44 protein-coding genes and 2 tRNA genes (2 of these 46 cut by a window edge) are annotated in these 57671 nt (G+C 72.9%); 25 read left to right on the forward strand and 21 right to left on the reverse strand.

The annotated features are described in order from the left end of the window. Positions 1-3963, forward strand: the 3' portion of a protein-coding gene (locus tag ACZ45Q_RS22480; protein WP_468264157.1) for a hybrid sensor histidine kinase/response regulator. Its footprint begins 1008 nt before the window's first position; only the last 3963 of its 4971 coding nucleotides appear in the window; its start codon lies beyond the left edge, outside the window; it ends in the stop codon at positions 3961-3963. A 150-nt stretch (positions 3964-4113) separates the two neighbouring features. Here the strand turns inward: ACZ45Q_RS22480 and ACZ45Q_RS22485 are convergent, their stop codons facing one another. The 3 genes from ACZ45Q_RS22485 to ACZ45Q_RS22495 all read right to left on the reverse strand — a co-directional run bounded on the left by ACZ45Q_RS22485 (position 4114) and on the right by ACZ45Q_RS22495 (position 7089). Beyond that, entirely contained in the window at positions 4114-5757 is a 1644-nt protein-coding gene (locus ACZ45Q_RS22485; RefSeq protein ID WP_468264429.1) for a long-chain fatty acid--CoA ligase, read from the reverse strand. 136 nt (positions 5758-5893) lie between these two features. Continuing rightward, a complete protein-coding gene (locus ACZ45Q_RS22490) occupies positions 5894-6457 on the reverse strand; it encodes a SigE family RNA polymerase sigma factor (protein WP_468264160.1) in 564 nt (187 codons plus the stop codon). A gap of 305 nt (positions 6458-6762) precedes the next feature. Beyond that, positions 6763-7089, reverse strand: a complete 327-nt coding sequence (locus tag ACZ45Q_RS22495) for a hypothetical protein (RefSeq protein WP_468264163.1) — start codon at positions 7087-7089, stop codon at positions 6763-6765. 367 nt (positions 7090-7456) lie between these two features. On the opposite strand from ACZ45Q_RS22495, the gene ACZ45Q_RS22500 reads away from it, so the two are divergent. After that, positions 7457-8341 (forward strand): bifunctional DNA primase/polymerase, encoded by an 885-nt coding sequence (locus ACZ45Q_RS22500; RefSeq protein WP_468264166.1) that lies wholly within the window; start codon positions 7457-7459, stop codon positions 8339-8341. A 319-nt stretch (positions 8342-8660) separates the two neighbouring features. Here ACZ45Q_RS22500 and ACZ45Q_RS22505 read toward each other — a convergent pair. Further along, positions 8661-8745: transfer RNA gene (locus ACZ45Q_RS22505), tRNA-Ser, on the reverse strand. A 62-nt stretch (positions 8746-8807) separates the two neighbouring features. Continuing rightward, positions 8808-10442 carry a S1C family serine protease gene (locus tag ACZ45Q_RS22510; RefSeq protein WP_468264169.1) on the reverse strand — a complete coding sequence of 545 codons (1635 nt, stop codon included), beginning with the start codon at positions 10440-10442 and terminating at the stop codon, positions 8808-8810. A gap of 300 nt (positions 10443-10742) precedes the next feature. On the opposite strand from ACZ45Q_RS22510, the gene ACZ45Q_RS22515 reads away from it, so the two are divergent. The 3 genes from ACZ45Q_RS22515 (at position 10743) to ACZ45Q_RS22525 (ending at position 13642) form a co-directional block, all read left to right on the forward strand. Continuing rightward, a complete protein-coding gene (locus tag ACZ45Q_RS22515) occupies positions 10743-11570 on the forward strand; it encodes a glycerophosphodiester phosphodiesterase (protein WP_468264172.1) in 828 nt (275 codons plus the stop codon). Between the two features lie 287 nt (positions 11571-11857). Beyond that, positions 11858-12496, forward strand: coding sequence for an ATP-binding protein (locus ACZ45Q_RS22520; protein WP_468264175.1), 639 nt, complete (start codon positions 11858-11860; stop codon positions 12494-12496). A gap of 159 nt (positions 12497-12655) precedes the next feature. Beyond that, positions 12656-13642 carry a DUF5926 family protein gene (locus tag ACZ45Q_RS22525; RefSeq protein WP_468264178.1) on the forward strand — a complete coding sequence of 329 codons (987 nt, stop codon included), beginning with the start codon at positions 12656-12658 and terminating at the stop codon, positions 13640-13642. Positions 13643-13904: 262 nt separating this feature from the next. Here ACZ45Q_RS22525 and ACZ45Q_RS22530 read toward each other — a convergent pair whose 3' ends face one another. Together ACZ45Q_RS22530 and ACZ45Q_RS22535 are read right to left on the reverse strand one after the other, a co-directional pair. After that, positions 13905-14495, reverse strand: coding sequence for a hypothetical protein (locus ACZ45Q_RS22530; RefSeq protein ID WP_468264180.1), 591 nt, complete (start codon positions 14493-14495; stop codon positions 13905-13907). 352 nt (positions 14496-14847) lie between these two features. Continuing rightward, positions 14848-15513, reverse strand: a complete 666-nt coding sequence (locus tag ACZ45Q_RS22535; RefSeq protein ID WP_468264183.1) for a bifunctional DNA primase/polymerase — start codon at positions 15511-15513, stop codon at positions 14848-14850. Between the two features lie 671 nt (positions 15514-16184). Between ACZ45Q_RS22535 and ACZ45Q_RS22540 the strand changes: the two genes are divergently transcribed. Beyond that, a complete protein-coding gene (locus tag ACZ45Q_RS22540) occupies positions 16185-17582 on the forward strand; it encodes a SpoIIE family protein phosphatase (protein ID WP_468264186.1) in 1398 nt (465 codons plus the stop codon). A 144-nt stretch (positions 17583-17726) separates the two neighbouring features. Next, positions 17727-19190, forward strand: a complete 1464-nt coding sequence (locus tag ACZ45Q_RS22545; protein WP_468264189.1) for an aminopeptidase P family protein — start codon at positions 17727-17729, stop codon at positions 19188-19190. A 45-nt stretch (positions 19191-19235) separates the two neighbouring features. On the opposite strand, the gene ACZ45Q_RS22550 is transcribed toward ACZ45Q_RS22545, so the two are convergent. Continuing rightward, complete coding sequence (locus ACZ45Q_RS22550) at positions 19236-19691, reverse strand: ATP-binding protein (RefSeq protein ID WP_468264192.1); 456 nt, start codon at positions 19689-19691, stop codon at positions 19236-19238. Positions 19692-20195: 504 nt separating this feature from the next. On the opposite strand from ACZ45Q_RS22550, the gene ACZ45Q_RS22555 reads away from it, so the two are divergent. The 9 genes from ACZ45Q_RS22555 (at position 20196) to ACZ45Q_RS22595 (ending at position 30582) form a co-directional block, all read left to right on the forward strand. Continuing rightward, a complete protein-coding gene (locus ACZ45Q_RS22555) occupies positions 20196-21023 on the forward strand; it encodes a hypothetical protein (protein ID WP_468264194.1) in 828 nt (275 codons plus the stop codon). A 180-nt stretch (positions 21024-21203) separates the two neighbouring features. Next, entirely contained in the window at positions 21204-21992 is a 789-nt protein-coding gene (locus ACZ45Q_RS22560) for a YcnI family copper-binding membrane protein (protein ID WP_468264197.1), read from the forward strand. A 102-nt stretch (positions 21993-22094) separates the two neighbouring features. After that, complete coding sequence (locus ACZ45Q_RS22565; protein ID WP_468264200.1) at positions 22095-22745, forward strand: SCO family protein; 651 nt, start codon at positions 22095-22097, stop codon at positions 22743-22745. Between the two features lie 77 nt (positions 22746-22822). Continuing rightward, the gene (locus ACZ45Q_RS22570) at positions 22823-23287 is read left to right on the forward strand and encodes a copper chaperone PCu(A)C (RefSeq protein WP_468264204.1); all 465 of its coding nucleotides are present in this window, start codon (positions 22823-22825) and stop codon (positions 23285-23287) included. A 49-nt stretch (positions 23288-23336) separates the two neighbouring features. Then, positions 23337-25412 carry a copper resistance protein CopC gene (locus ACZ45Q_RS22575; RefSeq protein ID WP_468264207.1) on the forward strand — a complete coding sequence of 692 codons (2076 nt, stop codon included), beginning with the start codon at positions 23337-23339 and terminating at the stop codon, positions 25410-25412. 8 nt (positions 25413-25420) lie between these two features. Beyond that, on the forward strand, positions 25421-26719 hold the full coding sequence (gene efeB, locus ACZ45Q_RS22580; protein WP_468264210.1) for an iron uptake transporter deferrochelatase/peroxidase subunit: 1299 nt from the start codon (positions 25421-25423) through the stop codon (positions 26717-26719). A gap of 186 nt (positions 26720-26905) precedes the next feature. Further along, a complete protein-coding gene (gene pheA, locus ACZ45Q_RS22585; protein ID WP_468264213.1) occupies positions 26906-27838 on the forward strand; it encodes a prephenate dehydratase in 933 nt (310 codons plus the stop codon). Positions 27839-28453: 615 nt separating this feature from the next. Further along, positions 28454-29731, forward strand: a complete 1278-nt coding sequence (gene serS, locus ACZ45Q_RS22590) for a serine--tRNA ligase (protein ID WP_468264215.1) — start codon at positions 28454-28456, stop codon at positions 29729-29731. Beyond that, positions 29728-30582 (forward strand): HAD family hydrolase, encoded by an 855-nt coding sequence (locus ACZ45Q_RS22595; protein ID WP_468264217.1) that lies wholly within the window; start codon positions 29728-29730, stop codon positions 30580-30582. Before serS ends, ACZ45Q_RS22595 begins: the two co-directional genes overlap by 4 nt. A 156-nt stretch (positions 30583-30738) precedes the next feature. Here the strand turns inward: ACZ45Q_RS22595 and ACZ45Q_RS22600 are convergent. The 5 genes from ACZ45Q_RS22600 to ACZ45Q_RS22620 form a co-directional block, all read right to left on the reverse strand. After that, a tRNA-OTHER gene (locus ACZ45Q_RS22600) sits at positions 30739-30843 on the reverse strand. A gap of 279 nt (positions 30844-31122) precedes the next feature. Continuing rightward, a complete protein-coding gene (locus ACZ45Q_RS22605) occupies positions 31123-31842 on the reverse strand; it encodes an ABC transporter permease subunit (RefSeq protein WP_468264220.1) in 720 nt (239 codons plus the stop codon). 10 nt (positions 31843-31852) lie between these two features. Then, complete coding sequence (locus ACZ45Q_RS22610) at positions 31853-32764, reverse strand: ABC transporter ATP-binding protein (RefSeq protein ID WP_468264223.1); 912 nt, start codon at positions 32762-32764, stop codon at positions 31853-31855. Further along, positions 32761-33669: an ABC transporter permease gene (locus tag ACZ45Q_RS22615; protein WP_468264226.1), complete on the reverse strand. Its 909-nt coding sequence runs from the start codon at positions 33667-33669 to the stop codon at positions 32761-32763. Before ACZ45Q_RS22615 ends, ACZ45Q_RS22610 begins: the two co-directional genes overlap by 4 nt. Continuing rightward, positions 33659-34624 (reverse strand): ABC transporter ATP-binding protein, encoded by a 966-nt coding sequence (locus tag ACZ45Q_RS22620; RefSeq protein WP_468264431.1) that lies wholly within the window; start codon positions 34622-34624, stop codon positions 33659-33661. Before ACZ45Q_RS22620 ends, ACZ45Q_RS22615 begins: the two co-directional genes overlap by 11 nt. Before the next feature lie 268 nt (positions 34625-34892). Between ACZ45Q_RS22620 and ACZ45Q_RS22625 the strand changes: the two genes are divergently transcribed. The 5 genes from ACZ45Q_RS22625 (at position 34893) to ACZ45Q_RS22645 (ending at position 40064) form a co-directional block, all read left to right on the forward strand. Continuing rightward, entirely contained in the window at positions 34893-35735 is an 843-nt protein-coding gene (locus tag ACZ45Q_RS22625; protein WP_468264229.1) for a M24 family metallopeptidase, read from the forward strand. Between the two features lie 5 nt (positions 35736-35740). Next, positions 35741-37489 carry an SDR family oxidoreductase gene (locus ACZ45Q_RS22630; RefSeq protein ID WP_468264433.1) on the forward strand — a complete coding sequence of 583 codons (1749 nt, stop codon included), beginning with the start codon at positions 35741-35743 and terminating at the stop codon, positions 37487-37489. A 176-nt stretch (positions 37490-37665) separates the two neighbouring features. Next, positions 37666-38112 (forward strand): hypothetical protein, encoded by a 447-nt coding sequence (locus ACZ45Q_RS22635; RefSeq protein ID WP_468264232.1) that lies wholly within the window; start codon positions 37666-37668, stop codon positions 38110-38112. Between the two features lie 53 nt (positions 38113-38165). Further along, positions 38166-39068, forward strand: a complete 903-nt coding sequence (locus ACZ45Q_RS22640) for an LLM class flavin-dependent oxidoreductase (RefSeq protein WP_468264235.1) — start codon at positions 38166-38168, stop codon at positions 39066-39068. A 108-nt stretch (positions 39069-39176) separates the two neighbouring features. Further along, entirely contained in the window at positions 39177-40064 is an 888-nt protein-coding gene (locus ACZ45Q_RS22645; protein ID WP_468264238.1) for a Cof-type HAD-IIB family hydrolase, read from the forward strand. 88 nt (positions 40065-40152) lie between these two features. Here the strand turns inward: ACZ45Q_RS22645 and ACZ45Q_RS22650 are convergent, their stop codons facing one another. From ACZ45Q_RS22650 to ACZ45Q_RS22670, 5 genes are all read right to left on the reverse strand, one after another. Continuing rightward, positions 40153-41202: a M23 family metallopeptidase gene (locus ACZ45Q_RS22650; RefSeq protein ID WP_468264241.1), complete on the reverse strand. Its 1050-nt coding sequence runs from the start codon at positions 41200-41202 to the stop codon at positions 40153-40155. A 227-nt stretch (positions 41203-41429) separates the two neighbouring features. Further along, the gene (locus ACZ45Q_RS22655; RefSeq protein ID WP_468264244.1) at positions 41430-43115 is read right to left on the reverse strand and encodes a GAF domain-containing sensor histidine kinase; all 1686 of its coding nucleotides are present in this window, start codon (positions 43113-43115) and stop codon (positions 41430-41432) included. Positions 43116-43321: 206 nt separating this feature from the next. After that, positions 43322-46855, reverse strand: a complete 3534-nt coding sequence (cydD, locus tag ACZ45Q_RS22660) for a thiol reductant ABC exporter subunit CydD (protein WP_468264247.1) — start codon at positions 46853-46855, stop codon at positions 43322-43324. Positions 46856-46867: 12 nt separating this feature from the next. Continuing rightward, the gene (gene cydB, locus ACZ45Q_RS22665) at positions 46868-47872 is read right to left on the reverse strand and encodes a cytochrome d ubiquinol oxidase subunit II (RefSeq protein ID WP_468264250.1); all 1005 of its coding nucleotides are present in this window, start codon (positions 47870-47872) and stop codon (positions 46868-46870) included. 20 nt (positions 47873-47892) lie between these two features. Further along, a complete protein-coding gene (locus ACZ45Q_RS22670; protein WP_468264253.1) occupies positions 47893-49398 on the reverse strand; it encodes a cytochrome ubiquinol oxidase subunit I in 1506 nt (501 codons plus the stop codon). A 222-nt stretch (positions 49399-49620) separates the two neighbouring features. Here ACZ45Q_RS22670 and ACZ45Q_RS22675 point away from each other — a divergent pair, with 222 nt between their 5' ends. Continuing rightward, a complete protein-coding gene (locus tag ACZ45Q_RS22675; protein WP_468264256.1) occupies positions 49621-50016 on the forward strand; it encodes a cyclophilin-like fold protein in 396 nt (131 codons plus the stop codon). A gap of 524 nt (positions 50017-50540) precedes the next feature. Here the strand turns inward: ACZ45Q_RS22675 and hisC are convergent. After that, on the reverse strand, positions 50541-51620 hold the full coding sequence (hisC, locus tag ACZ45Q_RS22680; protein ID WP_468264260.1) for a histidinol-phosphate transaminase: 1080 nt from the start codon (positions 51618-51620) through the stop codon (positions 50541-50543). Positions 51621-52123: 503 nt separating this feature from the next. Between hisC and ACZ45Q_RS22685 the strand changes: the two genes are divergently transcribed. The 3 genes from ACZ45Q_RS22685 to ACZ45Q_RS22695 all read left to right on the forward strand — a co-directional run bounded on the left by ACZ45Q_RS22685 (position 52124) and on the right by ACZ45Q_RS22695 (position 55839). Further along, positions 52124-53236 (forward strand): LacI family DNA-binding transcriptional regulator, encoded by a 1113-nt coding sequence (locus ACZ45Q_RS22685; RefSeq protein ID WP_468264263.1) that lies wholly within the window; start codon positions 52124-52126, stop codon positions 53234-53236. Between the two features lie 456 nt (positions 53237-53692). After that, positions 53693-54784, forward strand: coding sequence for a metallophosphoesterase family protein (locus ACZ45Q_RS22690; protein ID WP_468264266.1), 1092 nt, complete (start codon positions 53693-53695; stop codon positions 54782-54784). A gap of 182 nt (positions 54785-54966) precedes the next feature. Then, positions 54967-55839: a hypothetical protein gene (locus tag ACZ45Q_RS22695; RefSeq protein ID WP_468264269.1), complete on the forward strand. Its 873-nt coding sequence runs from the start codon at positions 54967-54969 to the stop codon at positions 55837-55839. 97 nt (positions 55840-55936) lie between these two features. On the opposite strand, the gene ACZ45Q_RS22700 is transcribed toward ACZ45Q_RS22695, so the two are convergent. Together ACZ45Q_RS22700 and thiC are read right to left on the reverse strand one after the other, a co-directional pair. After that, positions 55937-57439, reverse strand: coding sequence for a VWA domain-containing protein (locus ACZ45Q_RS22700; RefSeq protein ID WP_468264273.1), 1503 nt, complete (start codon positions 57437-57439; stop codon positions 55937-55939). 160 nt (positions 57440-57599) lie between these two features. Beyond that, positions 57600-57671: the end of a phosphomethylpyrimidine synthase ThiC gene (gene thiC / locus ACZ45Q_RS22705; RefSeq protein WP_468264275.1), read on the reverse strand. The gene runs 1722 nt beyond the window's last position; only the last 72 of its 1794 coding nucleotides appear in the window; its start codon lies off the right edge, out of view; the stop codon is at positions 57600-57602.

Here is a 57671-nt window from a genome sequence, read left to right on the forward strand (position 1 = left end):
GCCCTCGCCGCCCGGCACGAACAGCTGCTCACCCTCCTCGGCGCCTCGCTGCGCGGACCGCTGGAGGAGCTGCGCCGCGAACTGGGCGCGCTCGCCGCCGACGACGCCGGGCAGCTGTGGCCCGAGGCCAACCAGGTGCTCCACCACCTGTCGGCCGGCTACTCGCGGATCACCACGCTCATCGACAACGTCCTCGGCTACCAGCGGCTCGACGCCGAGGGCGGTGGCGTCAACCGTACGAAGGTGATGCTCGACGCCGTCGTGGCCTCCGGTGTCGACGGGGCCGTGGAGCTGGTCGGGCCGGGCCGGGTGCAGTTCGCCGTGCACGCGCCGCCGATCGAGGCCGAGGTCGACCCGCGGCTGCTCGCGACCGCGCTCGCGCACCTGGTCGCCGACGTCGCGGGCGTCGACGCGACCGGCAACGCGCCCGTCTCGGCGGGCGGTTACATGGACAACACGGTCGTGGTGGCGGCGGCGCAGCGCGGTGAGGTCGTCCGGATCGAGGTGCGCGGGCCGTACGCCGGGGGAGACCCGGTGCACGAGCCGATCGTGCGCGGGATCGTCCGGGCCCACGGCGGTGTGCTGCAGACGCACCAGGTCCCGGGCATGAGCGGGAGTGCGTACGTCCTCGAGGTGCCCCTCGGGGGCGGCGCGGGCGCCGTCACCGCTCCCGCGTCCGACGCCGAGGGCCCCGAGGGCGCTGCGGGTGCCGCGGGCGGCGACGGGACGGGCGGGGCCGAGGGAACGGACGGGGATGGCGGGACCGGTACCGGCGCCGTCGTCGTCGCCGACCAGGGCTCGGCGGGTGGCGGACGGCGCCGGGCCCGGCGTGCCTCCGTCGACGCCTTCCTGGAGAGCGGGGTCGCCGGGGGCCCGGGCGGGTCCGGCGGTGCCGAGGCGGAGGTCCCGGCCGCGCCGACCGGCCGACGCAGGCGCCGCGGGGCGCCCGCACAGGAGTCGGCGCCGGTCCCAGTTCCGGCCCAGGCCTCGGGCGGGGCGTCCGGCGGTACCGGGCGCAGGCGCGGGCGGCCCGCCGAGGACGCGGGTGCCGGTGTGAACCAGGGTGCCGGAGGCGCCGGCGTCGCCGAGGGTGCCGTCGTGACCGCCGCCGAGCACGCGGCGGGGGCCGCCGCCGTCGGCAACGGGCTGGGCGGGACCGTTCCGCCGCAGGGGGTGCCGGCCGATGCGCAGGGCCGGCCCACCGGGCGGCGTGCCCGGCGCGCCGCCGGGGAACAGCACGCGCTGCCGCCGGCACTTCCCGCGCAGGCCGGCGGAGCGGCGGGCGAGACGCCCCAGCCGACCGGACGCCGGCGCCGTGCGCTGGCCGCCGCCAACGAGCGTGCCGCCGCGCAGGAAGCGAGCCCCCGCCAGGTCTTCGCCCTGCCGCCCGCCGACGCCGACCGGCCGTCGGACACGACGCCGGGTCACCCGGACGTGCCGGGGGCTCCGGCGCAGGTCGCCGGTCCCGCGGCTGGTCCCGGTGCCGGTCCCGCCGGTGGTCCCGGGGCCGGTCCCGTCAGTGCCGGTGCAGGACCCGCCGGTGCAGGTCCCGCCGCCGTCGGTGACGCACAGCCGGACGACGCCGGGCGGCACGACGCCGTACCGCACGACCAGTCCGGTGACCACACCCCGCCGCAGCCGCACCCGGTGAGCGCGCCGACGGGGCGCCGTCGCCGGGCCGTCGCCGCCCCGCCTGCGCAGGCCGGTCCCTCCGCGGCGCAGACGGGTGCGGGGGGCATGCCGGTTCCCGGTGCTCCGGGTGCAGCGGGTGCACCGGGTGCCTCGGGTACGCAGGAGGTCCCCGGTGCTCCGGGTGCCCCGGTGGCCCCGGACGCCCAGGCGGCGCCGGCTGTCCCGGGGGCGACGCCTGTCGCCGGTCAGGGTGGCCCCGCCCAGGGCGCTCCTGTCCCGGGCGCTCCCGTCCAGGCTCCGGTACCGGTCCAGCCGGCCGACGCCGGCAACGCCGACGCCGCCGTCGGGCAGGGTGCGCCGCTCCCCGTGGGTGCCGTACCCCCGCAGGCCGCCGCCGCTCCCGCACCGCACTCCACCGGAGCCCAGCCGCTCCCCCAGCCGCAGGCACAGGCCACCCCGCCGCAGGGGCAGGCCACCCAACCGCCGGGCCAGGTCACACCGCAGGGCCAGATCGCTACACCGCACCCCGCCGCCCCGCACCCCGCTGCCGCCCCGCACCCGCAGGCCGGCCGGCAGGCACAGGCCCCGGCGCAGCCCCAAGCCCAGGCCGCCCAGTCGGCGTCCCAGGCGCCCCAGCCGCAGGCCCAGCCGGGGCAGCCGGCGCAGCCGCAGGCACCAGCCGCCCGGCACGCGCAGCCTCACGCGGCCCAGCCCCACGAGGCCCAGCCCCAGGCACAGCCCGGCCAGCCGCATCCCCAGCCCGTCCCGCCCCAGCAGCAGCCGGCACAGGCCGCCCAAGCCCCGCAGCCCCCCGCGGAGCAGGTGCCCGCCGCCCAGTCGTGGCCCACGGCGGCCGGCGCCGAGACCCCGGGCGCCGGTACCCCCGTACCGGGCGATGGCGCGGCGCCCGGTCGGCCCCCCGCCGTCCAGACCCCGCCGAACGGCACGGCCGCTCCGGCGCAGCCGACGCCTCCCGCCCAGGACACCCCGGGTCACGGCACCCCGCTGCCGCCGGAGAGCACCCCGCGGGCCGCGCAGCCCCTGCCCGCCGAGGCCGGCGCCGAGGCCGGGACCGCTCCGGTGGACCCGAACTCGACGCAGGGCCGCTCGATCAGCGTGCGGACGCTGGGGCAGGGCGTGCCGTTCTCCCGCCAGGCGACGCACGTCCAGCAGCCCCCTGCCGTCCCCGGCCCGCACCAGCCGCCGGCCGCGCCCGCCCGGCAACCGTCGGCCCCGCACCCGCCGTCGGCCACCCCCGCGCCCCACCACCCGGGCGGCTCCGGTCGGCGCCGCAAGCTCGGAACGCCGCCGGACCCGACGGCCGGGCGTCCGGAGCAGGCGGCCCGTCCGCATCCGCCGGCCGAGCAGCCGCAGACGCCGCCCCCGGCCCAGCCGCAGCCCCCGTCGGCGCCCACACCCCCGACGACGCCTGCGCCGTCCGGCCAGTCCCGGCTGGCCCCGGGAACGCAGGGCGCCGGGCGCTCGTACGCCATAGGCGCACCGGACGAGAACGCCGCCGAGGGCCCCGAGCCGCTGGACGGTCCGGGCGGCGCCGTGGAGGTGGCGGACACCCCGGGTTCGCAGCCGATGGACGACGAACTGCCGCCGGAGCCCCTGGACAACCCGCGCCGGCTGCTGGTCTGGCCCGCCCCGGACGTGTCGACGCAGCAGGCGCTGAGCGACCGCGGCTACCGGCCCGTCATCGTCAACTCCCGCGAGGAGGTCGACGCGCAGATCGCCGCCTTCCCGGCCGCGCTGTTCGTGGACCCGCTGACCGGGCCCATCACGCGTACGGCGTTGCAGTCGCTGCGTCAGGCGGCGGTGGCCGCCGAGGTGCCGGTGCTGGTGACCGCCGGCCTCGGACAGGCATCGCGGGACGCGGCGTACGGCGCCGATCCCGCCGTACTGCTGAAGGCGCTGGCGCCGCGTGACAGCGAGCAGCATCCGCCGCGGGTGCTGCTGATCGAGGAGCACGCGGAGATCGCGCTGGCGCTGACCGGGACGCTGGAGCGGCGCGGGATGCAGGTGGCGCGGGCCGCGAGCGACGCGGACGCGGTGGCACTGGCGGGGCAGTTCCGGCCGAACCTCGTCGTGATGGACCTCATGCAGGTGCACCGCCGGCAGGCCGGGTTCGCCGGGATCGTCGACTGGCTGCGCGCCAACGGGCAGCTCAACCGCACGCCGCTCGTCGTCTACACCGCGGCCGTCGACCAGGCCGACCTGCCGCGGCTGGCCTCGGGCGAGACGGTGCTGTTCCTGGCGGAGCGGTCCACGAGCACCGAGGTGCAGGCCCGGATCGTCGAGCTGCTGGCCCGGATCGGGACCAACTAGCCCTCAGGCAGCCCTCTCAGGTAGCCCTCAGGGCCCGCCCCGACGACGGGGCGGGCCCTGAGCGACGAACACCCGACGACCGACCCGAGCCGGTCCCGGGCCGGTCCCGGGCCAGGTCAGATCCGCGGGGGGTGGGGAGAGAGACCCACGTCAGAGCCGGGTCACGTCCAGCTCGCCCTGCGCGTACTGCCTGCGCAGCACCTTCTTGTCGAACTTGCCGACGGACGTCTTCGGCACCGACTCGATGATCGTCCAGCGCTCCGGCAGCTGCCACTTGGCGATCTTGCCCTCGTCCGCGAGGAAGGAGCGCAGCGTCTCGAAGTCGGCGGTGGCGCCCTCGCGCAGGACCACCGTGGCCAGCGGGCGCTCGCCCCACTTGTCGTCGGGGACGGCCACGACGGCGGCCTCGGCGACGTCCGGGTGGGACATCAGCGCGTTCTCCAGCTCCACCGAGGAGATCCACTCGCCGCCGGACTTGATGACGTCCTTGGCGCGGTCGGTGAGGGTGAGGAAGCCGTCGGGCGAGATGGTGCCGACGTCGCCGGTCTTCAGCCAGCCGTCCTCGCTGAACTTGTCGGCGGGGCGCAGCGGCTCGGCGTCCGGGCCGTTGTAGTAGGCGCCGGCGATCCACGGGCCGCGGACCTCCAGCTCGCCGGCGGACTCGCCGTCCCAGGGGAGGCGCTCGCCGCCCGGGCCGGTCAGGCGTGCCTCGACGCCGGCCGGGAAGCGGCCCTGGGTGAGCCGGTAGCCGAACTCCTCCTCCGTGCCGACGGCGTGGGCCGGCGGACGGGCGATCGTGCCGAGCGGCGAGGTCTCCGTCATGCCCCAGGCGTGGCAGACCCGCATGCCCAGCTTGTCGAACGCCTCCATCAGCGACGGCGGGCAGGCGGAGCCGCCGATGGTGACCTGGGTGAGGGCGGAGACGTCGCGGGGCTTGGCGGTCAGCTCGGCGAGCAGGCCCTGCCAGATGGTGGGGACGGCGGCGGCGTGGGACGGCTTCTCGCTCTCGATCATCTCGGCGAGCGGGCCGGGCTGGAGGAAGCGGTCCGGCATCAGCATGTTCACGCCGGTCATGAAGGTGGCGTGCGGCAGGCCCCAGGCGTTCACGTGGAACTGCGGGACCACGACCAGGGAGGTGTCCTCGTCGGTCAGGCCCATCGACTGGGCCATGTTGACCTGCATGGAGTGCAGGTAGATCGAGCGGTGGCTGTAGACGACGCCCTTGGGGTCGCCGGTCGTGCCGGAGGTGTAGCACATGGCAGCGGCCTGGCGCTCGTCCAGCTCCGGCCAGTCGTACGTGGCCGGCTTCCCGGCGATCAGGTCCTCGTACTCGTGGACGCGGACGGAGGCGCCGTCCAGCAGGGAGCGGTCGCCGGGGCCGGTGACGACGACGTGCTCGAGCGGCTTCAGGTGCGGCAGCAGCGGGGCCAGCAGGGGCAGCAGCGAGCCGTTGACGATCACGACCCGGTCGGCGGCGTGGTTGACGATCCACGCCAGCTGCTCGGGCGGCAGCCGGAGGTTGAGGGTGTGCAGGACCGCGCCCATGGAGGGGATCGCGAAGTACGCCTCGACGTGTTCGGCGTTGTTCCAGGCGAGGGTGGCGACCCGGTCGTCGCCGGCGACGCCGAGGTCGTCGCGCAGGGCGTGCGCGAGCTGGGCGGCGCGGGCGCCGATCTCGGCGTAGGAGCGGCGGTGCGGCTCGCCCTCGCCGGTCCAGGTGGTCACCTGGGAGGTGCCGTGGATCGTCGACCCGTGGGTCAGGATCCTGGAGATCAGCAGCGGTACGTCCTGCATGGTGCTCAGCACGGCGTCCTCCTGGGCGACATTGCCTACGCGGTGGTAAAGGTTGCGCTGATTCTGCGCACATACCGCGTGGTATGTCACTAGGGGAGTCGATGATCGATCAGGCACCAGAGGGCGACATCGCACATCAGGACCGAACAAACCCCAGCTCAGGGTCGTCGCGCAGCTTGCCGAGGGCTCTGGACACGGCCGACTTCACCGTGCCCACCGACACCCCGAGCACGTCGGCCGTCTGGGCCTCGCTGAGATCCTCGTAGTACCTCAGGACCACCATCGCCCGCTGCCGCGCCGGCAGCCGCATGACCGCCCGCCACATCGCGTCGCGCAGCGCCTGCCGCTCCGCCGGGTCCTCGTGGCCGGGCACGGACTCGGGCTCGGGCAGCTCGTCGCAGGAGAACTCGTCGACCTTGCGCTTGCGCCACTGCGACGTCCGGGTGTTCAGCAGCGCCCGGCGCACGTAGCCGTCGAGGGCGCGGTGGTCCTCGATGCGCTCCCAGGCCACGTACGTCTTGGTGAGCGCGGTCTGGAGCAGGTCCTCCGCGTCGTTCGGGTTCGCGGTCAGCGACCGGGCGGCGCGCAGCAGGACGGGCTGCCGGGCCCGCATGTAGGAGGAGAAGGACGGGTACGGGAGGGTCTGCGTCGCTGCTGCTGTGGCGGCGTCCGAAGCGGTGGTGCAGACGGGTGTGGTCATGGCTCCACGCTAGGAGCGGCTGGTCCGCACCGGATCGGCCGCAGGTCCCGAAGCGGCGTCCGCCTCAGGTTGTAGGGGTGGGGCCTGCTGCACCTCCTGTAGGTGGAGCGGGGGTGGAGGGGAGTGGGGGTTCGACCCCGAGGGCTCCCGGACGGGCCCGGCCTCGGTGCGCCCGCGGGGACACGCCTGCGCGGCGGCACCGCCGAAGCGGAACCGCCGCGCAGACGTCGTACGACCCCATGAAGCACACCCACAGGAGTTGCGGGACCGGTGCGGCATCCCCATACCGCCACCGGCCCCTCAGCTCACCACCACAGCGGGGAGAAGCTGACGGCGACGTTCTCGTTGCCCTGGTTGATGGCCGTGAACGCGGAGCCGTCGACCTGCGCGGTGTTGCTCTGGTTCGAGGCCCCGGAGCCGACCGCCTGCTGCTGGGTGGTGGACGAGTTGCCGTTGTTGTCGCCGCCGACGCCACTGCCGATGATGCCGGCGAACGCCTCCGAGGCGGTCGCGTTCGATCCGTTGTCCGCGAAGGCACCGTTGTCCGCGGTGGCCACTCCGGTGAACAGGGCTGCGGCCAGCGGCAGGGCGGAGACGGCGGCGATGACGCGGGCGGTACGGATGCTTGCCATGTTGTTCCTCCAGAAAGGTGCGCCCCCGGCTCTGCTGCCGGACAGCGCGTGAAGTACCTGAACCAGGCCTTGTACCAAGGCGGTTGGCCGCCCGCCTCGGTGTCGTGCACGACGTCGCGTGATCAGAGTTGCCCACCGAATCCCCGGCGAACCACCCCGGAAGACCTGATTCGCACTCAAGCGTGATGACAAGTCGATAAACCCCTTTGCTTCCCTTGCCTCCCAGCTCCGGACAGGCGGGACAGCCACACCCCAAGCACCGCAAGAGGTGAAGCGTTACGGCAGCACCCACCGCCCCACCTGCGACTCCGGCGTGTCGCGCACGACCCCCCTTCCCTTTTTCGAACGTACGTACGAACATGGAGCCATGGCCACCACCGACCGGCAGGCCACGACGCTGGCCCTCGCACACGCCCTGTCAGCCGCCGAACGCGGGCTGGGCGTCATCCCGCTGTCCGCGACGAAGCTTCCGGCCCTGCGCTCCCCCCACCGCGACGACCCCGACCCCAGGCGCTGCCACGGCGAGTGCGGCCGGTTCGGCCACGGGGTCTACGACGCCTCCTGTGACCCGGCCCGCATCCGGGAGATGTTCGCCGCCGCCCCCTGGGCCGCCGGCTACGGCATCGCCTGCGGGCTGCCCCCGCACCACCTGATCGGCATCGACCTCGACACCAAGACCGACGCCGACTCCTCGGCCGCCCTGCGGGAACTGGCCCTGCGACACCTGTTCACCATCCCGCCCACCGTGGTGGTGCTGACCCCCAGCGGCGGCCGCCACCTGTGGCTGACCGGCCCGCCCGACGTCGTCGTCCCCAACTCGGCCGGCCGCCTCGCCCCCGGCATCGACGTCCGCGGCGCCGGCGGCTACCTCGTCGGGCCCGGCTCCCGGACCCGGCACGGGGCGTACACGACGGCGCCGGGCACCGCGCACCTGGCCCCGGCCCGCTGCCCCCGCGCCCTGCTGCGCCTCCTGCTCCCTCCACCGTCCCGCCCGTCCCACCCGTCCCATCCCGTGCCCCCGTCCACCGGCGGACACGGCCAGGGCCTCGTGCAGTTCGTCCTCGCCGCCCACGAGGGCCAGCGCAACACCCGCCTGTTCTGGGCGGCCTGCCGCGCCTACGAGGACGGCATCGGCCCGGCCCTGGTGGCCCCCCTGGTCGACGCGGCCCTGACCACCGGCCTGTCCGAACGCGAAGCCCGCGCGACGATCGCGTCGGCGGCGCGGATGACGGGGCACCGGGCCCGGGCCTGAGCAGGATGCCGGGGCACCGGGCCTGAGCAGGATGCCGGGGCACCGGCCCTGAGCACTCGGCACGCGCCCCGGCGAGCCCCGCAGCATGGTTGCCGGGGTGCGCCGGGCGGCCGGGGGCTGCTGCACGCCGGGCGGCCGGTGTCGGCGGACGGCCCTACCGGCAACTCGCTCGGACACGCTCAACGGGAATCCGGAATGTGAACCAGATCAGGAGCTTCTGCTTCGCAAGCTGGGCCGATCCCAGCCCCGAAAACCGGAGCGATGCCGTATGGGGTACGGCCCCCGACCGTGTCGCCTGGTCAGGGGCCGTTCTGCTGTGCGGTGGGTGTGGGATTTGAACCCACGGTGGCTTGCGCCACGACGGTTTTCAAGACCGTTCCCTTAGGCCGCTCGGGCAACCCACCCCGCGCCGTCGTGACCGGCGGCGCGGGGACCAGAGTAGCGGGTCGGCACGCGCGGGTGCCGGTCAGCCGTCGCCGATGCGGGAGCCCAGGGTGAGCTCCACCGTCCGCTCCTTGCCGTTGCGTTCGTAGGTGACCGTGACCTTGTCGCCGGGCTTGTGGGTCCAGATCTCGCCGATCAGCGTCGGGCCGCTGTCGATCACCCGGTCGTCGAGCTTGGTGATGACGTCACCGGGCTTGAGACCGGCGTCGTCCGCGGGGCCGCCCGGCTCCACGGCCTCCGAACCGCCGACGCCCTGCTCGGTGATCTGCGCGCCGTCGGTGGTCTCCTCCAGGGAGACGGAGGCGCCGATCTTCGCGTACACGGGCTTGCCGGTCTTGATCAGCTGCTGGGCGACGTACTTGGCCTGGTTGATCGGGATGGCGAAGCCCAGTCCGATCGAGCCGGCCTGACCGGCGCCGCCCAGTCCGTTGCTCGCGCTCTGGATCGCGGAGTTGATGCCGATCACGTTGCCCTTGGCGTCCAGCAGCGGACCGCCGGAGTTGCCCGGGTTGATCGAGGCGTCGGTCTGCAGCGCGCTCATGTAGGACGCCTTGCTGCCGGCGCTGCCGTCGCTGGAGGCCACCGGACGGTTCTTGGCACTGATGATGCCCGTCGTCACCGTGTTGGACAGGCCGAAGGGGGCACCGATCGCGATCGTCGAGTCGCCGACGGCGACCCGGTCGGAGTTGCCCAGCGGAAGGGGGGCCAGGTCCGACGGGGCGTTCTTGAGCTTGATGACCGCGACGTCGTAGCCCTGGGCGTTGCCGACCACCTCGGCGTCGTACTTCTTGCCGTCGGGGAACGTCGCGGTGAGCTTGCCGCCGTCCACCGCGCCGGCCACGACGTGGTTGTTGGTGACGATGTGGCCCTGCTTGTCGAAGACGAAGCCCGTGCCGGTGCCGCCCTCGCCGCTGTCGCTCTCCGCCTGGATGGTGACCGTGCTGGGCAGGGCCTTGGCGGCCACCGCCGCGACCGTGCCGTCGTCGCGCTTGAGGGAGCCGCCGGTGTCGGGGGCGGAGACCGTGGTGGAGCTGGTGCCGTCGTTGTTCCTGGCCAGCGTGTAGCCGAGGCCGCCGCCCAGGCCGCCCGCGACCAGCGCGGCGATGAGGATCCCGGCGAGCAGTCCGCCGCGCCCGCGGGTGGGCTTCTGGGCGGGGGGCTGGTACGAGGAGCCCCAGCCGCCGGGGCCGTAGCCGCCCGGGCCGTATCCGCCGGGGCCGCTGCCACCGGGGCCGTAGCCGCCTGTGCCATGCCCACCCGAGCCGTAGCCACCCGCGCCGTGGCCGTCGGCGCCGAAACCGCTCGCGACGTGTTCCGCCGGTCCGTGGCCGCCCGGTCCTTGGCCGACCGGTGCGTGTCCGGCCGGGCCGTGGCCGTCACCCGGAGCGGGGGTGTCCGGGCCCGGTCCGCCCTCGCCCGGTCCTCCGGGGCCCTGTTCGGCGGGGCCGTGCGCGCCCTGTGCGGCGTACGCCGGGCGGGCCGGCGGCTGGGGCGGCGGCCAGGACGCGTCCGGGGGCGAGCTCTGCACCGCCGGGTCGTCCGGCGAAGGCGCCGAAGACGGCGCCGGCGGCTGCTGGGAGGCTGCGGGAGAGTCCACCGGCACGGGGGGTGCGGACGGGGCCGGGGGTACCGCGGTGCCCTCGTTCTCGGTGCTCACAGCTTCTCTCCTCGATCCACGGCTGCTCTTCGGTCCCACTGGGTCGCACTCGGCCACGCGCGTGCCTGTTGCCCGCGTGCGCGCCCACACCGGTCGGGACGGTCCGGCGCGACGCGGCTGCGCGTGCTCTTCGTCGTACGTCTATGTATGTCGTCAGCTTTTCCCACGGGCCGTCAGAGCACCATAAGCGGTTGCTGTGGGTCCGCAGTCGCTTCTTATATAGGACATTCCAGACGGAACGGGCGGGAAGCCGACCCCTCCGCTCGCACGTCTACCCCCACGCGGTGGCACCATGACGCGGTGACCCACGCACGGCAGCACCGGACTCAAGTCGTCGCCCACCGCGGAGCCTCCGAGGACGCTCCCGAGCACACCCTGGCCGCCTACCGGAAGGCGATCGAGGACGGGGCGGACGCCCTGGAGTGCGATGTCCGGCTGACCGCGGACGGGCATCTGGTGTGCGTCCACGACCGCCGGGTGAATCGTACGTCCAACGGGAGGGGAGCCGTCTCGGCCCTGGAACTGGCCGACCTGGCCGCCCTGGACTTCGGCTCCTGGAAGATGCGCGAGGCCCTCGCCGCCCGCGGCGAGGAACTGGAGTGGGAGCACCGGCCCGAGGACCTGGAGGAGACGTCCGTCCTCACCCTGGAACGACTGCTGGAGCTGGTGGCCGACGCCGGGCGCCGGGTGGAGCTGGCCATCGAGACCAAGCACCCCACCCGCTGGGCCGGCCAGGTGGAGGAACGGCTGCTGATACTGCTGAAGCGGTTCGGCCTCGACGCCCCGGCCCGCCCCGAGGAGTCCCAGGTGCGGGTGATGAGCTTCTCGGCGCGCTCGCTGCACCGGGTGCAGGTGGCGGCACCGACGCTGCCGACCGTCTATCTCATGCAGTTCGCCTCGCCCCGGCTGCGCGACGGCCGGCTGCCCGCAGGGGTCGGGATCGCCGGACCCTCCCTGCGGATCGTGCGCAATCACCCCGCCTACATCGAGCGCCTGAAGCAGGCCGGCCACCAGGTGCACGTGTGGACCGTGAACGAGCCCGCCGACGTGGACCTGTGCGTCGGCCTGGGCGTGGACGCCATCATCACGAACCGGCCACGCGCCGTACTGGACCACCTCGGCCGCTGAAGCCCCGACCGGTCCGCACCGCCCCGCCCGATCGCGCCCGATCCCGTCCGGTCGCGCCCGATCCTGCCCGGTCGCACCCGGTCCCGTCCGGTCGCAGCTCGCCACGCGCCGTCCGCCCCACTCTGTACGTCCCGCCCCACCCCTCCCCGTGCGTCCCGGCATCTTGACCCCGAGGGTCCGTTTGGCCCATCCTCCGGTCTCGGCCACACCGACGAAATCCAGCCAACGCAGACGGTGCGACTACGGGGAGTGCTCCGGCGCGTTCGGAACGTGTTCGACCGTGTCGAATGCGTCACCGTACGGGGATCGGCCGGTTTCCGGTTCAGGCCAATGGGGCATCCACACCGTGGCGTGGGGCGAAGGAGGTCTCGGGGGTGGCGTTGGTGGTGGCACAGGAAGTGCCCACGTCGTCGAGCATGGCCGTTCCCCATGGCCCTGCGGGCGTGGGTGAAGCGAGGCGCCGCATGCGCGAGCAGCTGCGCGGGGGCGGGGTGGCGGAATCGGTCATCGACGACGCCGTACTGATCCTCTCCGAACTGCTCAGCAACGCGTGCAAACACGGCCGGCCGCTGGGCGACGCCCTGGCCGGGGACGGCGACGTCCGTGCCGCATGGCGCGTGGACGCGGGCGGCCGGCTCGTCGTCGAGGTCACGGACGGCGGCGGCCCGACGCGCCCGGCACCGGCGACCCCGTCGGTCACCGCCCACGGCGGACGCGGGCTGAACATCATCACCGCACTGGCCGACGACTGGGGAGTCCGGGACGACGTCCGCGGCGAAGTGACGGTCTGGGTCGTCGTCCACGCCGACGTGTACGACCCGGACGCCGGGCACCGCCGCGACGACTTCGCCACGCGGGTCGCGGCCCCGGCCGTCTCCCAGATACCCGGCCTGGACTTCGCGGACGCGTTCGACGAGCTGGGCTGAGCCGGCGCCCCGGCCACCGCGCTGCCGGCTCGTCGGCCCACCACGGGGCGCGCTCCTTGTCCACCACCGGTTCCCCCGTCATCCACAGGGTCCCGTCGGTGTGCGCGCGAGCGGCTAGGCTCGCGCCGTACGAGAAGAGCCGACCGGGAGACACCCACGATGGCCAAGAAGCGACCCCAGACGAAGGCCAAGCGCCCCCAGAACACGGGAGCCCGCGCCGCAGGCGCCGACGGGCAGGTACCGGTCGTCGGCGCCCGCGAGCCCTGCCCCTGCGGCAGCGGCCGTCGCTACAAGGCCTGCCACGGCCGGGCCGCCGCCCAGGCCGTCACCGAGCTGGTGCAGCGCCCGTTCGAGGGGCTGCCCGGCGAGTGCGACTGGGTCGCGCTGCGCGAGCTGGTCCCGGCGGCCACGGTCGAGCTGCCCCTCAAGGACGGCCTCCCCGAAGGTGTCCCGTCCGTCACGCTCGCCACGGTCCTGCCGATGGCCTGGCCCGCCCTGCGCCGCGACGACGGCTCGGTCCTGCTCGGCCTGCAGAACGACACGGCGTCCGGCGACATCAGCCGCGACCTCGCCGACACCCTGCGGCGCGCCCTGACCGCCGACCCGGGCTCCCCGGTCCAGTCCCGCCGCGCCCCGGCCGACGCACCGCGGTTGCAGGACCTGCTCGACCCCGAGGGCGGCTTCGAGCCGATCGTGCACGAGGGCTTCGAGTTCTGGGTCCCGGACGCGGAGAACGCCACGCCCGAGGTGGCCGCCTCCCTGGAGCGGGCCAACGCCGCGGCCATCCCGACCGTCCGCCTCCAGGGCGTGGACGCCGCCTACTGGTGCCGGACGCCGGAGAAGAACCACCTGCGCTGGGTCATGCCGCACCCGGAGGAGCGGCTTCTGGACGCTCTCGCGCGGCTGCACGCGGCGGGCCGCTCCGGCCTCGGCGAGGGCACCCGGCTCGTCGGTTCCTTCCGCGCCCACGGCCTGACCGTCCCGGTCTGGGACCTGCCGAGCGAGGTCACGGCGCAGGACGTGGAGAAGCCGGCCGCCGAGTTCGCCGAGCGTCTCGCCGAGGCGCTGGCCACGGACGCACCGCTCACGCCCGACGAGCGACGGGCCCGCGGCGGCCTCACCAACCGCCAGGTCACCCTCAGCTGACACGGGCGTCCGCGAGCCGGGCTCCAGCTGACCGACCGATCAGCTGGAGCCCGGCTCGTGAGGCGGGTGACTCCGGTCACAGAGACGCACAACTCCCGGTCGAGACAAGCCAGTCGGTGACCGGAAAAGCTGTGATCGAATTTGCTAACCGCCGATCTCTTGTTACCGTTTCAGTAGCCCGGTTGCTGGTGCATCCCCCGTCGCCAGCAACCGGGTCTTTGCATGCGCCGCGTTCCTCACCGACCGCGACCAGGACCGTGCGTCAACTGCCCGCTTCCGAGGTGGGATTACTCCCGGACCGCAGCAGCAGCGGCCCGTACCCGGCGCGGTCCGCGAACTCCGCCACGGCCGTGTAGGCCGGCGTCTCACCACGGACTTCGCCGCCGCCGGTCCGCTCCCGTGGCGTCTCACAGACCCCCGGCTCGTCGTCCGCGGCCACGGCGCAGCGCGTCCGCACGGTGCGGTCGCCGGGGCCCATGAGGGTGAGCAGGGCGTCGAGGGCGTCGCCGGTGGCGTTCCGGTAGTAGGTGCGCGCCCAGGCCCACTCGCCCTGGGCCAGCACGCAGGTCTGCGCCTCGACACCGCCCGGGGAGACCAGTTCGGGTCCGCAGCGCACGACGGTGGCACGGCCCGCATCCAGCGGTTCGGGGAGGACGGGCGAGGGACCGGGTGAAGTGCCGGGTGCCGAGCCGGGCGAGGCGGCGGGTGGGAGGCCGAGGCGTGAGCCGGCTGCGGACGCGGTGCCGTCGACGGCACCGAACGGCCGGCCGTCGCCGAGGCCGCCCGGCAGGTCTCCGCCGTCGCCGTTCCGGCCGCCGGAGGGAATCGCCGTGCCGTCGGTGCGGTCGCGCACGGACGCGGCGGCCCTGTCGGCTGTTTTCTTAGGCTCCTCCACCCCCGCGGTCGCCACGGCGTACGGCAGCACCACCGCGCACGCCACGACACCCGCCAGCGCGAGCAGTCGGAGACGGTGGGCGTCCGGCCCGCCGCTCCCGGCACTCCCGCCTCTCCCGGCACTCCCGCCTCTCCCGGCACTCCCGCCTCTCCCGGCACTCCGGCCACTCCCGGCACCTGCGCCGCTCATGGCACGCCCGCCGCTGCGGGCACGGTGGCACGGCGGCACCCGGCGCTCCCCAGGATCAAGCGGCATGGAGCGGACGATAACGACCGCGGCCCGGCGCCGGGTTCCCCCCGCGCCGACACCCCTACAACTCGGGGGCGCTCACACCCGTACGAGTGAGGGCGTCGACCACCGCGTCCACGACGGCCTCCACGTCGGGCACCCAGGGCGAGGCGGAGCCGGGCAGCGGCGCGCGCTCCCAGCGGACGGCTCCCCGACCGGTCTCGGACGGGGGCAGCGCCAGGTAGCCGCCCTCTCCGTGGAAGCGGAGGGAGCCGGGGACGAAGTCCTTGGCGTAGAGCAGTTCGCCGAGCTGCTCCATGGAGTACGGCTGGACCAGGATCGACCAGCGGGCGGCGGAGGCGACGACCGGGCCGAGCCGCATGCCCCTGCGGTCCAGCGCGGCCAGGGCGCGAGCGGCCGGCAGGGCGGGCAGCGACACCGCGCAGGGAGCCTTGCCACCGGTGGCCAGGACGATGGGCGCCGCAGGGCGGTTGGTCCACCACCAGCGGACCATGCGTGCGTCGGTGGTGGCCGCGAGGAGGCCGGGATCGAAGGGGTGGGCGCCGGGAACCGTGCACTCCGGGTCGGGGCAGCCGCAGCGGCCGGGCCGCTCCGAGTCCGCCGCCACGCCCGGCAGGACGGGCCACTGCCATTCCGTCGCGTAGGTCAGGGCCGCGCTGATCAGGTCAGGCCCCCCGTCACCGCGCCTGGACAGGAGCCTGCGTCGCCTTCCGAGGATCTCGCGCATGAGCGCTCGTTCCTTTCCGTTGCACGCTGGCAACACCGTGGGCCGCATCACACCATGAGTCGATCACTTCGCTGTGCGTAGCGCTTGGCGCATCACACCCTTGCCTGAGGCAAGGGGAACCCCAATCAACCCCTGTGGGCCGAGCATTGACTGGTCCGTGGCCGTCGGGCCGTCACGGTGCTGCGACCGTTGCGGCTGTTCCGGCCGTTACGTCCATACCGCGTCTGGCAAAAGCATGGGCGTGGCGCGGGGGTGGCGAAGTCTGGCGTTTGCCGTCCCGCGTACTTCTCTCCGCCTCCGGCACGGGAGGATGGGGCTCGGTCGTCGGTGGATAGGACGCCCGGGTCCCGCGCCAGGTTCCGGGCGGCCCCCAACCACCCCTGGCCTTCACCGAGTACGTACCCATCACGACCGTTGTGACGCTCCGTGGAGCACCCCCAGTCGACCGCAACAAGCCGTCCTCTGGGGCAGTTTCAAGCCAACTTCATATTTCCGCAAGGGGTCGAGAACGAGGTCACTCGACTCTCACGGACACCAGGAATCCCAGCAGGACAATGCTGGACATCTCCTCTCGAGTGCGTGTACATGTGGAGACACTGCTAGCGGCGCAGAATGACATGGGGGTTTGCGATGCTTTTGAGCAGTAAGCGCCGGTCGGAAAGCCGGTTGCCATGAACGCCCCGCACCCTCCGAAAGTGGCCGGAATCGATTCAACGGTTCCCGCCCCCGCACACACTGTCGCGTCCGCCGCAGCGGGAGCCTCCGCACTGCCGCCGCCCGCTTCCCCCGGCGCCCCCGGCGCCCTGCTCCAGGACCGCCTCGCCGGTTGGGTCTCGGACCTGACGACCCTGCACGAGCTGACCGAGCGCCTGGCCCGCACCCGCACCCTCGCCGAAGCGCTCCAGGAACTGCTGCGCGCCGGAGCCGCCCTGCTGGGCGCCCGGCGCGGTTTCGTCGTCCTGGAACCCGGCGACGGACTCGGCCCGGACACCACCGTCGGCCTCGGTCTGACCCGGGCCGATCTCGGCCATCTGGAGACGGTGCCGCGCGCCTCGGTGCCGTACGGACGCATCCTCGACGGCCTCGCGGGCGGCGAGGACGGCATCGCGGAGCCCGACCTGTTCGCCGAGCAGGGACTCGACCCCCGGCACCGCGAGGTCGCCGTCCGCCTCGGCTACGCCGCCGGCTACACCCTCGCGCTGCGCACCGACGACACCGGACGCCTCGGCGCCGCCGTGTGGCTCTACGACGAACCGGCCGAGCCGCGCGAGCGCCGGCGCCACCTGGCCGGGCTCTACGTGCGCTACGCGTCCGAGCACCTCGCCCGGCTGCTGGAGGTCGAGCGCACGCGCGCGTGCATGACGACCATGTCCGAGGAACTGCTGCCCTCGCGCCTGCCCCGGATCCCGGGCGTGCAGCTCGCCGCGCGCCGTCGCACCGGCCCGCGCGGCGGCGGCGACTGGTACGACGCGCTGCCGCTGCCCGACGCCGCGCTCGGGCTCGCCGTCGGCTCCGTCACCGGTTCCGGGCCCAGCGCGGTCGCCGCGACCGGCCGGCTGCGCGCGTCCCTGCGGGCGTACGCCGTGATGGAGGGCGAGGACCCGGTGGCCGTCCTGTCCGACCTGGAACTGCTGCTGCGGCTGACGGAGCCGGCCCGCTCGGCCACCGCCCTGTTCGGCTACTGCGAGCCCGTGCTGCGCCGGATCACGCTGGCCGGGGCCGGGCACACCCCGCCGCTGCTGATCGGCGAGCGGCGCACGGAGTTCGTGGAGACGTCCGTGTCCGCGCCGCTGGGCATGCTGGCCTGCTGGGAGGCGCCGAGCGTGGAGATCCACGCCGAACGCGGAGAGACGGTTCTGCTGTACACCGACGGGCTGCTGCACCGCACCGGAGACGCCTCCGACCGCGCCTTCGCACGGCTGCACGCGGCGGCGGCCGGCGTCCCGCGGGCGGCCCGTCAGGACCCGGACGCCGTCGCCGAGCACGTCCTGCGCACGGTGCTGCCGGACGGGCTGGACGCCAGCGACGGCGAGGAGGACGTCGTCCTGCTGGCGGTGCGGTTCGAATAGCGGACAGCGCGCCTAAGGCGCCAACTGTTCGCATAGCGGACGGTCACCCTGTGCCGTGCCCCACGGTGTAACAGGCCCTTCGCCCCTGGGCCCCCTTCCGTACGACCGTACGATGGGGGGTGGTCCAGTGCCGTATCGAGGAGGATGACCGTGGCGGACGAGTTCCCGGAGACCCCGGAAACCGCTGAGGAAGAGCCGATCAAGCAGCGCAAGAACGGCCTGTACCCGGGCGTGTCCGACGAACTGGCCGAGAACATGAAGTCCGGCTGGGCCGACACGGAGCTGCGCGATCTGGCGCCCGTTCCGCAGGCCGCCGAGACCGCCGCCCGGCGCGCCGCGCTCTCCGCGCGCTTCCCCGGCGAGCGCCTGGTGATCCCCGCGGGGAACCTGAAGACCCGCTCGAACGACACCGAGTACCCCTTCCGCGCGTCGGTCGAGTACGCCTACCTCACCGGCAACCAGACCGAGGACGGCGTCCTCGTCATGGAGCCGACCGCCGGCGGGCACGACGCCACGCTCTACCTCCTGCCCCGCTCCAACCGCGAGAACGGCGAGTTCTGGCTGGACGGCCAGGGCGAGCTGTGGGTCGGCCGCCGGCACTCGCTCACCGAGGCCGAGAAGCTCTACGGCCTCCCGGTCTCCGACGTGCGCGAGCTGGCGGGCGCGCTGCGCGAGGCCACCGGACCGGTGCGCGTCGTACGCGGTCACGACGCCGGCATCGAGGCCGCGCTGACCGACAAGGTCACCGCCGAGCGCGACGAGGAGCTGCGCGTCTTCCTGTCCGAGATGCGGCTGGTCAAGGACGCGTTCGAGATCGGCGAGCTGCAGAAGGCCGTCGACTCCACCGTGCGCGGCTTCGAGGACGTCGTGAAGGTCCTCGACAAGGCCGAGGCCACCAGCGAGCGCTACATCGAGGGCACGTTCTTCCTCCGCGCGCGCGTGGAGGGCAACGACGTCGGCTACGGCTCCATCTGCGCCGCCGGCCCGCACGCCTGCACGCTGCACTGGGTGCGCAACGACGGCCCGGTCCGCTCCGGCGACCTGCTGCTCCTCGACGCCGGCGTGGAGACGCACACGTACTACACCGCCGACGTCACCCGCACCCTGCCGATCAACGGCCGCTACAGCGAGTTGCAGAAGAAGATCTACGACGCGGTGTACGAGGCCCAGGAGGCCGGTATCGCGGCCGTGAAGCCGGGCGCCAAGTACCGGGACTTCCACGACGCCGCGCAGCGCGTGCTGGCCGAGAAGCTGGTCGAGTGGGGCCTGGTCGAGGGCCCGGTCGAGCGGGTGCTGGAGCTGGGCCTGCAGCGCCGCTGGACGCTGCACGGCACCGGTCACATGCTCGGCATGGACGTCCACGACTGCGCCGCCGCGCGCACCGAGACGTACGTGGCCGGCGTGCTGGAGCCGGGCATGGTGCTGACCGTCGAGCCGGGGCTGTACTTCCAGACCGACGATCTGACCGTGCCGGAGGAGTACCGCGGCATCGGCGTGCGGATCGAGGACGACATCCTCGTCACGGAGGACGGCAACCGGAACCTGTCGGCCGCGCTGCCGCGCCGGTCGGACGAGGTCGAGGCCTGGATGGCGGCGCTGAAGGGCTGACGCCGGGTACGGATCACGTCGTGGGGCGCCCCACCGGCCGTGCGGTCACACCGCCACCAGCGGGGCGTCCTCACGCCATTTGAGGATCTTGTCGAAGCTCACCACGGCCCCGCCGCGGCCCGGCGTACTGCCGATGTGGACGTGGTCGGCGAGCTCCCGGATCAGACACAGGCCACGCCCGCTCTCGGCGTCGGCCCCCGCGCAGCGCACCGGCGCCACCGCGGAGGCCGCCGGAAACCCGGGGCCGGTGTCGGCGACCTCGATGCGGCACCGCTCGCCGTCCAGATAGGCGGTGACGCGGTAGGCCTCGCCGGAGCCGTCCCGGCCGCCGTCGCCGCCGTGCTCGACGGCGTTGGCGCAGGCCTCGCTGAGGGCGACGGACAGGTCGTACGAGACGTCGGGGTCGACGCCCGCGGTCTCCATCGTGCCGAGCAGCAGGCGCCGGGCCAGGGGCACGCTCGCAGCCTCGCGCCGCAGATGGAGTGACCACCAGATGCTCATGCTCCAGCCTCCCGGCCGCGGCTCGACATACCGATACGTATTGCCCCGCGTGCCGGAGCGTAAGCACCGCGTCGGCACGACACCGCCCGTTCGGCGGATGCGTCCTTGCGGCGGGCGGTGTATGCGCCCGCCGCACGGCCGGGCCGGCCCCCGGGTCCGCCGCCAGTTTCACTGCCAGACCACCGTATCGGTCCCACCCCGCCCTACCCCGTCCTGTTGGGAGGCCTTCCGCGACCGGGTCACGGGTCCCGATCGTCAGCTCGCCCGTCGGCCGACCGGGGCCTCGGCCCGCTCGGCGGCTCGTCCGTCGGCCGGGGCCTCCGTACGGTCGGCGGGCGGGGGCCGGTGCGGGGGCCGGTCCGGGCGCCGGTGCGGTGGCCGGCCGAACCGGCCGTCCTCCGTGGCATTCCTGGCAGAACGTGATCTTCCGCGCCTACCGTATTCAGGGCATCTTGCGGACCTGCCGTACGGGGCGGGCGGGGCCAATGGGATGATGAGCCCGCCATGACTGCCCCCCACCCGCCTTCGGCGCGCTCCGGACACGATCTCCGGGTCCTGCGGGCCGCGGTGTTCGCCGCGGTCTGCGTCGTGCTGGCCGCGGCGGGTCACACGCTGGCCTCCTGCGCCCGCGTTCCGCTGTGGTCGCTGGGCGCGGGGTTCCTCGCGATGGCCGTGGTGGCGGCGCCGCTGGCCGGGCGGGAGCGCTCGCTGCCGGGCATCGCCGCGCTCCTCGCGGCCGGGCAGCTGGCGCTGCACTCGCTGTTCGGACTGGGGCAGCACGGGAGTACGGCGGTCACGGCGACGGCGCAGTCGGCGGGGGCCGTCTCGGACGCCTCCCTGGTCCAGCAGGCCGCCCGGCTGATGTGCGGGGCCACCGCGGCGGCGATCAGCCCCGCCCAGGCCGAGCGCATCCTGGCCGACGCGCGGGTCCGCCCGGACACCGGCGCGGGGGCCCACCCGCACACGGACGCCCTGTCCTCCGCCGTCGACCCCTCGGCCTCGCTGCTGCCGTCGCTGCCGATGCTTCTCGGCCACGTCCTCGCCGCGATCGCCGCGGGCTGGCTGCTGCGCCGCGGCGACCTGGCCCTGGCACGGCTCGTCGAGCTGTCGGCGCAGTCCGCGTACGCGGTCGCCGAGGAGACCCTCGTACGCTCCCTGCGCGGGGCGCTGGCGCTGGTCCGCGCGCTGTGCGCCGGGCTGCCGGACACCCCCGAGGCGGGCGCCCGGCAACCGCGTACGGCCACCCTCGCGCCGCCCGTTCCCCGTACCACCGCACTCCAGCACACGGTGATCCGGCGCGGCCCGCCCGCCGCCTTCTCCCTCGCGGCCTGACACGACGCGACCACCGCTCCGGATCGCCGGGGACGGGCGGCCGCCGTCGTGCGGCACGCGCGCGTGCGTGCGTTCCCGGCCCGCCGGCCGACGGCGGCCCGGCCGCGCGCCCGCACGCCCACCGTCCCTGTTCCCCACCGGTGCCCTGCACCGGCTTCACGGAAGCGGAGTGCTCCGTCCATGAAGGTCTCGTTCCCGAACGTCACGTCCGCGACGTCCGCCAAGGCCGCGCGCCTCGCCGCGGTCGGCGCCGCCGCCGGCACCGCCGTGCTCGTCCTGTCCTCCCCCGCCCTCGCGCACGTCAGCGTGCAGCCGGAGGGCACCGCGGCCAAGGGCGGCTACGCCACGGTCAACTTCAAGGTCCCCAACGAGCGGGACAACGCCTCCACCACCAAGCTGGAGGTCACCTTCCCCGCCGACCACCCGCTGTCGTCGGTGATGCCGGCGCCGGTGCCCGGCTGGAAGGCCGAGGTGACCAAGGGCAAGCTCGACAAGCCCATCGAGTCGCACGGCAACAAGATCACCGAGGCCGTGACCAAGGTGACCTGGACCGCCGACGGCAAGGGCATCGAGCCCGGCTACTTCCAGAAGTTCCCGGTGTCCGTCGGCGCGCTGCCCGAGGACACCGACGAGCTGGTGTTCAAGGCGATCCAGACGTACTCCAACAAGGAGGTCGTGCGCTGGATCGAGGTGCCGCAGGAGGGCCAGGAGGAGCCCGAGCACCCGGCGCCGGTGCTCGAACTGTCCGCCGCCGAGGACGACCACCACGGCGCCTCGGGCCAGGAGGCCACCGAGGACGCCGAGAACGCGGAGGACGCCGAGCCCGCCGCGCAGAACACCACCGCCGACGCCGGCTCCGAGGACTCCACCGACACCACCGCCCGCGTCCTGGGCGTCGTCGGCATCGTCGTCGGCGCGGCCGGCGTGGCCTACGGCGTGCTCGCCGGGCGTCGGCGCGGCAACGCCTGACGCACCTACTCGTCCGGTGCGCACCGGGGCCGGCCGGCACCCGCGTCCGCGGTTCGGCACCCCGGTGCGCACCGGAGCACCTCACATCTGGGACATTTCTCTATGCGCAAGAAGACCTTCGCGGCGGCAGCCCTGCTCGCCGCCGCATCCCTGACCCTGTCCGCCTGCGGCAGCGGCAACGACAGCGACAAGCCGGTCACCATGGTGTCCGAGGAGACCGGCCAGAAGGCGGCCACCGTCCTCGACAAGCCGTTCGAGAAGCCGGACCTGGTCCTCACCGACACCCAGGGCAAGCCGTACGACCTCCGTGAGCGGACCGCGGGCAAGCCGACCCTGATCTACTTCGGCTACACCCACTGCCCCGACGTCTGCCCGCTGACGATGAACAACATCGCCGTGGCCAAGAAGGAACTGTCCCAGGCGGAGCGGGACGCGTTGCAGGTCGTGTTCGTCACCACCGACCCCGAGCGGGACACCCCCGAGGCGCTCGGCGAGTGGCTCAAGGGCATCGACCCCGACTTCGTCGGCCTGACCGGTGACTTCGACACCATCCAGGCGGGCGCCCGCACCCTCGGCATCTCCATCGACCCGCCGACCAAGGACAAGGACGGCAAGGTCGTCTCCATGCACGGCACCCAGGTCGTCGCCTTCTCCCCGAAGACCGACGCCGGGTACGTGCTCTACGGCGAGGACGCCGAGGTCGGCGACTACAGCAAGGACCTCCCCAAGCTCATCAAGGGGGAGAAGCCGTGAGGCGCGGGTCGCACGGGGCCGCCGGCCGCCGGATCGCAGGATTGCGCGGGGCCGCCGGCCGCCGCCAGGTCGCAGGGTTGCGCAGGGCCGCCGCCGTGCCCGTCGCGGTCGTGGCCGGTGCGCTGATACTCACCGGCTGCGGCTCGGACGACTCCGCGCCCCAGGGCGCGGACCTCGCCGTCAGCGCCGCCTACATGCCGCAGCCCGTCTCGGACATGGCGGCGGGCTTTCTCACCATCGCCAACGACGGCGGCACCGAGGACGAGCTGACCTCGGTCACCAGCGACCTCGGCGAGGTCACCGTGCACGAGACCGTCGACGGCACCATGCGGGAGGTGGACAGCCTGCCGGTCCCCGCCCACGGCCGGCTCGTGCTGGAGAGCGGTGGGAACCACCTGATGTTCGAGAAGCTGAAGCGGAAGCCGAAGGAGGGTCAGACGGTCTCCGTCGAACTCCACTTCGCCCACTCCGACCCCGTCACGGTCGAACTGCCGGTGAAGCCGGCCACGTACCGGCCGGACTCCGGACACACGGGGCACTGAGCGCCCCGGCCCGTTCCGGGCCGCTCCGGTCACCGAGGGAGGGACCACCTTGACGCAGACCATCGCCCCGCGGGTGAGAACCCTGGTGCTGCTGCTCCTGGCCGCGGTGTGCGCGCTGCTGGCCGGGGCCGGCCCGGCCACCGCGCACGCCGCGCTGACCGGCAGCGACCCCCGGCAGGGGGCGGTGGTCGACCAGGCCCCGGCCCAGGTGTCGCTGACCTTCTCCGAGACGGTGTCCCTGGACTCCGACTCGCTGCGCGTCCTCGACCCCAAGGGCAAGCGCGTCGACGACGGCGCGCCGTCCGAGGCCGGCGGCACGACGTACGCCGTGAAGCTGCACGCGGGACTGCCCGACGGCACCTACACGGTGGCCTACCAGGTCGTGTCCGCCGACAGCCACCCCGTCGCCGGCGCCTTCACCTTCTCCGTCGGCGCCCCGTCCGAGACCTCCGTCTCGGTCGCCGACCAGCAGGCCGGCGGCGGGGCCGTGGGGCTGCTCTACTGCGTGGGGCGGTACGTGTCGTACGCCGGGTTCGTGGTGCTGGTCGGCGGTGCCGCCTTCGTGCTCGCCTGCTGGCCGCGCGGGGCGGGAGTACGGGCCGTGCAGCGGCTCGTGGTCTCCGGGTGGCTGGCGCTCACCGCGTCGACGCTGCTCCTGCTGCTGCTCCGCGGCTCCTACACCGGCTCCGGGAAGGCCGGCGACGTATTCGACCTGGAGCTGCTCGGGCAGGTGCTCCAGACCAAGACGGGCGCCGCGCTCGTGTCCCGGCTGCTGCTGCTCGCCGCGGCGGCGCTGTTCGTCGCCGTGCTCTTCGGGGCGTACGAGAAGCGGGAGGACGCCGAGAAGCGGGACCTGGCCTTCGGGCTCGCGGTCGGCGGGACGGTCGTCGCAGCAGGGCTCGCGGCGAGCTGGGCGATGTCCGAGCACGCCTCGGTCGGGCTCCAGGCGGGCATCGCCATGCCGGTCGACTTCGTGCACCTGCTGGCCGTCGCCGCCTGGCTCGGCGGGCTCACCGCACTGCTCGTCGCCCTGTACCGGGCGCCCGCGGACACACCGGTCGCGGCGTCCGCCGTGCGCCGGTTCTCCCGGATCGCCTTCGGCAGCGTGGTCGCGCTGGTGGTGACCGGCGTCTACCAGTCCTGGCGGCAGCTCGGCTCCTGGACGGCCTTCACCGACACCCGGTACGGGCAGCTCCTCCTGATCAAGCTCGGGTTGGTGGTCGTCCTGGTCGGCATCGCGTTCCTGTCCCGGCGGTGGACGGCACGGCTGGCAAAGGCGGTGCCGACCACGGTGCAGGACCGGGAGAAGGCGGAGGTGAGGGCGCCTGCCAAGGCCACTTCGGCGGACATCCGGGAAGTCGGCAAGACCTCTGCGGCGGGCGTCCGGGAAGCCGGCAAGACCTCTGCGGCGGGCGTCCGGGAAGCCGGCAAGACCTCTGCGGCGGGCGTCCGGGAAGCCGGCAGGACCTCTGCGGCGGACATCCGGGAAGCCGGCAAGACCTCTGCGGCGGACGCCGGGGACGCGGACGAGGACGGCGTCGGCGCCGAGCGGGCCGCTCAGCTCGCCCGGCAGCGGGCCGCCGTGGACGCCGCCCGGCAGAAGCGGCTGCGGGACGCCGACCCGCACCGCTTCGGACTGCGCCGTTCCGTGCTGGCCGAGACGGGCGTCGCCGTCGTCCTCCTCGCCGTCACCACCGCCCTGACGCAGACCGAGCCCGGACGCACGGTGGAGGAGGCGAAGGCGGCCACGTCGTCGTCCTCCTCGTCGGCCACCGCCCCGACCGGGACGCTGACTTTGGACATGCCGTACGACACCGGCGGCAAGAACGGCAAGGGCGTCGTGCGCATCGACGTCGACCCCGCGCGCGTGGGCGCCAACGAGCTCCACGTCTACGCCACCCACCCCGACGGACGCCCCGTCGACGTCCCCGAGGTGAAGATCGCCTTCACGCTGGAGTCCCAGGACATCGGGCCGCTGCCCGTCGTCCCCGAGCACATCACCACCGGACACTGGTCGGCGAGCGGAGTGCAGATCCCCATGGCCGGCGACTGGGAGGTCGCCGTCACCGTACGGACCTCCGACATCGACCAGGTGACCGTCAAGAAGAACGCGCAGATCGGCTGAACCGCACCATGGCTGACCAGTCCATTCCGCAGGCCCGCACCGCCGAGGCGCCGGCCGCCGGCCCCGACGGCGGCAAGGACCCGGCGCCGGCCGGCATCTCACGCCGCCGGCTGCTCGGCACCGCCGGTGCCACCGGCCTCGTCCTCGGCGCGGCGGGCGCGGCCACCGGCTATGCCGCCGCACCCTCCGGCGCGACGCCCCTGACCTCGCTCGGCGCCGAGCAGGTGATGTTTCACGGGAAACATCAGCCCGGGATCACCACCCCGATGCAGTCCTGCGGTCACCTCGTCGCCTTCGACCTGGCGGCGGGCGCCGGACGCAGGGAGGCCGCGGCCCTGCTGCGCCGCTGGTCGGACACCGCCCGGCGCCTGATGGCCGGTGAGCCGACGGGGTCCGGCGACACCGACGTCGCCCGGGACGCCGGGCCCTCCTCCCTCACCGTCACCTTCGGTTTCGGTCACAGCTTCTTCCGCCGGACCGGTCTGGAGAAGCAGCGTCCGGCCTCCCTCGATCCGCTGCCCGACTTCTCCTCCGACCGCCTCGACAAGGCGCGCAGCAACGGAGATCTGTGGGTGCAGATCGGCGCCAACGACGCCCTGGTCGCCTTCCACGCCCTGCGCGCGATCCAGCAGGACGCCGGGGCCGCGGCACGGGTCCGCTGGCAGATGAACGGCTTCAACCGCTCGCCGGGCGCCACCGCCCACCCCATGACCGCCCGCAACCTCATGGGCCAGATCGACGGCACCCGCAATCCGAAGCCGGACGAGCCCGACTTCGACGAGCGGCTCTTCGTCCCCGCCTCGGGCGGCAAGGATCCGGCCTGGATGGCCAACGGCTCCTATGTCGTCGTCCGCCGCATCCGCATGCTCCTGGACGACTGGGAGAAGCTGTCCGGCAAGGACCAGGAGGCCGTCATCGGGCGCCGCAAGTCCGACGGCGCGCCGCTGTCCGGTGGCGACGAGACCACCGAGATGGACCTCGAGAAGACCGACGCGGCGGGGAACCTGGTCGTCCCCATCAACGCGCACGCCCGGATCACCCGCCCCGACCAGAACGGTGGCGCGGCGATGCTGCGGCGCCCCTTCTCGTACCACGACGGCTTCGACGCGGACGGTGTGCCGGACGCCGGCCTGCTGTTCATCTGCTGGCAGGCCGATCCGCTGCGCGGCTTCGTGCCGGTGCAGCGCAAGCTGGACCGGGGGGACGCGCTGTCGGCGTTCATCCGCCACGAGGCGAGCGGCCTGTTCGCGGTGCCCGGCGGGGCGGCGGAGGGCGAGTACGTGGGGCAGCGGCTGCTCGAGGGCTGACGGCCGGCGCCGGGGCCGTACCTGGGCCCGGGGGCTGTACCTGGGCGCGGGGTCGTACGTGAGCCCGGGGGCCGTGCCTCGCCCGGGGGCCGTGCATGGCCCGGGGCGGTGGTGGCGGGTCACCCGGGCGAGGGGCTCCGGTGAGACGCGGGGGCCGCGTTCCCTTGGGCCCATTAGGGTGAGGTCATGCCAGCCAGTTACGCGTATCTCGGCCCCGAAGGCACCTTCACCGAAGTCGCTCTGCGCACGCTTCCCGAGGCGGCGACCCGGGAGCTGGTCCCCTACGTGTCGGTCCAGTCCGCGCTCGACGCGGTACGGGCCGGCGAGGCCGAAGCCGCCTTCGTGCCGATCGAGAACTCCGTCGAGGGCGGCATCACCACCACCCTCGACGAGCTGGTCGCCGGCCAGCCGCTGATGATCTACCGCGAGGTGCTGCTGTCGATCACCTTCGCGCTGCTGGTCCGCCCCGGCACCAAGCTGTCGGACATCAAGACCGTCACCGCGCACCCCGCCGCGCAGCCGCAGGTGCGCAACTGGCTCAAGGCGCATCTCCCGGACGTGACGTGGGAGTCGGCCGCCTCCAACGCGGACGGTGCCCGCCTGGTGCAGGAGGGCCGGTTCGACGCCGCCTTCGCCGGCGAGTTCGCCGCCTCCCGGTACGGCCTGGAGGCCCTGGAGACGGGGATCCACGACGCGGAGAACGCCCAGACGCGGTTCGTGCTGGTGGGCCGCCCCGCCCGGCCGGCCGCGCCGACCGGCGCCGACAAGACCTCCGTCGTGCTGTGGCAGCGCGACGACCACCCCGGCGGGCTGCGTGACCTGCTGGGCGAGTTCGCCACCCGGGGCATCAACCTGATGCTGCTCCAGTCCCGGCCCACCGGTGCCGGCATCGGCAACTACTGCTTCTGCATCGACGCCGAGGGGCACATCGCCGACCGCCGGGTGGCCGAGGCCCTGATGGGGCTGAAGCGGATCTGCCTCCAGGTGCGGTTCCTCGGCTCCTATCCCCGTGCGGGCCTGACGCCGGCCGATGTCGGGGCGCCGCGTCCGGGGACCTCGGACGAGGAGTTCGCGGCGGCGGCGGACTGGGTGGCGCGCTGCCAGGACGGGCGGTTCTGACCGGGGGGGTCCCGACCGGGCGGTTCTGATCGGGCGGTCCCGACCGGCTCATCCTCATGCCGCCCGGCGCCCGCCGGTCTTTTTCAGCCGTCGTATCTACGGATTGTCGTTGTCCACAGAAGTTATCCACAGGTCTGCTTCTCGACCTGGGGACAAGTCGACAACGAAGCATGATTCAGTCGACAAATCACCCTTCGGGTCCCATCTCCGTCCACAGAGCCCCAGGCCACCCCTCGTCCACCTGTTTCTTGCCCGCCATACTCCGGAGTGAACCGTTTCCACTCGTACGTGGGTGTGCGACGGGTTTGAATCGGGAATTCTCCGCACCGGACGCCCGATCAGGAATGATCAATTCCGAAGTCCACAGATCTTTCGCACAGCCTGTGGATAACTTCTCGGGGCTGTGGATTCCTGTGGACAGCCCCGCCCCAAGTCCCGTTCTCCACAAGGGAATCCGGTCAACACCCGACTTCCCGCCGCCTCGTTCCAGGGAATGAGACACTGGTTTATTGACGGCGGGAACACAAGCCGCAAAGAGGGCATAGCGGAATGTAAGGGTCCTGACTCGTCAGAGTGAGTCGAGAGCCGTCACCACGCACCGGTAGCCTTGGCCGCGTGATTGACCTTCGCCTGCTCCGTGAGGACCCCGACCGTGTGCGCGCGTCCCAGCGCGCCCGTGGAGAGGACGTCGCGCTCGTCGACGCCCTCCTGTCTGCCGACGAGCGGCGCAGGTCGTCCGGCGTCCGCTTCGACGAACTGCGCGCCGAGCAGAGGGGCCTCGGCAAGCTGATCGGCAAGGCCACCGGGGACGAGAAGGCCGAGCTGCTGAAGCGAGGGAGCCAGCTCGCCGCCGATGTGAAGGCGGCCGACGCCGAGCGCGACGCGGCAGACGCCGAGACCCAGGAACTACTGCTCCAGCTCGGCAACCTCGTCCACCCCGACGTCCCCGTGGGCGGCGAGGAGGACTTCGTCACGCTGGAGACGCACGGCGCGCCCCGCGACTTCGCCGCCGAGGGCTTCGAGCCCAGGGACCACCTCGAACTCGGCCAGCTGCTCGGCGCCATCGACGTCGAGCGCGGCGCCAAGGTCTCCGGCTCCCGCTTCTACTTCCTGACCGGTGTCGGCGCCCTGCTGGAGCTGGCGCTGGTGAACGCGGCGATGGCCCAGGCCACCGCGGCCGGGTTCACGCCGATGCTCACCCCGGCGCTGGTCCGTCCGCAGTCGATGGCCGGCACCGGCTTCCTCGGCCAGGCCGCCCAGGACGTCTACCACCTCGCCGACGACGACCTCTACCTGGTCGGCACGTCCGAGGTGCCGCTCGCCGCGTACCACATGGACGAGATCATCGACGCCGAGCGCCTGCCGCTGCGCTACGCCGGGTTCTCGCCGTGCTTCCGTCGCGAGGCCGGATCGCACGGCCGGGACACCCGGGGCATCTTCCGCGTCCACCAGTTCGACAAGGTCGAGATGTTCTCCTACGTCCACCCGGACGACTCCCAGGCCGAGCACCAGCGCCTGCTGGAGTGGGAGAAGCAGTGGCTCGCCTCCCTGGAGCTGCCGTTCCGGGTGATCGACGTCGCCACCGGCGACCTGGGCTCCTCGGCCGCACGCAAGTACGACTGCGAGGCCTGGATCCCGACCCAGGGCAAGTACCGCGAGCTGACCTCGACCTCGGACTGCACCGAGTTCCAGTCGCGCCGGCTGTCGATCCGTGTGCGCGAGGACAAGAAGGTGCGCCCGCTGGCCACGCTCAACGGCACGCTGTGCGCCGTGCCGCGCACCATCGTCGCCCTCCTGGAGAACCACCAGCAGGCCGACGGATCCGTGCGGGTCCCCGAGGTGCTGCGTCCGTACCTGGGCGGCCGGGAAGTCCTGGAGCCGGTGGCCAAGTGAGCGACGCCGCCCCCGACGCCGCCCCCGGTGACGCGTTTGAGGACGCCTCCGGCGCGGGCCTTCCGTACCGCCTGATCGCGACCGACCTCGACGGGACGCTGCTGCGCACCGACGACACCGTCTCGCAGCGCACCCGTGACGCGCTCGCCGCGGCCACTGCGGCGGGCGCCGCCCACATCGTCGTCACCGGCCGCGCGGTCCCCTGGACCCGGCATGTCCTGGACGACCTCGGTTACGAGGGGCTGGCCGTCTGCGGTCAGGGCGCGCAGGTCTACCACGCCGGGGAGCACCGGCTGCTCACCTCGGTCACCCTGGACCGGCAGCTGGCCGGTGTGGCGCTGGCCAAGATCGAGGCGGAGACCGGCCCGCTGTATCTGGCGGCCAGCCGCGACGGGCTGGACGGCGAGGTTTTGGTCGGCCCCGGGTACGAGGTCGGGGGCGGGCTCCCGGCGACCCCGTTCACGGACGCCTCGGACCTGTGGTCCGCACCGCTGAACAAGATCTACATCCAGCATCCGACGCTGTCGGACGACGAGCTGGCGGACGTGGCCCGCCGGACCGCCGGCGGTTTCGTCACGGTCACCATGGCCGGCGCCGGCGTCGTCGAACTGCTGCCGCTGGGGCTGTCCAAGGCGACGGGGCTGTCGCTGGCCGCCCGCCGCCTCGGCATGAAGGCCGCGGACACCATCGCCTTCGGCGACATGCCGAACGACGTCCCCATGTTCGCCTGGGCCGCCCGCGGCGTGGCCATGGCCAACGCCCATGCCGAACTGCGGGCGGTGGCGGACGAGGTGACCTCCTCGAACGACGAGGACGGCATCGCGGTGGTGCTGGAGCGTCTGCTGGGCTGAGACCGCACGCCGGTCCGACGCCGACGCCCTGCGGCCGGCCTGACATCATGCGGCCGCCTGACGCCCTGCGGCTGGTCCGACGCCCTACGGCTGTCCTGCCGCCGTGCGACGGCCGGACGCCGTGCGACGGCCCGCGCAGGCGGCGTGGATCGTCGGCGGAGGATGCACGGATCGAACGTGCGCGGGCGTTCTCCGCCCGACCACGGCCCGCCTCGGTGGACCTCGACGCGAGCCGGTGCCTTGCCACTCGGCCAATCCTCCGGGTGGGCGGCCCACGCCGGTGCAGTGCACCGCGTGCTCGAAGCGGCCGCCCCGGGCAGCTCCCCGTGCGGGGCGGGCTCGGCGGAGAGGTAACGGCTACTCCGGAGCCCGCCGTCGGCTGCCCTGTCGGGAGCCGGACGTACTGTCGTGCATGGACATCGCCCGGCTCCTCTCCCAGAACGTGGCGCCGCTGTGATCCCTGCGGCGCGGACGACCACCAGTGTGCGGGGCTCCGAAATCCCGCGCCACCGAATATGGGGGGGCCGCCCGGCCGCTGCCTCACTCCTCCCCGGCCAGTGTCAGCGACCGCAGCTTCTGTCCCGCGTACCAGGTCGCCAGCACCGTGACCGCCACGAGCAGCACCGTCGCGGTCGGCAGGCCGACGTCCGAGGTCACCAGGTTCCCGTCCGCGACCCGCTCCGCGACCGCCAGCGACCACTGCTGGACGCTGAGGGTGCGCGCGCCCGGCACCAGCGAGCCGAACAGCGCCTCCCAGACCAGGGCGTAGACCAGCCCGAACACCACGGCGTGCCGGGAGACCGTGCCGAGCAGCAGGAACAGCGCGGCGTAGGCGATGGAGGCGACCAGCGCGGCGATCGTGTAGGCCACGGCGACCTGCTGGCCGTTGCCGTTCAGGACCAGGCCGGCGATCAGGGTGGGCACCGCGGAGAAGACCATCGTCACGGCGACGGCCACGATCAGCTTGGTGAAGATGATCGTCGGCCGCTTGACCGGCTTGGACAGCAGATACACCACCGAGCCGTCGTCGATCTCCGGGCCGATGGCGCCGGTGCCGGCGATGACACCGATGATCGGCACCATGGTGGCGAGCGCGAACCCGCCCAGCACGTCGGCGGCGGTCTGGTCGTCGGCTCCGGACAGGCCGCGCACCGCGACGGCGATGACGAGCAGCAGCAGGGGCAGGGCGCCCAGGATGAGGGCCCGGCGGCGGCCGAGCAGGGCCCGGTAGGTGAGCCGGGCGACTGTGGGGTCGTACATCTTCGGCCTCCTACGCCGCGACGAGATACGAGAAGACGGACTCGAGGGACTCGTCGGACGGCGAGACCGTGAGCAGGCGGATGCCGTGCTCCTTGGCAACCCTCGGCAGCAGGGCCGTGAAACGGCCGAAGTCCACCGCCTGGATGCGCAGCGCACCCTCGGCCAGGTCGACCTCGATGCCCGACGTCGACGCGTCGGCGATCAGCGCCGCCGCGAGCGCCCGGTCGTCGCTGGAGCGGACCAGGTAGCGGTGCGGACGGTCGGTCATCAGGCGGCGGATCTTGCGGAAGTCGCCGCTGGCCGCGTGCCGGCCCGCCACCACCACTTCGATGTGCCAGGCGAGCTGCTCGACCTCCTCGAGGATGTGCGAGGAGAACAGCACCGTGCGCCCCTCGTCGCCCATGCGCCGCAGCAGTTCCATCAGCTGCATGCGCTGGCGCGGGTCCATGCCGTTGAACGGCTCGTCCAGCAGGAGCAGCGACGGTTCGTGGACGAGGGCCGAGGCCATCTTCACGCGCTGGCGCATGCCCTTGGAGTACGTGGCGATCTTCCGGTCCTGGGCGTACTCCATCTCGACCGTCGCGAGCGCCCGCTGGGCGGCCGTGGCGCCCAGGCCGTGCAGCTCGGCGTTGGCGAGGACGAACTCGCGGCCGGTGAGGAAGTCGTACATCGCCTCCCGCTCGGGGACGACGCCGATGTGCCGGTAGACGGCCTCGTTGCGCCACACCGGCTGCCCGTCGAGGGTGACGGTGCCGGTGGACGGGGACAGGAAGCCGCCCATCATGTTGATCAGGGTGGACTTCCCGGCGCCGTTGGGGCCGAGCAGGCCGGTGACACCCGGGCCGATGGTCATGGTGATGTCGTTGACGGCGACCACGTTGCCGAACCAGCGGGAGACGTGGTCGAGGTGCAGCGTGGTCACAGTCCCACCTTCTTGTAGCGGCGCGTCAGGAGGCCGTAGGCGCCGGCGATCAGGCCGAGGGTGACGAGGACGTAGACCACGCCCTCGCCGTTGCTCGGGCCGATCCCGCCCGGGAAGGCGGAGGTGGCGCCCAGGAACGCGGACTGCACGCCGTCGATGAGCGTGATCGGCGAGAAGAGCCCGATCCAGGCGATGGCACCGGAGCTGTCCTGCACCTCGGCGATGGCCTGGAGGGTGGAGACCGCCCCGTAGGTGATGGTCAGCACGGCGATGACGGCGGCGATGCCGAAGCCGCGCCGCGGGGTGACCGCGGCGATGACCAGGCCGATGCCGGCGAAGAGCAGTGAGAGCAGTGCCACGGAGACGAGTCCCTGTGCGAACCCCTTGGTCTGGTCCGCGAAGTCGAGTTCCGCCAGCAGCGCGCCGCCGTACAGCACCAGCAGCGGGGCGGCGGTGAGGATGAACAGCGCCGAGGCCAGCGCCGCGTACTTGGCACGGACGTAGTCGCCGGTTTCGATGGGCCGCGAGAAGTACAGCGGCACGGTCTTGAAGCGCAGGTCCCGCGAGACCGACTGGGGGGCCTGCGAGGCGACGTACAGGCTGATGACGGCCTGCATGATGATCGCGTAGCGGGTGTAGTCCACGGGCAGGTCGTTGGCCTTCGTGGCGACGGCGACCGCGACCATGATGGCCGCCGGCACGCACATCACGACGAACAGCAGCATCGGCAGCACCTTGGTCTTGGCCGAGCGGCCGAGGCCGTAGGCGCCGCGCAGGGACTGCGAGTACAGGGAGCGGCGGGCGTAGGCGCGGCCGAGGCGGGGGCCGTCGTAGTTGCGGTAGCCGATGTTGTGGATGCGGGTCTGACCGCCCGCCGCAGTGGCTGTGGGCTGCTCAGTTGCCATGGCCGACCGCCTCCTTCCGCGTCGCGTCGTCGCCGTCCTTGAAGACCTCCGAGATGTGGTGCCGGCGCTGCTCCATGCGCACCAGGCCGAGGCCGAGGTCCGCGATGACGTCGCGGACCAGGTCGTAGGTCTCCTCGCCCTGCGCCGTCAGGAGCAGGACGTGGCCCGCGCCGGGCAGGCCGCGGCCGTCCTCGACGGAGATCCCGCGTGCCCGGAGCGCGTCGCGCACCGCGCCGGTGCCGTCCGGGTGCGCGTCGGTGTCGGTGACCTCGACGGCGAGGGTGGTGGTGGTCTGGGTGAAGTCCGTGGTGGAGCTGGCCCGCAGCAGCTTGCCGCCGTCGATGACGACGACGTGGTCGCAGGTGCGCTCCAGCTCGCCCAGCAGGTGGGAGGTGACCAGGACCGAGATGCCGAAGTCGGTGTACACCCGGCGGATCAGGCCCAGCATCTCGTCGCGGCCGACCGGGTCGAGGCCGTTGGTCGGCTCGTCGAGGAAGACCACCTGGGGGTCGTGGACGAGGGCCTGCGCGAGCTTCACGCGCTGCTTCATGCCCGTCGAGTAGCCGCCCATGGGGCGGTAGCGCTCCTCGTAGAGCCCGACGTGGCGCAGGGTGTCCGCGGTGCGCTCGCGCGCGGCGGTGGGCGGCAGGCCGGACATGCGCGCCATGTGGACGACGAACTCGGTGGCCGAGACGTCGGGCGGCAGGCAGTCGTGTTCCGGCATGTAGCCGACACGCTCGCGGATGTCGGCGCCCTTGGTGGCGACGTCGAGGCCGAGCACCTCGGCGCGGCCCTCGGTGGCGGGGGACAGGCCCAGCAGAATCTTGATGAGCGTGGACTTGCCGGCTCCGTTGGCTCCGACGAGTCCGGTCACACCGGGCCCGACGTCCACGGAGAGCCGGTCGAGAGCGGTCACCCGGGGGAACCGCTTGCTCAGGCTTTCGGTCGCGATCACAGTCACGCTGTCGACAGTAGTGACGCGGGCCACGCCGGGTCGTCAGACCGCAGAGCCGTCTTGGGGTCGTACTCGAGTCGTACGGGACCTTAGGGGGCACCGTGCCTGAGAGCTACGGGGACGCGGTGCGCACGGTGCCGACCTGCCGTTACGCAACCTATTGACGAACCGTCTAACAAGTGGAACTCTCGGCCAGGTCGGGTTACGAGCGAGTAGCGCGGTCGGCACGGGCCGGGTTGGGGCGGGTGGCATGACGGCGGCAGGGGCCATGACGACAGCGACGACCGGTGGGTTCCCGGAGCGGTTGCGGGGGTTCCGCGAGGTGCAGCGGCTCGCCTACGACTGCGCCGAGGCGGTCGCCGCCCGGCTCCAGCCGGGCGTGACCGAACGCGAGGCGGCGCGGATGCAGCGCGAGTGGCTGCGCGAACGGGGCGTGCGGGACTGGTTCCACCTGCCCTTCGCCTGGTTCGGCGACCGCACCGCCTTCGTGGGCTTCCGCGTCCCGTTGCAGTTCTTCCCCACGAACCGGCGCCTGGAGCCCGGGATGCCGTTCATCCTCGACATGGCCCCGGTGTACCGGGGGTACACGGCGGACATCGGCTACTCCGGCTCGCTCGGCCCCGACCCGGTCCAGCAGCGGCTGATGGCCGACCTTCGGGCGCACCGCGAGCTGATCCTGCGCGAGGTGCGCGAACGCCGGCCGCTGCGCGAGATCTACCAGGACGTGGACCGGCTGATGGTCCGCCAGGGCTACGCCAACCGGCACCGCGCGTACCCCTTCGGGGTGATCGCGCACAAGGTGGACCGGGTGCGCGAACGGCGTTTCTCCCCGCGGCTGTTCGGGTTCGGTACCCAGGCCCTGAAGGGTCTGGCCTCGGACGCGCTGCACGGCCACCGCGAGGGCTGGTCCCCGCTGTGGTCGCCGTACCGCTTCTCCGACCACCCGCCGCAGCCCGGGCTGTGGGCGGTCGAACCCCATCTGGGCTTCCGGGGGACGGGCGCGAAGTTCGAGGAGATCCTGGTCGTCACCGACTCCCGGGATCCGCAGGAGAGCGCGTTCTGGCTGGACGACGATCTGCCGCACGTGCGGCGCTGGGCGGAGGCGAAGTGACGGTGATGGAGGGGGCGCGCGAGCGCCGGGTGCGCACGGGCGGGATCGAGCTGTGCGTGGTGGAGCTGGGCGATCCGCGGCAGCCGACGGTGGTCCTGGTGCACGGCTACCCGGACAGCAAGGAGGTCTGGTCCGAGATCGCCGGCCGGCTCGCCGAGCGGTTCCACGTGGTCCTCTACGACGTCCGCGGCCACGGCCGGTCGACGGCGCCGAAGCCGCTGCGCGGCGGGTTCACGCTGGAGAAGCTGACGGACGACTTCCTGGCGGTGGCGGACGCGGTCAGCCCGGACCGGCCGGTGCACCTGGTGGGCCACGACTGGGGCTCGGTGCAGGGCTGGGAGTTCGCCACGGTCCGGCGCACCGAGGGCAGGATCGCCTCCTTCACCTCGATGTCCGGCCCGTCCCTGGACCACTTCGGCCACTGGATCAACAGCCGGCTCGAGCGCCCCACCCCGCGCCGGATCGGCCAGCTCCTCGGCCAGGGCGCCAAGTCCTGGTACGTCTATCTGCTGCACACGCCCGTCCTGCCCGAGCTGGCCTGGCGCGGCCCGCTCGGCAAGCGCTGGCCGGGCATCCTGCGGCGCGTGGAGAAGGTCCCCGCGGGCGACTACCCGACGCCGTCGCTGCCGGTGGACGCCGCGCACGGGGCGTGGCTGTACCGGGACAACGTGCGGACCCGGTTGCGCCGCCCCCGCACGGACGCCTACGCCCACACGCCCGTGCAGCTCGTCACGCCCGTGGACGACGCGTTCCTGTCCGAGCGGCTCTACGACGACCTGGAGCTGTGGGTGCCGCAGCTGACCCGGCGCACGCTTCCGGCGAAGCACTGGATCCCGCGGACCCGTCCCGACCTGCTGGCCGGCTGGATCACGGAGTTCGTCACCGCCGTCGAGGGCGGTCGGCGGGAGGTGACCGCGAGCGGCAGGTACGCCGACCGGTTCGGCGGGCAGCTGGTGCTGGTCACCGGAGCGGGCAGCGGCATCGGGCGGGCCACGGCGTTCGCGTTCGCCGAGGCCGGGGCCCGCGTGATCGCGGTCGACCGGGACGGCGAGGCCGCCGCCCGTACCGCGGAGCTGTCCCGGCTGGTCGGCGCGGGTGATGCCTGGGCCGAGACCGTCGACGTCTCCGACGAGCAGGCCATGGAGAAGCTCGCCGCGAAGGTCGCCGCCGAGTACGGAGTGGTGGACGTGCTGGTCAACAACGCCGGCATCGGGCTGTCGGGCTCCTTCTTCGACACCACGCCGGAGGACTGGAAGAAGGTCCTCGACGTCAACCTGTGGGGCGTGATCCACGGCTGCCGGCTGTTCGGCGGGCAGATGGCCGAGCGCGGCCAGGGCGGCCACATCGTCAACACGGCCTCCGCCGCGGCGTACCAGCCCTCCAAGGTGCTGCCCGCCTACAGCACCTCCAAGGCCGCGGTGCTGATGCTGAGCGAGTGCCTGCGCGCGGAGCTGGCCGGGCAGGGGATCGGTGTGACGGCGGTCTGCCCGGGCCTGGTCAACACCAACATCACCTCGACCGCCCGCTTCGCCGGTGCCGGCGCCGAGGAGGAGAAGCGGCGTCAGCAGCGCACCGCCCGGCTGTACGGGATGCGCAACTACCCGCCGGAGAAGGTCGCCGACGCGATCCTCGAGGCGGTCGTGCGGAACCGGGCCGTCGTGCCGGTCACGCCCGAGGCGCGCGGCGCCCACCTCATGTCCCGTTTCCTGCCGGGTGCGCTGCGGGCGCTGGCCCGGGTGAAGCCGCCGGTGTGAGAGCCCTGGCCGGCGTGGCCGGTTTCTTTCCGCCGGTTCTCCACAGCGGACGCCAATTCCCCTGTGGATAACAGGACTTGCTGTGGATCAAACCTCACCGGCGGCACCGATCGCGTGATGCGCCTCTCATGCGGCACACCGGGGAGAGGACTCGCCGATCGTTCATGATCTATGGCATGGAGCATCTTCCCACCACGGAAGCCGCCGTCGCCGCGCTCAGGGCGCTCGCCGAGGAGTACGCGCGCGAGATCGAGGTCACGCACGACATCGGCGCCGACCAGACCTCCCGCCGCAGCGCCGCCGGCATCGGCGTCGTCGCCGACCCGGACGGTTCCCTCCCCCACGAGGCATACGTCGAGTTCGGCGGGGTGCCCCGGGTCAGTGTCCGGCTCTACCCGGAGGACGACGCACTGATCGACGTGGAGGGCGTCGAGTGCCCGGACATCGCCCGTGACGACGTGCCCGCCTTCCTCCGGTCCCTCTTCGGCGATCTGGCGTGGGTCAGGGCGCGCCGCTTCCCGCCCGGCTACTTCCTGATGGTGCCGCTGCCCGGCGACCGCGTTCACAAGGAGTACATGCCGATGATCACGCTCACCCCGTGGCTCAGCAGCCGCGTGCGGTGACCGTCGGTGACTGTTTCACGTGAAACGCCGGCCGGGCGCTTAGGCTCTGGGACATGAGTCTGCGTCTGAGCACCGTGATCCTGCCGTATCGCCGCTGGAACGAGGGCGGTCGCGCGGCCTGGGAGCGTGCCGAGCAACTCGGCTTCCACACCGCTTACACCTACGACCATCTCTCCTGGCGGAGCTTCCGGGACGGCCCCTGGTTCGGCGCCGTGCCGACGCTCACCGCCGCCGCGGCGGTCACCGAGCGGCTGCGGCTGGGCACTCTCGTGACCTCGCCGAACTTCCGGCACCCGGTCACCCTCGCCAAGGAGCTGATCTCCCTGGACGACATCTCCGCCGGCCGGGTCACGCTGGGCATAGGAGCGGGCGGCACCGGCTTCGACGCCACGGCGCTGGGCCAGGAGCCCTGGACGCCGCGCGAGCGTGCCGACCGGTTCGCGGAGTTCCTCGCGCTGCTCGACCGGCTGCTGACGGAGGACGCGGTCTCGTACGAGGGCGACTTCTACTCGGCGCACGAGGCGCGCAACATCCCGGGATGCGTGCAGCGGCCCCGGCTGCCGTTCGCGGTGGCCGCGACCGGCCCGCGCGGACTGCGGCTCGCGGCGCAGTACGGCCAGGCATGGGTGACCACCGGTGATCCCAAGCTGTACGAGACCGGCACCCCGGAGCAGTCGGTCCGGGCCCTGCGGGGGCAGGCGGACAAGCTGGCCGACGCCTGCGCCGCCATCGGCCGCGACGTGGCGGAACTCGACAAGGTGCTGCTGACCGGCTTCACCCCGGACCGGAGCCGCCCGCTGGAGTCCCTGGACGCGTTCGTGGACTTCGCCGGGCGGCACCAGGAGCTGGGCTTCACCGAGCTGGTCGTGCACTGGCCGATCCCCGGCTCGGACTTCGCGGCCGACGAGAAGATCTTCGAGCGGATCGCCATGGAGGCTCCCGCGCAGCTGCGCTGAGCCCGGCGCCCCGGGGTCCGCGCAGCTGCGCTGAGCGCGGTGCCCCGGGGTTGCGGATGCGAGCCGTGGCTCACATATGTGCGGACTCGCGCACGACCGTGCGGGCATATGCGGCACCATGGCCTGGTGACCTCAGCGACCCGACAGTCCCGCATCCCAGCGGCCACCGCACGTCCGCGGCTGATCGCCACCGACCTCGACGGCACCCTGCTGCGCGACGACAAGTCGGTGTCGCCGCGCACGGTCGCCGCGCTGGCGGCCGCCGAGGAGGCGGGCATCGAGGTCTTCTTCGTCACCGGCCGCCCGGCCCGCTGGATGGACGTGGTCAGCGACCATGTGCACGGCCACGGCCTCGCTATCTGCGGCAACGGCGCCGCCGTGGTCGACCTGCACGGCGGCCCGGGCACCCATCGGTTCGTGAAGGTGCGCGAGCTGGCCCGGGAGAACGCGCTGGACGCCGTACGGCTGCTGCGGGATGCCGCGCCGGGCACGGTGTACGCCGTGGAGCAGACGTACAGCTTCAACCAGGAGCCCGACTACCCGAAGCTGCACATGGAGGTCCCGGACGTCCTCAGGACCGCCGAGGAGCTGCTCGGGCCGGACGGTCCCGCCGCGGACGAGCCGGTGCTGAAGATCCTGGCCTTCCACCCCGAGCTGGACCCCGACGCCTTTCTCACCCTGGCCCGCCTCGCCATCGGCGACCGTGCCAACGTCACCCGCTCCAGCCCCAGCGCCCTGCTGGAGATCAGCGGTCCCGAGGTCTCCAAGGCCAGCACGCTGGCCCTGTGCTGTGCCGAGCGCGGCATCTCCCACGAGGAGGTCGTCGCGTTCGGCGACATGCCCAACGACGTGGAGATGCTCACCTGGGCGGGGCAGTCGTACGCCATGGGCAACGCGCACCCGGACGTGGTGGCCGCCGCCTCCGGCCGTACGGTCGCCAACAACGACGACGGGGTCGCGGTCGTGATCGAGCGGTTGCTGGCAGGCGCATCGTAACCGTCCCGCGGGCCCGCGCGGCACGTGGGGCGGTGGGCCGACGGGCCCGCGCGGCCTCCGGGCCAGTCAGAGGGAACCTCCGGGCCGGTCAGAGGGACACTCCGCGTCGGCTCAGCCACGGCACCGGGTTGACCGCCGAGCCCATCGACGGCGTGACCCGCACCTCGAAGTGCAGGTGCGGCCCCGTGGAGTTGCCGGTGTTGCCCGACTGGCCGACCCACTCACCGGGCTCCACCCGCTCCCCCTGGTCGACGGCGACGGAGGCCAGGTGGGCGTACTGCGTGTAGTAGCCGCCCGCGTGCTCCAGGACGACCTGGATGCCGAAGGGGCCACCGCAGGAGACCTGCACCACCCGCCCCGCGCCGACCGCCCGGACCGGCGTGCCGACCGGCACCGCGAAGTCCTGGCCGGTGTGCCGGCCGGCCCACCGCGCTCCGCCGCTCCCGAAGGACGCGGAGAGATCGTAGGAGTCCAGCGGCGCGACCCATCCTCGGTCGAAATGCTCCTCCTGCTGGTCCAGACGGACGGCACCCGGGCAGGACCCGGCGGCGACCGAGGCGTCCGCCTCGCCCTGCAACCGCGCCTTGGCCGCCTCCAGCTTGCGCTCGATGTCCCGCTTCAGCTCCGCCAGCTCGGCGTTCCGCTTCTCCAGCGCCTGCCAGGCCGACGCCGCCTTCGCCTCGTCGGCGGCCAGCCGTGCCTCGGCCCGTCTGCTCTTGCCGATGGCGTTGTCCACCGCCAGATTCGCCTTGCCGAGCACATGCTGACCGCGCATCAGCTCATCGGGGTCGTCCGCGAGGATCATCTGCGCGGTGAGGGGGAGACCGCCGCCGTTGCGGTACTGGGCCCGGGCGATCCGGCCCAGGTCCTCGTTCAGCACGGTGATCTCCGCCCGCTGCCGGTCCAGCAGCGCCTCGTACCGCTGGGCCTTCGCCCGCTGCTTCTCGGCCGCCCGCCTTCCCTTCTCGTACTGCGCCGAGGCCCTGGCCGCCTCCTCGTACAGCCGTGCCACCTGTGCGCTGGCCTCCGTTCCGGAGGCGTGGTCCGCGTCCGAGGCGTCGGTGGGGCGGGCCGCGAGCACGGCCAGCGCGCACAGCAGCACCGGAACGAGCAGCGGATGGCGGCGAGGTGAGCCCATGTCAGCGATCGTGGCCTCCGGGCCGTCCCCGGGTCACTTTCAACTCGTACGCCCGGGTTACCGCTTGCTGCACACGGGTCACGCCGCGCCCGCTCGCGGCCGGCATCAGAGCGGTGCCGTGGGACAGCGCGGTGCTTCGGCGGGGGCGGCGGCGGTGGGTCAGTGCGGGTCGTGGGTCAGTGCGGGTCGTGGGTCAGTGCGGGCCGTGGGTCAGTGCGGGCCGTGGGTCAGTGCGGGGCCTCCCACACCACCGTCGTCCCACTGCCGCCGGGGCCGAGGCCCGGCTCGATGCGGCTGGCACCGCCGAGGGTCTCCGCGCGCCGTTCGAGATTGTGCAGGCCGCTGCGCCGGCCGCTGCCCTCCGGGATGCCGACGCCGTCGTCCGCGACGGTCAGCCGGACGCCGGGGCGGCCGTCCGGCAGCGTCACGGTGGCGTCGACGAGGACCTCGATCCGGCCGGCGCGGGCGTGCCGGAAGGCGTTGGACAGGGCCTCGCGCAGCGCGGCGACGAGGTTCTTCCCGGTCAGCTCGCCGACCGCGCTGTCGACCGGGCCGACACAGCGGTGGGAGGGGGTGAAGCCGAGCGCCACGGCGGCCGTGGTGATCTCCCGCAGCACCCGTGTGCGCAGCCCCGAGGGCTCCTCGGCGGGTTCCCGGAGCGCGAAGATCGCCGACCGGATCTCCTGGATCGTGACGTCGAGTTCGTCCACGGCCCTGCCCACTCCCTCGCGGACCTCGGGCGCGGACGCCCTGCGGTGGGCGTTCTCCAGCATCATCCCGGTCGCGAACAGCCGCTGGATGACGAGGTCGTGCAGGTCCCGGGCGATGCGGTCGCGGTCCTCGTAGACCGCGAGCCGCTCCCGGTCGCGCTGGGCCTCCGCCATCATCAACGCCAGCGCGGCCTGCGCGGCGAACTGGTCGGCGAGGGCGCGCTCGGCACGGGTGAACGGGCGCTCCCCCCGCGCCCGCGGCATGACCAGACCGCCGAGCACCCGTCCGTCGATGCGCAGCGGCAGCAGCATCGTGGGTCCGTAGGCGCGGGCGAGCCCGCGGCGCGTACGGGGGTCGGTGGCCGCGTCGTCCACGTGGACGGTCCGGCCGCCCAGAAGTTCGCGGACGATCCCGCTCTCCGGCGGGATCACGGTGCCCAGGGTCTCCGGCGTCCGGGCCGAGGCGACGGCCGCGATCTCCAGGCCGCCCCCGTCGGCCGGCAGGAGCACGATCCCCGCGGCCGAACCCGAGAGCCTGTGGGCCTGCTCGGCGACGATCCGGAGGGCTTCGTCGGTGTCGCCGCCGGACAGCAGGGCGGTGGTGACGGCAACCGATCCGTCGATCCAGCGCTCCCGCTGCTGAGCCGCCTCGTACAGCCGGGCGTTGCCGATGGCGATGCCCGCCTCCGTGGCCAGGACCCGGACCATGGCCAGGTCATAGTCGTCGAACGGCTCGCCGTCGCGCTTGTCGGCGAGGTACAGGTTCCCGAACACCTCTCCGTGCACCCGGATGGGCACGCCGAGGAAGCCGCGCATCGGCGGGTGGTGCGGTGGAAAGCCGCAGGACCGGGGGTCGCCGGTGAGGTCCGTGAGCCGGACCGGCTCCGGGTCGCGCAGGAGCGCGCCGAGCAGGCCCTTGCGACCGTCGGGCAGGCGTCCGATCCGGCGCGCGGTGCTCTCGTCGACGCCGTGGTGGACGAAGTCGGCGAGGCCGTCGCCGTCCTCCGCGACGACCCCGATGGCCGCGTACCGGGCCTCCGCCAGGGCGGCCGCCGTCTCGCAGATGCGGTTCAGCGTGGCGTGCAGCTCCAGGCCGCCGCCGACGGACCGCATCGCCTCCAGCAGCTTCGGCACCCGGACGCGCAGCTCGGCCGGAACCCCGTGCCGGGGCGGCCGGGGGCCGGGCGATGGCGCTGTGGGCATGCCCCGAGCCTAATGAGACCGTTTTGCCAAGGAAAGTCGGATTTGCGATTTACCTTTTCGATGAGGCGAGGGAAGGCCGCGGGCAGAGCGAGGCAGGGGCGCCGATGGGAGGGGGGCCAGGGCCGCCGGGCCGGAGAAGGCCGGGCCGGATCGCGCCAGGCGAGGGAGGCCGAGGCCACTGTCGCGACGGCCGCGGACGCGCAGGGCTACGGAACCCGCGCCCCGGCCGGCAGCTCCGCCGCCTCCCGCTCGATCATCTCCCGCAGCGGCCCGGCCACGGCGGCCAGCTCGGCGAACGCGCCACGCTGCACGACACGCCCCTGAGCCAGGACGATCACTTCGTCCACGGCCTCCAGCCCGGCCAGCCGGTGTGTGATCAACAATGTCGTACGGCCCTCGGTGGCGGCCAGCAGGTCGGCGGTGAGCGCGTCGGCGGTCGGCAGGTCCAGGTGCTCGGCGGGCTCGTCCAGCACCAGCACCGGGAAGTCGGCGAGCAGCGCACGTGCCAGGGCCAGCCGCTGCCGCTGGCCGCCGGACAGCCGGGCCCCGTGCTCCCCGACCAGGGTGTCGAGACCGTCGGGCAGACTGTCGGCCCACTCCAGCAACCGGGCCCGGGCCAGGGCGGAACGCAGCTCCCCCTCGGTGGCGTCCCGCCGGGCCAGCAGCAGGTTCTCCCGGACCGAGCTGTCGAAGAGGTGCGCGTCCTGGGCGCACAGCCCGACGAGCCGCCGTACGTCGTCGCCGTCCAGGGCGTAGGCGTCGACACCGGCCAGTGTGTAGGAGCCCGCCTCGGCGTCCAGGAAGCGCAGCAGCACCTGCGCCAGCGTGGTCTTGCCGGAGCCGGACGGCCCGACCACCGCGACGCGGCGGCCCCGCTCCAGGGTCAGGTCCAGGCCGGCGAGGGCCTCCCGGTCCTGCCCGGCGTGGCGGGCCCCGACGCCCCTCACGACAACGGGGAACGGAGCCGCCGGCGCCGGGCGCGGCTGCTCCGGCTCCCGTACGGGCTCGGGCGCGTCGAGCACCTCGTACAGGCGCTCGGCGCTCCGCCGCACCCGCTGCCGGTACCGGACGGCGAGCGGCAGACCGAGAACGGCCTCGAAGGCGGCCAGCGACGTGAGGATCACGACCGCCGTCAGCAGTCCGTCGAGCCGTCCGTCGGCCACCGCCCCGACGGCGACCAACGCGGCGGCGGCCACGGTCAGCCCGGAGATCAGCGCGGTGAGCCCGTCACCGAGAGCGGTCGCGGTGGCCCCGCGCGAGGCGATCCGGGTGAGGGTGTCGTCGGCCCGCCGTGCCTCGGCGGCCCGGGCCGGCAGGGCGCCGGCGACGGTCAGCTCGGCGGTACCGGTGAGCAGGTCGGTCACCCGCGTCGCGAGCACACCGCGGGCGGGGGCCAGCCTGCGTTCGGCCCACCGTGCCACTGCCGCCGTGATCAGCGGCACGCCCGCCCCGGCCGCCAGCAGCCCCACCGCGAGGACGGCACCGGCCTCCGGCAGCAGCCAGGCCGTGAAGCCGACGGACGCGGCGGACACGGCCACCGCGGCCCCGGCGGGCAGCAGCCAGCGCAGCCAGTAGTCCTGCAACGCGTCCACATCGGCGACGAGCCGTGTCAGCAGATCGCCCCTGCGGCTGCGGCGCAGCCCGGCGGGCGCCAGCCGTTCCAGGCGCCGGTAGACGGCCACCCGCGTGTCGGCCAGCATGCGCAGCACGGCATCGTGCGACACGAGCCGCTCCGCGTAGCGGAACACCGCCCGCCCGATGCCGAAGGCGCGGGTCGCCGTCACGGCCAGCATCAGATAGAGCACCGGTGGCTGCTGCGAGGCGCGGGAGATCAACCACCCCGAGGTGGCCATCAGACCGACGGCACTGCCGAGCGCCAGGGCACCGAGCACCAGCGCGAGACCGAGCCGCCCCCGGCGGGCCCCGGACATCGCCCGGACCCGGGAGAGCACGCCGCCTCGCCCGGCCGGCGCCGTACCGGCGGTGCCGGTCTCGGCCGCACCATAGGTCTCCGGCCCCTCGTCCACCGGGCCGGAGACGGCAGCGCCCGGAACGACCGGGGACGTCACGGCGCCCAGCGCCCGCTCCTCCGGCCGCACCTCCCGGTCGTCCAGCCGCACGACTCGGTCGGCCACCTCCAACAGCGCCGGACGGTGCGCCACGAGCAGGACCGTCCGGCCCGCCGCGAGCCGCCGCACCGCCGCCACGATCCCGGCCTCCGTCGCCCCGTCGAGGGCGGCCGTCGGCTCGTCGAGGAGCAGCACCGGCCGGTCCGCGAGGAAGGCCCGCGCCAGCGCCAGCCGCTGTCGCTGACCGGCCGACAGCCCGGCCCCCTCCTCACCGAGCACCGTGTCGGCTCCCGCGGGCAGCGCCTCCACGAAGTCCAGCGCGCCGGCGTCCCGCAGCGCCCGGCGTACGGCGGTGTCGTCGGCGTCGGGGCGGGCCAGCCGCACGTTCTCCGCGATGGTCCCGGCGAACAGCTGGGGCCGCTGCGGCACCCAGGCGACCTTGGAGTGCCACTGCGCGAGGTCGAGGCCGGCGAGGTCGGCGCCCCCGACGCGGACCAGGCCGGCGGAGGGCTGGACGAAGCCCAGCAGGACGCCGAGGAGTGTCGACTTGCCCGCCCCGCTCGGGCCGACCAGTGCGACGGTCTCGCCGGGCCGGACGGTGAAGCTCGTGTCCGACACGGCGTTCCCGGACCGCCCCGGGTAGCGCACCGTCACGCCGTCGAAGGAGACGGAGGGGGCGCCGTCGGCCGGTACCCGTCCGGTCCCCCGCTCCGGCGCAGGGGTCTGCAGCACGTCGAAGATCTCCTCGGCCGCACCGAGCCCCTCGGCCGCCGCGTGGTACTGGGCGCCGACCTGGCGCAGGGGCAGATAGGCCTCCGGAGCGAGGATGAGCACCACCAGCCCGTCATAGAGCGCCATGTCGCCGTGGACGAGCCGCATGCCGATCGTCACGGCGACCAGCGCCACCGACAGCGTGGCGAGCAGTTCCAGGGCGAAGGAGGACAGGAAGGCGATCCGCAGCGTCCGCATCGTCGCCTGCCGGTACTCGCCGGTGATGCGCTTGATCGACTCGGCCTGCGCCTTGGCCCGGCCGAACACCTTCAGGGTGGGCAGACCGGCGACCACGTCGAGGAAGTGTCCGGACAGCCGGGACAGCAGCCGCCACTGACGGTCCATCCGGGACTGGGTGGCCCAGCCGATCAGCACCATGAACACCGGGATGAGCGGCAGGGTGGCGACGATGATGGCCGCCGACACCCAGTCCTCGGTGACGATGCGTGCCAGCACCGCCACCGGGACGACCACCGCGAGCCCCAGCTGCGGCAGATAGCGGGAGAAGTAGTCGTCGAGGGCGTCGACTCCCCGCGTGGCCAGGGTGACCAGCGACCCCGTCCGCTGCCCGCTCAGCCAGCCGGGACCGAGCGCGGTGGCCCGCTCCAGCAGCCTCCCCCGCAGCTCGGACTTCACTGCCGCGCTCGCCCGGTGCGCGGCCAGCTCGGTGAGCCACGCGACCAGTGCCCGGCCGCCGGCGACGGCCACCAGGAGCAGCAGGGGAGTGCGCAGTGCGTCGACACCGCGGTCGTCCTGGAAGGCGCCCACTACGATCTCCGCGATGAGCATGGCCTGCGCGATGACCAGACAGGCGCCCACGGCACCCAGGCCGACGACCGCGAACAGGAAGTGCCGGGTGGTGCGGGCGTACCGCACCAGGCGGGGGTCGATGGGTTTCACGTGAAACAGCCCTCAGTGCGCGGCGTCGGCGAGGTGCTGGGTTCCGATGCGCTTGCGGAACACCCAGTACGTCCAGCCCTGGTAGAGCACCACGAGCGGAGTGGCGATCGCCGCGAGCCACGTCATGATCTTCAGGGTGTACGGGCTGGACGAGGCGTTGGTGACGGTCAGGCTCCAGTCCTCGTTCAGCGTGGACGGCATGACGTTCGGGAAGAGCGTCAGGAAGAGCATCGCCACGGCGGCCACGATGGTGACGCCGGACAGTGCGAAGGACCATCCCTCGCGCCCCGCCTGGTTGGCCAGCAGCGCGGCGACCAGTGCGGCCACGGCCACCACCAGCGCGACCAGGCTCTTGCCGTCACCGCTGTCGATCTGCGTCCACAGCAGGAAGACGGACGCGAGAGCCGCCGTGAGGACTCCGATGCGCAGCGCGAGCCTCCGGGCCCGCACCCGGATCTCCCCGACGGTCTTCAGCGCCGTGAACACGGCGCCGTGGAAGGTGAACAGCGTCAGCGTGACCATGCCGCCGAGCAGCGCGTAGGGGTTGAACAGCTCCCAGAGGCTGCCGACGTACTCCAGGTCCCGGTCGATCTTCACACCCCGGACGATGTTGCCGAAGGCCACGCCCCACAGGAACGCGGGGATGAGCGAGGTCCAGAAGATCGCCGTCTCCCAGTTGCGCTGCCAGTTCTCCTCGGGCCGCTTCACCCGGTACTCGAAGGCCACGCCGCGGACGATCAGGCAGAGCAGGATGACCAGCAGGGGCAGGTAGAAGCCGGAGAACAGCGTGGCGTACCACTCCGGGAAGGCGGCGAAGGTGGCGCCACCGGCCGTGAGCAGCCAGACCTCGTTGCCGTCCCAGACGGGACCGATGGTGTTGATCAGCACCCGCTTCTCCGGGCGGTTGCGGGCCAGCAGCTTGGTCAGGACGCCGACCCCGAAGTCGAAGCCCTCCAGGAAGAAGTAGCCGGTCCACAGGACGGCGATCAGGACGAACCAGACGTCGTGCAGTTCCATGACTGTGCAGCTCCCTCGGCCTAGTACGAGAAGGCCATCGGCTTGTCGGCGTCACGGGCGTCGCCGCCGATCTTCGTGGGCGGGTTGAGGTCGGCCTCCGACAGCTCGGGCGGGCCGGCCTTGACGTACTTGGCCAGCAGCTTGACCTCGATGACGGCGAGGATCGCGTACAGGGTGGTGAAGGCGATCATCGAGATGAGGACCTCGGCCTGGGAGACACCGGGGGAGACGGCATCGCGGGTCTGGAAGAGTCCGTAGACGACCCACGGCTGACGGCCCATCTCGGTGAAGATCCAGCCCCAGGAGTTGGCGATCAGCGGGAAGCCCATCGTCCACAGGGCCAGCAGCCAGTACAGCCGGGTGAGCCTCGAGCCCAGGGGGTTCTTCAGCAGCACCAGCTGCGGCACTTCGTCCTCCCCGGTCCGGTGGGCGGCGGGCAGCAGGAACTTCTTCCGGGTCAGCCACAGGCCCAGCAGACCGAGCGAGAAGGACGCCATGCCGAAGCCGATCATCCAGCGGAAGCCCCAGTAGGCGACGGGGACGATGGGCTTGTAGTCACCGGGTCCGAACTTCTCCTGGAGGGCCTCGTTGGTGTCGTTGATGCCCGGCACGTACGACTCGAAGTCGCTGTGGGCCAGGAAGGACAGCAGGCCGGGGATCTCCAGGGCGACCTTGTTGTGTCCCTCGTCGACGTCCCCGTACGCGAAGACGGAGAAGGGAGCCGGTTCCTCGCCGTCCCACAGTGCCTCGGCGGCGGCCATCTTCATCGGCTGCTGCTCGTACATGACCTTGCCGAGGGTGTCGCCGCTGACCGCGGTGAGCAGGCCGCCGACCGCCATGGTGACCAGGCCGAGCCGCAGCGAGGTCCGCATCACCGGGATGTGCCTCTTGCGCATCAGGTGGAAGGCGGCGATGCCCACCATGAAGGCGCCGCCGGTGAGGAAGGCCGCCGAGAAGCTGTGGAAGACCTGGTTGAGCGTGGTGTTCTGGGTCAGGACGGCCCAGAAGTCGGTCAGCTCGGCCCGGCCCTTCTCCTCGTTGATCCGGTAGCCGACCGGGTGCTGCATCCAGGAGTTGGCCGCGAGGATGAAGTACGCCGACAGCAGGGTGCCGAGCGAGACCATCCAGATGCAGGCCAGGTGGATCTTCTTGGGCAGCTTGTCCCAGCCGAAGATCCACAGGCCGATGAAGGTCGACTCGAAGAAGAAGGCGATCAGGGCCTCGAAGGCGAGCGGCGCCCCGAACACGTCGCCGACGAACCGGGAGTAGTCGGACCAGTTCATGCCGAACTGGAACTCCTGCACGATGCCGGTGACCACGCCCATCGCGATGTTGATCAGGAAGAGCTTGCCCCAGAACTTGGTCGCTCGGAGGTACTTCTCCTTCCCGGTGCGCACCCAGGCGGTCTCCAGACCTGCCGTGAGGGCGGCCAGCGAGATCGTCAGGGGGACGAACAGGAAGTGGTAGACGGTGGTGATGCCGAACTGCCAGCGCGCCAGCGTCTCCGGCGCCAGAGCTATGTCCACGTCGTCGTTCTCCTCACATCGCCACGTCACATCGCCACATCGCCGTGGTTCAGCGGCGTTTTATGCGTGTATGCCGCACCTGATTTGGAGCAACCAGACACGCTTGTGAACGCGTTCACATTCACAAGCAATTATGACCTACTGCTTTTCGACGCCGGAAGGGGGGTCCCCTGTGACGTCAACCCCTTGGCAAGAACTTCAACATCTTGTTGAATCCGCCGCATGGACACACAGGGACAGCAGACACAGATACGGATTTCCTGGCCCGCGGGGCACCTCACCGCGATCCTCGACGACACCGCCACCACGCAGGCTCTGCTCAAGGCTCTGCCGCTGACGGCGAGCGCCCACACCTGGGGAGAAGAGGTGTACTTCGACACGGGTGTGTCGGTTTCACGTGAAACGGACGCCCGGCAGGTCGTGGAGCCGGGCACCGTCGCCTTCTGGACCGATGGCGACGCCTTGGCTCTTCCCTACGGACCGACGCCGATCTCGCGCGGCGACGAGTGCCGTCTCGCGAGCCCGTGCAATGTGATGGGCCGCCTGGACGGGGACCCTCGCCTGCTGGCGACGGTCCGCAACGGTGACCCGATCCGCGTCGAGGCCGTCGACGCCTAGCGCGCGAGCGGCGGTGACCGACCGCGGTCACCCGCCGAGAGGGCAGCCCACCCGGCACGGCACCTCCTCGGCCTGGTAGCTCCTCGCCCTGGTAGCTCCTCGGCCTGGCAGGCCTGGCACACAGCCCAGTCCGGCGCACAGCCGGCAGCCGCACAACGGCGGGCACACAGCCAGGCGCCTGCGGGACGACCGTCCCCGCATCACCGACACCGGCCCCGCTCGGCGCCCACCGGCGACCGACGAGCGCCCCCCTGCCGCGAACCCCCGAGCACAGCACCCTCACCGCTCGACGGCCCGGCCGGCCCGACCGGGCGCACGGGCCAGCGGGCCAGCGGGCCAGCGGGCCAGCCAACCCGACCGGGCCACGGCCCAGCAGCCCAGACCGGGCCACGGCCCAAGAGACCGGATGACCGGCCGAGACTCGACTGCCCGCCCGAGCTCACTGCCCGCCCGAGCTCACGGCCCGCCCGAGCTCACGGCCCGCCCGAGCCTCACGGCCTCCTCGATGCCGACCGCGTCCGGCTCTACAGCTCCTTGCGGAACGCCTCCGTCACCTTCAGGAAGATGTCGTTCGCCTCGCTCTCGCCGACCGTCACCCGCACACCCTCGCCGGGGAACGGCCGGACCACCACACCGGCCCGCTCACAGGCCTGGGCGAAGTCGACCGTCCGCTCCCCCAGCCGCAGCCACACGAAGTTGGCCTGGGTCTCCGGGACCGTCCAGCCCTGGGCGCGCAGCCCGTCGACCACGCGCGTGCGCTCACACACCAGCGAGCCGACCCGACCGAGCAACTCGTCCTCGGCCCGCAGCGACGCGATGGCGGCCTCCTGCGCGAGCTGGCTCACGCCGAACGGCACCGCCGTCTTGCGGAGCGCGGCGGCCACCGGCTCATGGGCGATGGCGAAGCCGACCCGCAGCCCCGCCAGGCCGTAGGCCTTCGAAAAGGTCCGCAGGACGCAGACGTTGGGGCGCTCGCGGTACAGCTCGCAGCCGTCCGGCACCTCGGGGTCGCGGATGAACTCGCGGTAGGCCTCGTCCAGCACGACCAGCACATCACCGGGCACCCGGTCCAGGAACCGCTCCAGCTCGGCCCGGCGCACCACCGTGCCCGTGGGGTTGTTGGGGTTGCAGACGAAGATCAGCCGTGTCCGGTCGGTGATGGCGGCCGCCATCGCGTCCAGGTCGTGCACGTCCCCCGGCGTCAGCGGCACCCGCACCGAGGTGGCTCCGCTGATCTGCGTGATGATCGGGTACGCCTCGAAGGACCGCCAGGCGTAGATCACCTCGTCGCCGGGTCCGGAGGTCGCCTGGAGCAGCTGCTGCGCCACACCGACGGAACCGGTGCCGGTCGACAGGTGGGAGACGGGGACACCGAACCGCTCGGACAGCTCGTTCATCAGCCCCGTGCAGGCCATGTCCGGGTAGCGGTTGAAGGAGCCGGCCGCCGCCGTCACCGTCTCCAGCACGCCCGGCAGCGGCGGATAGGGGTTCTCGTTGGAGGACAGCTTGTAGGCCACAGGCCCGTCGGCCGCGGCGGGCTTGCCCGGCTTGTAGGTGGGGATTCCCTCCAGCTCGGCGCGCAGCTTGGGGCTCGTCTCGCTCACCGCAGTCCTCCTCGTGACCACCACCGGCATCGAATACTTCTCACCTTATGAGGATTCGGCGCCGCTGCGTATAGGTCGGCCCGAGCCGATCGGCTCGGGCCGACCAACGGGCCGAGCGCCGGGACGATCACCGGTCCGAGCGCCGGCCGATCACCGTGCTCGCCACAAAAGTCACACCAGCACCACACCCCCGGGGGCCGACCGGCATCAAGGGCATCAGCCCATGAAGGCGTACGATTCGGGGGGCGCGCCGCACATATATCTATGCGCCGGTAGCTCACGCCCTGGCGCGCATCACCCGTGAAGGTGAGTTGAGACCTCTTCGCAACATCGAAGCCTTGGCAGGCCTGCGGACGTCAACACGTCACGTCCTGGGGCGCAGAGGGGTAACTGACTTGCTTTTCAAGGAAGTTGACCCCTAACGACCATGCAGAAACGTGCCTGTCAACGCGTGCATATGCGGCCGCCCTACCCCGCTGCATGAGCCCTACTATCGGCTCGCCATGACAGCAGCAGGGAAGCACCAGGTGAGCCGCGCGGAAACCTCACGTCGAGGCAGCCGGCCGGGTCGGGCGGGCATCAGGGACGTGGCCGCCGCCGCCGGAGTCTCCATCACGACCGTCTCCGACGCCCTCAACGGCAAGGGCCGGCTCCCGGACGCCACCCGCCGCCATGTCCGCGAGGTCGCCGACCGGCTGGGCTACCGCCCCTCGGCCGCCGCCCGGACCCTCCGTACCGGCAAGTCGGGACTCATCGGCCTGACCGTCACGACGTACGGGGATGAACCTTTCACCTTCACCGAGTTCGCCTACTTCGCCGAGATGGCCCGCGCCGCCACCTCCGCGGCGCTCGCCCGCGGATACGCGCTCGTCATCCTGCCGGCGACCTCCCGCCACGACGTGTGGTCCAACGTCGCCCTGGACGGCACGGTCGTCATCGACCCCTCCGACCAGGACCCGGTCGTCAGCGAGCTGGTCCGGCAGGGTTTACCTGTCGTCTCCGACGGCAGGCCCGCGGGAGCGCTCCCGGTCACGGCCTGGGTCGACAACGACCACGAGGCCGCCGTGCTCGGCATCCTCGACCACCTCGCCGACGCCGGTGCCCGCCGCATCGGTCTGCTCACGGGCACCTCGACCGACACGTACACCCACCTGTCGACCACCGCGTACCTGCGTTGGTGCGACCGGGTCGGCCAGGACCCGGTGTACGAGGCCTACCCGGCGCACGACCCGTGTGCGGGCGCCGTCGCCGCCGACCGGCTGCTCGCCCGCCCCGACCGGCCCGACGCCGTCTACGGGCTGTTCGACCCCAACGGCACCGACCTGCTCGCCGCCGCCCGCCGCTACGGGCTGCGCGTGCCCGACGACCTGCTGCTGGTCTGTTGCAGCGAATCCACCGTGTACGCCAGCACCGAGCCGCCCATCACCACGCTGTCGCTGAAGCCCCGCCGGATCGGCACGGCCGTGGTGCAGCTGCTCATCGACGCCATCGAGGGGGCCGACCCGGGCGGGCCGGTCGAGCAGGTGATACCGACCGAACTGATCGTGCGCACCTCATCCCAGCGCCGCCCGCCGCGCACGACGGTCAGCCCGCCGCGGTCACCGGAGGGCGCCTAGGCGGCGCGGACGGAAGCGGCGTAGCCGTGTGGAGGGAAGCGCCGTAGCGGTGCGGGCGGCGGAGGCGCGGCAGGCCTGACGGGCCTGGCACGCACCACTGCCGCCGAGCCGCTCGAGCCGTCAGGGACTCAGAGACGTCAGGGCGTTCGAGTACCCGGACGCTCGGGAAGCCCGGACGGCGTTCGGGACGCCCGGGACGTCCGTGACGCGCCGAGCGGCAGACGGCTGCGGACGGGCGGCGCAAGCGGTCGCGGGAGTGGGCGAGGGGTCACGGGGACGGTTCCTGGCATGGGACGAAGCCGGGACCGATCGGGGCGAAAGCCGCGGTGAAGCGGCGTCCCGTTCCGATTCACCACCCCTGGGTCATCACACAGCGCGATCCGCATTCCTATGATGGGCCCACGACACCGCGGGCCGCTGCGACCAGGCAGTCCGAAGCGGTGCAGATGCGGCGCGATGGTGGAGGGGTCGATGACTCAGGGGGCCGGTCAGGGACCCGAGGTGGAGCGGACGGCGACGCTGCGCGACTTCCGCGTGCCCGCGTACGTCCACGAGACCGGTCCGTACGGCCACGGCACGCACCCCGGCGAGGTCGCCCCGCCGCACCAGGAGGCCTTCCCGGAGGGGTACACGCCCACCGAGCGCGACCTCCCCGTCATCAACCGCGGCGACACGGTGCAGGTGACCGTCGACCCCGTGCCGACGCCCGTCGCACCGTCCGCCACCGGCCAGGGCCCGCTGTACGTCGTCGGAGACGTGCACGGCTACCTCGACGAACTGATGGCCGCGCTCCGGGAGCAGGGCCTGATCGACGCCGCCGGGCACTGGTGCGCGGGCACCACCCGGCTGTGGTTCCTCGGCGACTTCACCGACCGCGGCCCGGACGGCATCGGCGTCATCGACCTCGTGATGCGGCTGTCCGCAGAGGCCGCCGCGGCCGGCGGCTACTGCAAGGCGCTGATGGGCAACCACGAGCTGCTGCTGATCGGCGCGAAGCGGTTCGGCGACACGCCGGTCAACTCCGGCGCGGGCACCGCCACCTTCCAGGCGGCCTGGCTGCTCAACGGCGGTCAGAAGACCGACATGGACCGCCTCCAGGACCACCACCTGCAGTGGATGTCGCGGCTCGACGCCCTCGAGGAGGTCGACGGCCACCTGCTGGTGCACTCCGACACCACCGCCTACCTCGACTACGGCCGCTCCATCGAAGAGGTCAACGACACCGTCCGCGAAACGCTCACCCGCAACGACGCGGACGAGGTCTGGGACCTGTTCCGCAAGTTCACCAAGCGCTTCTCCTTCCGGGACGAGGGCGGCGCCGACGCCGTGCGCTCGCTGCTGGATACGTACGGCGGCACCCGCATCGTTCACGGCCACAGCCCCATCCCGTACCTGCTGGGCGAGGTCGGCTCGGAGGACGACGAGGAGGAGACCCGTCCCGCGGTCGAGGCACCGCACGTCTACGCCGACGGGCTCGCCATCGCCATGGACGGCGGTGTGACCATGGCCGGAAAGCTGCTGGTCCAGCAACTGCCGCTGGACACCTGACCGTTCACCGGACCGCCCGCGGGGCGTCCGCGTGCGTACAGCCGGGCACCCAATTTCTGGAAACCCCCTGTCACCGCCTGCCGTCACCGCTCTACCATCGGTCTATCCGTAGCAGGCTCCCCTCCGTTTCTGCCCGACGGCTCGTTGGCATGCGAGCCCCAAGCCCTACGGAGCATCGGGGGATGCACATGAACAGCGTTCCGCAGCCATTGTTGAGCGAGGACCGTCAAGAGTACGAGCGGATCCTCAACGAAGCGCTGCGCTCCGCACCACAACGCCCGGAACTGGCCGCCGTCGGACAGCGGCTCAACCCCGAACAACTGCGCACCATGGCGCTGGGCGCCACCGCTCTCATCACCGCCGCGGCGGCGACCGAGTACCAGCACTACGTCAAGGTCCGCGAGGAACGGCGCCACCCGGCGCCGTCCGCCCCCGCGCCGTCCGCGCGCGAGTCCGGCTCACAGGAGCCGGGGTCCGGCGCGGTGGGGTTCGCGACCACCATGGGCGAGGTCGCCGAGGCCGCGGGCGCCGGCGCCGTCGCCGTCGTCGCCGTACTGGCGCCGGTCCTGGCCGGCACGGCCGCGGCGATCTTCCTGCTGGTCGGATACGTCCTGAAGATGCTCGATCCCGGTCAGGCCTTCGCCCAGACGTTGCTCACCACGGGATGGATCTTCGGCGCCGTGACCGCCGTCGCGATCCTCGTCGCCGCCGTCGGGCTGCTGCTCACGGCCCTGCGCAACCGGCCCTCGGCCGAAGCGGGGACGTACGGCGAACTCGACGGGGAGCTGGCCCGGGCCAGGGAAGCCTGGCGAGAAGCGCTGCTGGAACGCGGCATCGTGCCGTTCCTGCGGGACGCGCTCGCCGACCCGAGCACGGCGGGCGTCATGCACCGCACGGCACCGCACGCGCCGGCCGGCCGCATGCCGCAGCTCGGCTACGACCGTCCGGGTTTCAGCAGTCCCGGCGACGGCTCCGCCGCCGGGCACCGTCCGCGCTACTCCAGCCCGGACTACAGCAGCCCGGACTTCGGCGGACCGGAGCACCGGCCGGAGTGAGCACCGGCCTGCGCTCCCCTGGCGGGAAGGTTCCGCCCAGGGGGAGCGCACGCCGGTCGCGTCGGGTCCTGCCTGCCCTGTAGGGCGATACGGCGCCTCAGAGAATGCCCGCCCGGCCGGCCGCGGTGACCCAGGACGGGAACTCGGACAGCAGCCGGTCGTACAGCTCCGGGTCGGGGACGGTGCTGATGTCGTCCACGGCGAAGAAGCCGACGTTGTCGACCCGACGGCCGGGGAGGGTGTCGAACCGCTCCAGGACTCCGTAGTTCGACCGCCCCAGCCCCACGAACTGCCAGAAGACGGGCTCCTCCACCGCCTCCCGCAGCTCGCGCTCGATCTCGGCGTTGCGGTAGACGCCCCCGTCGGAGAAGAACAGCACCAGGGTCGGAACGGCCACCGGGTGGTCCCGGACGAACGCACGGACCTCCGCGATGACCTTCTGCTCCTCGTTCTGGATGCCGACCGCCTTCATGTCGACCTGACTCGGGTCCAGCCCCTTCCTCCTGCCACGGCGGAACAGGCTGATCTCGCCCACGCGCACGTGCAGCCGCAGCCAGTCCGGCAGCTCCCCCAGCCGCAGGTCGGGCAGTCGGGCCGGGTTGGAGGCGAACGTCCAGGCCTGCATCTCCCCGTCGTCGTCCAACTGGGCGGCGACGGCGGCCATGCGCTCCACCACGTCGGCCACCACGCCACGGGAGTAGAGGAAGGACATGGAACCGGAGGCGTCGAGCACCAGCACGACGCGCGCGGTCAGCTCCGCCGCGCCGTGCTTGCGCAGGCTGACCGCCACCTGCTCCTTGCGCAGCGACAGTCGCTTGCGCATGTCCACCGGCAGGTGCTCCTCGCCCCTGGTCAGCCGCGGCGGGATCGCCGCAGACCCCGCGGGCGCCGGGGGCGGGGCGGAGGCGACCGGCGCGGAGGGGGCGGGCGGAACGGAAGGGGAAGACGGAGCGGAGGGGGCCTGCGGAGCGGAAGGGGCGGCCGGAGCCGGCGAAGAGGTGACCGCCCCCGGCCCGCCGGCCGGCGAAGAGGTGACCGCGCCCGACGCGCCGGCGGGCGGAGGGGCGTCGTCGACGGTGATGCCGAAGTCGGTCGCCAGCCCCGCCAGCCCGGACGCGTAGCCCTGTCCGACGGCGCGGAACTTCCACCGGCCCTGGCGCCGGTACAGCTCACCGCCGATCATCGCCGTCTCGGTCGCGGCGGTCATGTCGAACCGCGCCAGCTCGGTCCCGGTCCCCGTGTGCAGCAACCGCAGTGACAGCCCGGGCACCTGCCCGAACGTCCCGCCGTCGGCCGACGCGCACAGCACGACGCGCTCGACCGCCGGCTCCAGCGAGCCCAGGTCCACCTCGACGGCGTCGGTGGTGGCGGCCCCGGAGCCGCCCCGCTTCCCCACGTGCCGTACGGCGCCGGAGGCGTGGCGGGGCTGGTTGTAGAAGACGAAGTCGCCGTCGTCCCGCACCCGCCCGTCCGCGGCGAGGAGCAGGGCCGAGACGTCGACCTCGGGCACTCCGCGTCCGGCGGACCAGACCAGTTCGACGCGTACCGCGGGGGAGTCGACCGCGAGATTGGCGCCCTTGCTCAGGACTGTGGCTGTCATGACCTCAGTCTGCCGAGCCGAGGCCCGCCGTGGGGAGTGCCCGAGCCGAAGCTCGCCGTGAAGCGCGCCCGAGCCGAAGCTCGCCCGTGGGACGGGCCCGCGGGCGAGCACCCCCGGCCGGGAGGCAGGGGGCGCTCGGCGGGTGGAGACGGAACGACGGTCAGTCGGCCATCGGGAGGTACACCCGGTTCCCGGCGGCTGCGAACTCCTTCGACTTCTGGGCCATGCCCTC

It is taken from the genome of Streptomyces sp. NPDC031049 (genome assembly GCF_055571015.1).

Excerpts from the sequence above, each read along its gene's own strand:
- ACZ45Q_RS22495 (WP_468264163.1), bottom strand. The coding sequence starts at position 7,089 with ATGGCAAGCATCCGTACCGCCCGCGTCATCGCCGCCGTCTCCGCCCTG.
- ACZ45Q_RS22605 (WP_468264220.1), bottom strand. The coding sequence starts at position 31,842 with ATGTACGACCCCACAGTCGCCCGGCTCACCTACCGGGCCCTGCTCGGC.
- ACZ45Q_RS22545 (WP_468264189.1), top strand. The coding sequence starts at position 17,727 with ATGACCGTGGCGGACGAGTTCCCGGAGACCCCGGAAACCGCTGAGGAA.
- ACZ45Q_RS22675 (WP_468264256.1), top strand. The coding sequence starts at position 49,621 with ATGGACACACAGGGACAGCAGACACAGATACGGATTTCCTGGCCCGCG.
- ACZ45Q_RS22525 (WP_468264178.1), top strand. The coding sequence starts at position 12,656 with ATGGCCAAGAAGCGACCCCAGACGAAGGCCAAGCGCCCCCAGAACACG.
- ACZ45Q_RS22565 (WP_468264200.1), top strand. The coding sequence starts at position 22,095 with ATGCGCAAGAAGACCTTCGCGGCGGCAGCCCTGCTCGCCGCCGCATCC.
- ACZ45Q_RS22535 (WP_468264183.1), bottom strand. The coding sequence starts at position 15,513 with ATGCGCGAGATCCTCGGAAGGCGACGCAGGCTCCTGTCCAGGCGCGGT.
- ACZ45Q_RS22685 (WP_468264263.1), top strand. The coding sequence starts at position 52,124 with ATGACAGCAGCAGGGAAGCACCAGGTGAGCCGCGCGGAAACCTCACGT.
- ACZ45Q_RS22490 (WP_468264160.1), bottom strand. The coding sequence starts at position 6,457 with ATGACCACACCCGTCTGCACCACCGCTTCGGACGCCGCCACAGCAGCA.
- ACZ45Q_RS22625 (WP_468264229.1), top strand. The coding sequence starts at position 34,893 with ATGACGACAGCGACGACCGGTGGGTTCCCGGAGCGGTTGCGGGGGTTC.
- ACZ45Q_RS22560 (WP_468264197.1), top strand. The coding sequence starts at position 21,204 with ATGAAGGTCTCGTTCCCGAACGTCACGTCCGCGACGTCCGCCAAGGCC.
- efeB (WP_468264210.1), top strand. The coding sequence starts at position 25,421 with ATGGCTGACCAGTCCATTCCGCAGGCCCGCACCGCCGAGGCGCCGGCC.
- ACZ45Q_RS22690 (WP_468264266.1), top strand. The coding sequence starts at position 53,693 with ATGGTGGAGGGGTCGATGACTCAGGGGGCCGGTCAGGGACCCGAGGTG.
- ACZ45Q_RS22635 (WP_468264232.1), top strand. The coding sequence starts at position 37,666 with ATGGAGCATCTTCCCACCACGGAAGCCGCCGTCGCCGCGCTCAGGGCG.
- ACZ45Q_RS22650 (WP_468264241.1), bottom strand. The coding sequence starts at position 41,202 with ATGGGCTCACCTCGCCGCCATCCGCTGCTCGTTCCGGTGCTGCTGTGC.
- ACZ45Q_RS22485 (WP_468264429.1), bottom strand. The coding sequence starts at position 5,757 with ATGCAGGACGTACCGCTGCTGATCTCCAGGATCCTGACCCACGGGTCG.
- ACZ45Q_RS22540 (WP_468264186.1), top strand. The coding sequence starts at position 16,185 with ATGAACGCCCCGCACCCTCCGAAAGTGGCCGGAATCGATTCAACGGTT.
- ACZ45Q_RS22645 (WP_468264238.1), top strand. The coding sequence starts at position 39,177 with ATGCGGCACCATGGCCTGGTGACCTCAGCGACCCGACAGTCCCGCATC.
- ACZ45Q_RS22520 (WP_468264175.1), top strand. The coding sequence starts at position 11,858 with ATGCGTCACCGTACGGGGATCGGCCGGTTTCCGGTTCAGGCCAATGGG.
- ACZ45Q_RS22655 (WP_468264244.1), bottom strand. The coding sequence starts at position 43,115 with ATGCCCACAGCGCCATCGCCCGGCCCCCGGCCGCCCCGGCACGGGGTT.
- pheA (WP_468264213.1), top strand. The coding sequence starts at position 26,906 with ATGCCAGCCAGTTACGCGTATCTCGGCCCCGAAGGCACCTTCACCGAA.
- ACZ45Q_RS22550 (WP_468264192.1), bottom strand. The coding sequence starts at position 19,691 with ATGAGCATCTGGTGGTCACTCCATCTGCGGCGCGAGGCTGCGAGCGTG.
- ACZ45Q_RS22500 (WP_468264166.1), top strand. The coding sequence starts at position 7,457 with ATGGCCACCACCGACCGGCAGGCCACGACGCTGGCCCTCGCACACGCC.
- ACZ45Q_RS22555 (WP_468264194.1), top strand. The coding sequence starts at position 20,196 with ATGACTGCCCCCCACCCGCCTTCGGCGCGCTCCGGACACGATCTCCGG.
- ACZ45Q_RS22700 (WP_468264273.1), bottom strand. The coding sequence starts at position 57,439 with ATGACAGCCACAGTCCTGAGCAAGGGCGCCAATCTCGCGGTCGACTCC.
- cydB (WP_468264250.1), bottom strand. The coding sequence starts at position 47,872 with ATGGAACTGCACGACGTCTGGTTCGTCCTGATCGCCGTCCTGTGGACC.
- ACZ45Q_RS22615 (WP_468264226.1), bottom strand. The coding sequence starts at position 33,669 with ATGGCAACTGAGCAGCCCACAGCCACTGCGGCGGGCGGTCAGACCCGC.
- ACZ45Q_RS22640 (WP_468264235.1), top strand. The coding sequence starts at position 38,166 with ATGAGTCTGCGTCTGAGCACCGTGATCCTGCCGTATCGCCGCTGGAAC.
- ACZ45Q_RS22695 (WP_468264269.1), top strand. The coding sequence starts at position 54,967 with ATGCACATGAACAGCGTTCCGCAGCCATTGTTGAGCGAGGACCGTCAA.
- ACZ45Q_RS22630 (WP_468264433.1), top strand. The coding sequence starts at position 35,741 with ATGGAGGGGGCGCGCGAGCGCCGGGTGCGCACGGGCGGGATCGAGCTG.